This is a genomic window from Microtetraspora fusca, assembly GCF_001570365.1.
Classification (GTDB): Bacteria; Actinomycetota; Actinomycetes; order Streptosporangiales; family Streptosporangiaceae; genus Microtetraspora; species Microtetraspora fusca.
The window spans coordinates 1-56505 of record NZ_BBYK01000038.1; the positions used below are offsets into that span (position 1 = coordinate 1).

Sequence of the window (56505 nt, forward strand, 5' to 3'; positions counted from 1 at the left end):
TGCCCGTCGCCAATCGGGCGCCGAACGCCCAGAGCCCGCCACGGCCGGGCGACGGCCGTAGGCGGTCGGCGACCATGCCGTGGCGCCACCGGCTGGACCGGTCGGTCTCTCCCTACGCCTACGTCGCGCCCTTCTTCCTGCTCTTCGCCGCCTTCGGCGTCTTCCCGCTGATCTACACGGCGTGGGTCTCGCTCCATGACTGGAACCTGCTGAGCAGCGAGAACCCGTTCGTGGGACTGGACAACTACCGGCAACTGCTGTCCGACGGCTACTTCTGGAACGCGGCGTTCAACACGCTGTCGATCGGCGTGCTGTCCGCCGTGCCCCAGCTCATCCTCGCCCTGGTGCTCGCCCACCTGCTCAACCGGCCGCTCCGGGCGCAGACCCTGTTCAGGATCACGCTGCTGCTGCCCAACGTCACCAGCGTCGTCGCGGTGGTCGTGATCTTCAGCCAGCTCTTCGGCCGCGACTTCGGCCTGGTCAACGCGCTCCTGGACCTCGTCGGGATCGACCGCGTGTACTGGCAGGCCAACGTGCTCAGCTCCCACGTCGCCATCGCCATCATGATCATGTGGCGGTGGACGGGGTACAACGCGCTGATCTACCTGGCCGCGATGCAGGCCATACCACGCGAGATCTACGAGGCGGCGACCATCGACGGCGCCTCGGCGGCGCGGCAGCTGTGGAACATCACGATCCCGATGATCCGGCCGACCGTCATCTTCACGGTGATCGTCACCACGATCGGCTCCATGCAGATCATCGCCGAGCCGTTGCTGTTCGGCGCGCAGGTGAGCAACGGCGCGGCGACCACCGGCGGCACCGACCGCCAGTTCCAGACGCTCGCGCTCTACCTGTACGAGAAGGGCTTCCGGAGCTTCGAGTTCGGCTACGCCTCGTCCGCCGCGTGGGTGATGTTCCTGCTCGTGGTGGTGGTCGTCGGCGTCAACTACCTGCTGGTCCGCAGGATGCGGGGAGGTCTCGGTGCCTGACGTGATCCGCCGTACCGGCGACGGCGACGGAGCCGGGAGGCGCGGATGAGATCCCTGCGCAAGCACCCGCTCACCTATCTCACGCTGCTCGCGGTCGCGTTCTTCTCCGCCTTCCCCGTCTACTGGAGCGTGATCGTCGCCTCGCACGACAACGCGGCGCTGGCCGAGATGCCGCCGCCGCTGCTGCCCGGCGGCAACTTCCTCGCCAACGTGTCCCGGGTCTTCGACACCGCGCCGTTCGCGCTCGCGCTGGCCAACTCGTTCGTGGTGGCCGGCACGATCACCGTCTCGGTGACGTTCTTCTCCACGCTGGCCGGTTTCGCGTTCGCGAAACTGCGCTTCCGGGGACGGAACGCGCTGCTCCTGCTCACCGTGGTCACCATGATGGTCCCGACGCAGCTCGGCATCATCCCGCTCTACATGCTGATGATCAAGCTGGAGTGGACCGGCACCCTGTACGCGGTGATCGTGCCGGCGCTCGTCAACGCGTTCGGCGTCTTCTTCATGACCCAGTACCTCAGCCGCGCGCTGCCCACCGAGCTGCTCGAGGCCGGGCGCATCGACGGCTGCGGCACCTGGCGGCTGTTCCGGCACGTGGTCGTCCCGGCGGCGCGGCCCGCCGCCGCGGTGCTCGGCATGCTGACCTTCATGACGGCCTGGAACGACTACTTCTGGCCGCTGGTCGTCCTCACCCCCGACGACCCGACCGTGCAGGTCGCGCTGTCCCAGCTCGCCAGCGGGTACGTCCGCGACTTCACGCTCGGGCTGACCGGGACGGCGGTGGCGACCCTCCCGCTCGTGCTCATCTTCGTCCTTCTCGGCAAGCAGATCATCGGAGGAATCATGCAGGGAGCGGTCAAAGGATGAGCACCACGACCACCGCGCACTCGGGGGAGCCCTCGGCCACGCGAGACGAGACGAGCGGACGCGGCGAGACGGGGCCGGTCTTCCCCGACGGCTTCGTCTGGGGCGCCGCGACCGCCGCGTACCAGATCGAGGGCGCCTGGGACGAGGACGGCCGGGGGCGCTCCATCTGGGACAGGTTCTCCCGTCTGCCCGGCAAGGTGGCGGACGGCCACACCGGAGACGTCGCCTGCGACCACTACCACCGCTACGCGGAGGACGTCCGGCTCATGGCCGATCTCGGCCTGGCGGCCTACCGCTTCTCCGTCGCCTGGCCGCGCGTGCTGCCCACCGGCTCGGGCCCGGTCAACCCGCGCGGCCTCGACTTCTACGACCGGCTGGTGGACGAGTTGCTCGCGCACGGCATCACGCCGTACCCGACGCTTTATCACTGGGATCTCCCCCAGCTTCTGGAGGACGAGGGCGGCTGGACGAGCAGGGACGTGGCGTACCGGTTCGCCGACTACGCGGTCGCCGTACACGATCGGCTCGGTGACCGGATCCGGACCTGGACGACCCTGAACGAGCCGTGGGTCGCGGCCTTCCTCGGCTACGGCTCCGGCGTGCACGCGCCGGGACGGCAGAGCCCGGCCGCCGCCTTCCGCGCCGCGCACCACCTGCTGCTCGGGCACGGGCTGGCCGCCTCCGCGCTGCGTGCGGCCGGCGCCGCAGAGATCGCGCTGACCCTCAACCTGGCGCCCGTGATCGGGACCGGCGCGTGCGAACGGCACGACGCGTGCGCCGCCGTGAGCACCGTGGACGGGCTGCTCAACCGGCAGTTCCTCGAACCCGCGCTGCGTGGTCGCCATCCGCTGGACGTGCTGGAGATCGTCGCCCGGCATGGCGGCCTCGAACACATCGAAGACGGCGACCTGGAGATCATCCACCAGCCGCTGGACCTGCTCGGGATCAACTACTACAACCCGTCCTTCGTGTCCTGCGCGCCCGGCGCTCCCGGCGACCGGGTCTACCCCGGCAGCGAGGGCATCCGGTTCGACCGCCCGGCCGGGCCGACGACCGCGATGGACTGGCCCATCGCCCCGTCGGGTCTGGAGTCGCTCCTGCTCCGGCTCGCCCGCGACTATCCCGAGGTCGGCCTGCTGGTCACCGAGAACGGCGCCGCCTTCGACGACGTCGTCCGGGACGGACGGGTGGCCGACACCGAGCGGATCGGCTACCTGGACGGCCACCTGCGGGCCGCCCACGCGGCGATCTCGGCCGGTGCGGACCTGCGCGGTTATCTCGTATGGTCGCTGCTGGACAACTTCGAGTGGGCCTACGGCTACCACAAGAGGTTCGGCATCGTGTACGTCGACTTCGCGACCCAGCGGCGCATTCCCAAGGAAAGCGCGCTGTGGTATCGGGAGGTCATCAGCCGCAACGGCCTCTCCTACGGCTCTCAGGGGGACAGATGAAGCGACCCACTCTGGAGGCGGTCGCCGCGCGGGCCGGGGTGTCCCGCGCGACCGTCTCCCGGGTCGTCAACGGCCAGGCGACCGTGACGCCGCAGATCAGGGAGGCCGTGCTGCGTGCGGTCGACGAGCTGGGATACGTGCCCAACTCGGCCGCGCGCAGCCTGGTCACCCAGCGGACCGACTCGATCGCCCTGGTCGTCTCCGAGCCGCCGACCAGGGTCTTCTCCGAGGACCCGATGTTCTCCACGGTCATCAGGTCCGCCAGCCTGGAGCTTGAGGCCGCCGACCGCCAGGTCGTGCTCATGCTGGCGGGCTCCGCCAAGAGCCACGCCAGGATCGAGCGGTACATCGCCGGCGGCCACGTGGACGGCGTCATGCTGATCTCGATGCACGGCGCCGACCCGCTGCCCGCCGCGATCTCCCGTATGTCCGTCCCGATCGTCTCGTACGGCAGGCCGGCCGTGCCGGTGCCCCTGCCGTACGTGGACAACGACAACGTGGGCGGCGCGGAGAAGGCGGTCCGCCACCTCCTCGAAAGGGGACGGCGGCGCATCGCGACCATCGCCGGACCGCAGGACATGATCGGCGGCCAGGACCGGCTGGCCGGCTACCGCAACGTGCTCCGGGAGTCCGACCGCCGCTCCATCGTCGCCGTCGGCGACTTCACCCGGGAGTCCGGCGCGGTGGCCATGCGCCAACTCCTTCGGGACGACCCCGACCTCGACGCGGTCTTCGTGGCCAACGACCTGATGGCCGTCGGCGCGCTCCAGTCGCTGCGGCAGGCGGGCCGGAGGGTCCCGGACGACGTGGCGGTCGTGGGCTTCGACGACATCGAGGCCGCGAAGTTCACCGAACCTCCGCTGACCACGATCCGGCACCCCTTCACCGAGCAGGCCGCGGCCATGGTGAAGCTCCTGCTCGGCCTCTTCGAAGGCGGCCCCACGGACCCGGTGATCCTCCCCACCGAACTCGTCGTCCGCGAATCCGCCTAATACGGGGACGCTCGGGTCAGCCGAGTGCTCCCGGGATGCGGCCGAGGACGTCGAAGGAGGCCAGGCCGTAGGCGTAGAAGTCCACGGCCTCGGCTCCGGCCGCCTTGGCCGCGCGGACCTTGGCGGCGAGCCGATCCTCGGAGTCGGTGTCGGGCGGCCCCGGCCGCAGGACGGCGCGCAGTTCCCGGTCCTTGCCCACCGACCGCTGGTAGGCGGCGATGTCGTCGGCCACACGGGCGGCGTCCCTGGCGTAGGCGAGCACGGCGAAGGACGGCACGATGTCCCCGAGGGCGACCAGGTCCACCCCGAGCTGCCAGGAGTCGTGGGCCGCGAGACCCGCGGACGGCAGGCCGTCGGCGTAGCCCTTGCAGGCGCCGGTCGCGTCCAGGAAGGTCAGCCGCGCGCCTTCCGCGGTCACGGCCTCGGACACCTCGGCCACCAGTGACGTCACCGTCTCGGAGCGCGCCCTGGCGTACGCGACGACCTCGGGGCCGGCGTAGGCGGTCAGCGCGGCACGGGTCACCTCGCCCTGGGCGGGCGGGTCGCCGTCCAGGACGCCGCCGACGATGCGTGCGCACTCCTCGCGGGCGACCTCGGCGTTCACGCCGAGGTCCGTGGCCCGGCGCATGCAGTGGTCGCAGAAGCACAGGCCGAAGAGGAACGCGTCCATCGGCCCGAGTGCCACGAAGCACCGCTCGTGGTGGTAGCCGTGGCCGAAGGTGCCGAAGTGCAGGGCCTCCGCGACCACGCTGTCCACACCCTGCCGGGCCGCCGCGCGGCCCAGCGCCACCGCGTACGCGCGGACGTCCGGGTGGGCCGGGCAGAGATCGGCGGGAGATCCCCGGTCGCCGAAGCAGTTCTGGACGGTGACGTCCGGAAAGGCCAGCCCCAGCGTGGTGTTGTGCAGGAAGACCGTCCAGGCGTGCATCTTGAGGCCGCGTTCGGCGCAGGCGCGGCGCAGATCGGCGAGGGGTTCCTCGTCGGCGCCCTCCTGCACCGGGGGAGCCAGCCGCAGCCCGGCGAAGAGGTCGTCGGGCGGTGGGAAGTGGACGCCGTCCCGCCTGAGTGTCACGCGGGAGGCGCCGTGCGGGGTGACATCCCGCGCCCGGTGATAGGCGGCGGCGATCGTCACCCCCTGGGCGCCGTATCCGGCCACCCGGTCGAGGACCTCGTCCACTCCCTCGCCGCGCAGGTCCTCGACGAAGACGTAAAGCGAGCTGTCCACGTCAACGGCCCTTGTACGCCACGAAGTCGATCTCGACCAGGATGTCCATCAGGTCGGAGCCGACGGTCGTACGCACCGGATAGGGCGGGGTGAAGTACGACTTGTAGACCTCGTTGTAGGCGGCGAAGTCCTCTTTCAGGTTCTGCAGATGGACGGTGGCCTTGACGACGTCGTCGAAGGTCAGCCCCTCGGCGGCGAGCACCGCGCCGAGGTTCTGCATGGTGCGGTGCGTCTGGGCCGCCACGTCGTCCCCCACGACCTCGCCGGTCTCCGGGTCGAGCGGCCCCATGCCGGAGGTGTAGAGGAAGTCGCCGACGACGAGCCCCTGCGAGTACGCGCCGACGGGCGCGGCACCCTCAGTCGTACGGATCTCCCGCTTCATGTCACCCAACTCCTGGACGTCGCTAGAAATAGGTTTTGATCACATCAATGACGACATAATCGTCGTCAACCACCGGGATGATCCGCCACTTGTCGAACGCGGTGCAGGGGTGCGACAGGCCGAACGACACCAGGTCTCCCGGCCGGATCCGCTCCTCCCCCGGTGGGAAGCGCAGGTAGGTGTGCTGATCCTGGACCTTGACGACCCGCGCCTCCTCCAGCCATCCGGCCGTCTCGCCGTTCACGGTCCGCACCGTCGGCAGGTCGATGTCGTACGGAACGTCCCGCTTGCCCATCCCGAGCAGCGCGAGACCGGGCTCGGGCACCGACAGCACCTGCGCCCAGGCCTCCAGGGCGGGCAGCAGCCGGCCCTCGATCCGGTTGTACGGCGTGACCTCCCGGTAGAAGCCGTCGTCGTGGGTGACGTAGGCCCCGCTCCGCAGCAGCACCAGCGCGTCGAGCCCGCCCTCCTCCCGGGATCGCGCCAAGGGGGCCAGCTCCTCGGCGACCAGGTCGAACCACGCGCTCCCGCCCGCGGAGACGACCAGCCGCCCGGCCGCGACCGGGGAGCCCTCCGGCGAGACATCTGGGACGACGTGCGGCGCGACGGCCTCGGCGGCGGCGCGCAGCTCGCGGAGGATCTGCCGCACCTCGTCCGGCCCGGACCGGGTGCCCTCGTAGCAGGCCACGCCGGCCAGCTCCACACCGGGAGACGTCCGTACGGCGTCGGCGACGGCCAGCAGCTCGGCGAGGCCGCGGCAACCGGTCCGCCCGCCGGCGTGGCCCAGCTCGACCAGGACCCGGAACGGCACCGCCCCGGCGGACTCGGAGAGGATCCGCACCCCCTCGACGGAGTCGGCGTAGCAGAGGAACTCCAGCCCCCGCTCCACCTCGCCCGCCAGCAGGCGCAGCGCGGCCCGGTCGACGATCTCGTTGGCCAGCAGCACACGCGGCACGCCCAGGCGGCGGTAGACGAGCGCCTGCCCGGGCGTCGCGGCGGTGATCCCCCAGGCACCGGCGTCGAGCTGCGCCCGGAAGATCGCGGGAGCCATCGTGGTCTTGCCGTGCGGCGCGAACGCGATCCCGTGGGCGCGGGTGAAGGCGGCGAGCGTGGCGATGTTGTGGTCGAGCGCCGACCGCTTCACGACCATCACCGGCCAGGTGAAGGATCCGTCGAACAGGGAGTGCCGCGCCGCGGCGAACTCACGCGCGGTGATCGGCTCGCCGGTGTGCAGGAATCCGCGCGTGCTCCAGTCGATCATCACGTCGGCCGCGTCGCCGCGGACAGAACCGGGAACGAGGCCGGAGCCCGCCGGTTGACCGGTGATCGGGTCCGGGCTGAGGCCGCCGCCGACGTCACCATCCGCGATGCGCACGCCGTCCCCCTTGCCCCGGTATAGACCACCTGGGTGGATCGTACTGGACCGGCGGCTTCATGAGGCGGGTCGCAGGGCGCGGCCAGGTGTGGCGCCGGTCAGCCGTCCCCCGGCCAGCACCGGTACGCCGGAAACCAGCACGTCATCGATGCCGACCGCCAGGGAACGCGGGTTCTCGTACGTCGCGGTGTCGGCGACGCGCAACGGATCGACCACGATCACGTCGGCGACCTGGCCGCGCCGCAGGAGGCCGCGGTCCGGCAGGCGGAAACGGCGGGCGGGGTGCGACGCGAGGTGGACGGCGGCCTGCTCCCAGGTGAGATCGCCGAGCTCCCGGACATGCCTGCCCAGATAGCGGGCGAACGCCCCGAACCCCCGCGGATGAGGGTGACCTCCCACATAGATGCCGTCGGAGCCGCCGGTGTGTCCGGGGTCGCGCAAGATCGCACGGATCGACGCCTCGCCCTCGGGGCCCTCGTCCGGCCGCGCCGCCACGCAGCCCGCTTCGAGCCGGGTCTCGATCAGGAGCGTCCGGGCGAACTCGGCCGGCTCCATGCCGTGCCGTCCGGCGGCGTCGGGCAGCGTCAAGCCTTCCGCCCACTCGAAACCGGGCGCGTGGGACAGCGTGATCCGTCCCCACACGTCGGCGAACCCGGCCCAGTCCCGCGCCAGCCGTTCCGGCTCGGCGCGCAGGGCGGCCACGGCGCGGGCGGGATCGGCCGCGGGCACCCAGGACGGCAGCAGCACCATCGCGAGGATGGTGCTGCTCCGCAGGTACGGATAGGTGTCGAAGCTCAGGTCCACGTCCCGTCGCCGCGCGTCGTCGAGCAGCGGGAGAAGGGTGCGCGCCGGGCCGTGGTAGTGCGAGACGTGCACCGGCGCGCCGGAGCGGATGCCGATCTCGACCGCTTCCGCCATGCCCGTCGGCGCCGTCGCGCCGTAGCCCCTCATGTGGGTCACGTACGGCAGGCCGCCCAGCGGCTCGCACAGGTGCGCCAGCTCGGCCGTGTCCGCGTACCGGCCGGGGGCGTACTCCAGGCCGGACGACAGGCCCGCGGCGCCCTCGGACAGCCCTCGCTCGACGCGTTCCCGCATGGCCCGCAGCTCGGCCGCGTCGGGGGCTCGCTCCGCCGCGCCCATGACGTCGAACCGGATGGTGCCGTGCGGCAGCAGGTACGCGGTGTTCACGGCGGTCGCGCAGTCATAGCCGTCGAGCAGCTCGGCGACGGCGACCGGCCCGTCCACGCCCGGATGGCCCCCGTTGACGGCGGCGAAGTAGCGGCTCGCGTAGTCGAACCCGGCCTTGGTCGTGGTCGGCGCGTACGACAGCCCGTCCTGTCCGAGGACGAACGTGGTCACCCCCTGCCGCAGCGCCGCGAGCTGGATCTCCGGATCGAGGACGACGGCGTCGCCGTGGGCGTGGCAGTCGACCAGCCCGGGCAGCACGTACCGGCCGGTCGCGTCGATGACGGTGGCGGCGTGGCTCTCGCCCTCCGGGTCGGATCCCGGCTCTCCGGACGGACTCTCGGTGGCCGAAGGACGCAGCGGCCCCACGACGGTGATCCGGCCGTCCGCGATGCCGACATCGGCCCGGTAGGGAGGCGCTCCCGTCCCGTCGACCACCCAGCCGCCGATGATCAGCACATCAAGATTCACAATGCCCGATTCAATCACTTTCCCGGTGAATCGGGCGTTGTCCACGGCCTTGCCCGCGCGCTTGTCCGTGCCCTTCTCCGTGCCCTTCTCCGTGCCCTTGTCCGCGCGCGGGCCACATCGCCGGCCGTATCATGCGCCACACCGGCAGACGGCCGCCGGAGCGTCGGGCTTCCCGTGCCGGCGTTTCGCCTGTCCGCCCAGGCAGCGGGCGGACAGGCGTCAGGATGCGAACCTGCCGGCAGGGTCCGGGCACTCGGCGTCCGCGCGGACCGGGTGCCGGCGCAGCACGTCGCGCGCCCGTTCCCTGGCGAGGTTCCAGCCGTTCCACGGGTCGGGGCGGTCGAGGCGGTTCGCCGCGACCACATCTCGCAGCACGCAGCTCCTGACCGGCTCGGGCAGCCGGTCCAGCGCGGGTACGGCCTCCGAGCCGAGACCGGCCAGGTAGTCGTGGTCCAGCCGGTGCACCCCGCGTACCGAGAGCTGGGTCTCGGCCACCCGCGCCTCGGGGTTCCACGCGGCGAAGGCCAGCACTGACAGGCCGGTGACGAGCACGAACGTGCGGGAGAACCACGCCGTCCGGTGCCGGGCGAGCCGTACCGCCCCCGCCGCCAGGACGAGCACGAACACCGCGGCCAGCCACCACAGCGTCGCCTCGACGATGGCCCGCAGCCGGGTCACGCCGTACGCGCTGGTGTAGAGGTCCAGGCGGTGCAGCGCCGACGCCAGGACGACCAGCGTGAACACGCACAGCGGCCCGAGCAGCCCGGCGAGCAGCCATCGGTCGGCGGCGCCCTTGAGATGGAGGAAGACGACCGCGGCGGCGACGACGCCCAGGACGAAGACGCTCACCGTCACCAGCTCGAAGAACCCCGACCGCGCGTACTCGGCGTAGGTGAGACCGGCCGTGGAGAGGACCCGCCGGTTCCCGCCGAACAGGACGGTGACCTGCACCGCGACGAACGCCGCGAACAGCAGGTTGAGCCCGACCAGCGGCACCACCCAGACCATGCGGCTGACCGGGGCCCGCAGGTTCGGGGCTTCGGGCTCGACGACGGGCCGCAGGCCGACCAGGACCGCCGCCACCACGAGCAGCCCGAACACCACGAACAGGACGGTCCGGTACGGCAGGTCCGCCGTCCAGTCGGGGGCGCGCAGCAGTTCGCGCGCGAAGGTGGAGAACACCGCGTCGGCCGAGCTGAACAGCAGCCCGAACACCCCGAGGAGGACGACCGTGAGGCCGGCGCTGGCCAGCCCGGAGAGCAGCCATCGGCCCTTGAACAGCCGTTTCATCGGCGCGGAGAGGAACCACGGCAACGGTGGCAGCGTGAGGAGCACCGACAGCCCGCCCCGGATCACCCCCAGCCAGCCCGTACCCGCGCCGGACACGGCGAGCGAGGCGACGCCGAAGCCCGCGAGCAGCGACGGCGTGACCAGCCAGTCGGCGTCCCGGAACACCGCCACGGACACCAGCGCGTAGGCGAGCAGGCCGAACCCCACCGCCCACGGGGTCAACCGCCGCCGCACCACAGGGAGCAGCGCGAGCAGCGTGGCCGCCCCGAGGCTCACCGCCCCCGCCACGACCCCCGCCCCCAGCGGCGCGTACGGCATGGCCACAGCCGCCACCAGGCCGCCCGCCGCCGCCGCGGGGAGCATCCATCGCGGCGCCTCCGGCAGCTCGGGCCTCGGGAACAGCGACGGGGGCACGTACGCGGGCGGCCCCGGCGGCTGGGGAGGCACTGGCGACCCCGGAAGCTGGGGGGGCGTAGAGGGCCTGAGGGGCTGTGGAGGCGGCGCTGATGCTGCGGGAACGTTGGGAGAGACAGGAGGCACCCCAGACACGCTGGTCTCCGACATCGATCTCGCCGCAGCCTCGACATCGACGTCGGCGGGCTCAGCGGCATCGCGGGAGCCGAAAGCCACCTCCTCCGAGTCCGCCGGATCAGGCAGGACTTCCGAGCCCGCGCGATCAAGCACTTCCTCCGAGTCGACATCCTCGGACGTGGTGGCGTCGGACGCCGACGTGCCCATGATGGTCTCCGGATCCGCCGCATGGTGCCGCATGCCTGCCGCCTCACTCCCAACGGGTACAGCGTCGGCCAGGTCGAATCCCGGTGCCCGGGCCCCGGGAACCTCAAGCCGAGCCGCCGGAACCTCAACCCCCAGAAACTCAGCCCGAACCCCCGGAACCTCAGCCCGGGCCGCCTCGGAGCCGACGTCAGATCCCGTCTTCTCCGATCCCGGCGGCTCAGCCACAACCATCCCGAGCACGGGCGATGCAGAGGTGAGCGCCTCGGGCACCGGCGGCTCAGCCCCAGCCATCCCGAGCACGGGCGATGCAGAGGTGAGCGCCTCGGGCACCGGCGGCTCAGCCCCAGCCATCCCGAGCACGGGCGACTCGGTGGTGAGCGCCGCGGGCACCGGTGCCTCCGCCGTCTCGGGGGCGGAGGAAGCCGCTCTGCCGATTCCAGGCAGCATCCAGCCTTCGGAAGCGGCGGCCTTCCCGGACGCCGAAGCGCCCGGCGCCGAAGCCGGCGATGCCTCCGGGCCCGATGCATGCGGTCCAGTCGAGGCCGAAGACCCCGACGCCTCAAATGCCTCTGAACTCTCAAATGCCGCAAATGCCTTGGAGGCCTCGTTCGTCTCCGAGATCGGCGACGTCTCCAAGGCCGCCTGCAGCGAGCACTCCATTGGCGAAGCCAGACCGGGAAGCTCGACGATCATGCGACATCCGGGGCCGTCCCCGATCCGGATCCGGCCGCCGTGCAGTTCGACGATCTCCTTGGCGATCGCGAGGCCGAGCCCGGCGCCTCCCGCGTCGGCGGCCCGGCCCGCGTCCAGGCGGGAGAACCGTTCGAAGACCCGGGCGCGCTCCGAGGCGGGGATCCCGGGCCCGCCGTCCACCACCGCGATCTCGACGTCCACGCCGGACGTGTGCGCGGACAGCCGGACCGTCCCGCCGGGCGGGCTGTGCCGTACGGCGTTGTCGAGCAGATTGGCGAGCACCTGGGCGAGGAGGCCGGGGTCGGCGACCAGCCGGGTGCCGGGCGGGACGTGGCTCTGCACCGTGACGTCGTCGCGGGCGAGCGCCGCCTCGCCGACCGCCTGGCGGCACAGCGACACCAGGTCGAGCGTCTCCGGCTCGATCAGCCGGGCGCCGGAGTCGAGGCGCGACAGGTCGAGAAGCTGGGCGACCAGGCGGCCGAGCCGCTGTGTCTGGGCGAGCGCGGTGCCCAACGTGTCGACGTCGGGGGGCGAGACACCGTCCACGACGTTCTCCAGCACGGCCTGCAGCCCGGTGATGGGGGTGCGCAGCTCGTGGCTGACGTTGGCGACGAGCTCGCGCCGCTGCCGGTCGACCTCGCCCAGATCGGCGGCCATGGCGTTGAAGGCCCGGGCCAGCTCGCCGACCTCGTCCCTCGACGTGGCCGACACACGCATGCCGTACCGGCCTTTGGCGATCGTCTGGGCGGCCGCGGCCATCTCGCGGAGCGGCTTGGTCATCCCCAGGGCGAGAAGCTGGACCATGATCAACGCGAGGACCACCGCGATGGCGATCCTGACGTTCCGCGACAGTCCGGAGTTGATGCCGACCTCGTTGACCACGAACGCGGCGACCACCGCGAGCACGATCACGAGGCCGAGCTTGACCTTGATCCGGCCCAGGAAGTCGAGCGGCCTCATGGACGGACCAGCGCGTATCCGACGCCATGGACCGTACGGACGACCTGGGGACCGAGCTTGCGGCGCAGGGCGCGGACGTGGCTGTCCACGGTCCGCGTGGCCGCGGCCTCGGAGAAGCCCCAGATGTCCGACAGGAGCCGTTCCCGCTCGAAGACCTGGCCGGGACGCTCGGCGAGCCTTCTGAGCAGGTCGAACTCGGTCCGGGTGAGCTGCGCCTCGGCCCCGCGTACGAAGACGCGCCGCTCCGCCGTGTCGATCTCCACCTCGCCGACCCGGATGATCGCGTCCTCATGGGCCAGGACGGCCGCGCGCTCCACCCGGCGGAGCAGCGCGTGGATCCGCGCGACGAGCTCTCGCATGCTGAACGGCTTGGCGAGGTAGTCGTCCGCGCCCACGCCGAGCCCCACCAGGACATCGGTCTCCTCGCCCAGCGCGGTCAGCATGAGGACGGGGACCGGCCGGGCCGCCTGGATGCGGCGGCACACCTCCAGACCGTCCAGGCCGGGCAGCAGCCGGTCCAGCACCACCAGATCGGGCTCCGCCCGGGCGTACGCCGCCAGCGCGGCCTCGCCGTCGTGTACGACCCGCACGTCGAAACCCTCGGCGGTGAGCCGGTTCCGTACGGCTGTCGCGATCGTCTCGTCGTCCTCGACCACGAGGACGCGCCGATGCTGTGAGGGACCCATGGCGGCAGCCTAGGACCGCCGTGTGCAGAGAGATCAGGGTCGAATGTGCAGATCCCGTGCAACAGAAGAGATCGGCCGGGATTCCCCCGCGCCGGGCCGCGTCTCGCTTTCCGCGTCGTACTCCAGCCACCCCGCGTGGTACTCCCGCTCTCCTCCGGCGCGATCCCCTGCGGTGGCCGCCGCGCTCGGCGCAACGCCCTGTCGTACCCGCGTTGTACCGTGAGCCGGTGATTGATCGATATCTCCGGCGCCTGGGGCTGAACGACGCGCCGCCCAGCGTGGAGGGCCTCTTCCGGCTGCAGCGAGCTCACGTCGAGCGCGTGCCGTACGAGAACCTGGAGATCTGGCTGGACCGTCCGACGACGGTGGATCCGATGGAGTCGGCCCTGCGGATCATCTCGGGGCGGGGCGGGTACTGCTTCCACCTCAACGGCGCCCTCTCCCTGCTGCTCGAACGGCTGGGGTACCAGGTCACCCGGCACTACGGCGGGGTGCAGAACTCCCCCGACATCGCGCCGGGCGCCAACGGCAACCATCTGGTGCTGGTGGTCTCCGGCCTGCCGTCCGACGGCAATCCGGAAGGCCGGTGGTTCGTGGACGCCGGGCTCGGCGACGGGATCCACGAGCCGCTCCCTCTGGTGGAGGGCACCTACGGGCAGGGCCCGTTCCAGTACGGTCTGCGCCCGTCCGCAAGTGATCCGGGCGGTTGGCGGTTCGACCACGACCATCGGTGCAGCTTCACCGGCATGGACTTCCGGCCGGAGCCGTGCGAGATGAACGCCTTCGCCGCGAAACACGAGTTCCTGTGCACGTCACCGGAGTCCGGGTTCGTGCGGGCGGCCGCGATCGCCCGGCGCGACGCCACCGGGGTCGACTCCCTGACCGGCCTCGTCCTCAAGCGGATCGGCTCGGAGACCGGCTCCCCCACGACGCTCGACCGGCCGGAGGACTACTTCGCGGCGCTGGCCGACGTCTTCGGAATGCCGCTCGACGACGTGTCCGCCGCCGAGCGGGAGAAGCTGTGGCAGCGCCTGTACAGCGCGCACGAGCGCTGGCTGCGCCGCGACAACCCCTCCTGAGAGGTTTCGGCTGGTAGGGAGGGGTAGGCCCAGACAGGACCCGGAAGGAGGAGCACATGGACCGCCAGACGACGCCGGAAACGATGCGTGAACACGACGTCATCGACCTGCTACTGCGGCAGCACAGCCTCATCAGGGACCTGTTCGACGAGGTCGACAGGAGCCAGGGAGACGCCCGCAAGGAGGCTTTCGCGCGGCTGCTTCGCCTGTTGGCCGTACACGAGACCGCGGAGGAGGAGATCGTGCACCCGTTCGCCCGGCGCAAGCTGGTCGACGGCGAATCGATCATCGACAGCCGGCTGAAGGAGGAGCACGAGGCCAAGGAGATGCTGTCCCGCATGGACGGCATGGACACCTCGACGTCCGAGTTCTCCCGGCAGTTGCAGATCCTGCGGGCCTCGGTCTTCGCGCACGCGGCCGCCGAGGAACGCTACGAGTTCGCCGAGCTGAGGGCCTCGACGAGCCAGGCCGAGCGCCGAGCGCTGGCCGTCGGGGTCAAGGCGGCGGAGGCACTCGCGCCCACCCACCCGCACGCCGGGGTCGAGTCCGCCGCGGCGAACCTGCTGCTCGGACCGCCGGTGGCGATCATGGACAGGGCGCGGGACGTGATCCGCAAGGCGATGGGCAAGAAGACCACAGGCGAGGAGAGCACCGAGTAGGACGTCAGGAACTCGGCTGTATCCGCGGACGTTGTCATAGGCGACGCTCTGGACGGAAAGGCCCGGACAATGTCTCCACTCGGGAAGTACTACATCGGCGCGGCTGCGGTTTCCGTGCTCTCGCTCTGGTTGCTGCCGAGCCTGGTCGCCTGGCTCGTCGTGATCGGCGTCCTCGGCGCGCCGGTCGTCGCCTACTTCATGCTCGACGAGTCCCAGCGGGCTCGGCTGCGCCGGATCAGACGCCGCCAGATCGGCGGTTGACACACGCCCGGTCGAACCGACGGCCGCAGCCGGAGAGAAACAGCGGCGCCCGTGACCCCTCGAAGGTCACGGGCGCCGTCTCCGTTTCGGACGAGGTCAGGCGGTGGACGCCGCCGCCTCGATCTCGCGGGTCACCCGCACCGTGGCGCTCTTCTCCACGACGAACGACAGGAACGGGATGGTGCCCGCGATCAGCACCAGCAGCAGGTATCCGACCGGCCAGCGCGCCTTGAGCCCCAGGTTGAGCGCGGCCAGCAGGTAGACCATGTACAGGAAGCCGTGGACCGGCCCGATGACCGCGACGAAGGTGCCGTTGTCGAACCCGTACTTCACCACCATGGCGGCGCAGAGCAGGAGAAGCATCACGCCGACGATGTAGGCCATGACGCAGTACGGCTTGAGCGCTGATTGCACGACGATCATTACCTCTGCTGGGAAAACTGTCCTCACACGATATCCGCGACCGGTGCCGGTCCGTCCGCCGGTCCGTCCGCCTCGGCCCTGTCGGGCGACCGCTCCCCCGTCCGCGCCGCGCGTACGGCGTCGCGGACGAAGTGGTACCACATGAACACGGCGAAGATCGCGAAGATCCACCACTGCGCGGCGTAGGCCAGGTTGCGCCAGGTGAGCCCCCCGCCGACGGTGGGAGCGGGCACCGCGACCGGCTTGGCGGTCGCGGGCGGGGCCTGCTCGGTCGCCACGACGAACCCGCTGCGCAGCCTGCCCTCCGGCCACAGGTTGATCAGCTCGCTGGTGGAGACGGTGGCGACCTGGCCCGTGGGCAGGGTTCCGCTCCGCTGCACGGCGTCGGTCTGCTCGGCCGGGCGGAGCCGTCCGGTGACCGTCACCGCCCCCTCGGGCACGGCGGTCGCCGGATCTGTCATCGTGGGGATCCAGCCCCGCACGATCGGGACGCTCGTCCCGTCGGCCAGCCGCAACGGCGTGAGGATCCAGAAGCCGCGCCCGCTCGCGACCCGCCCGCCCGGCGCCGAGACGTCGGGCTCCCGGTCGGCGACGAGGAGCTGGTTCCTGGCGTCGTACGTTCCCTGCGCGGTCACCAGGCGCCCGGCCACGTCCGACCCCGTGTGGCCGTCCAGCCGGGCGAGTTCGGCGACGGCGACGGGCGCGGGGTCGGAGGCCGCAATTGGCTTCCCGGATGCCTCGAACTCGCCGAGCTGCCAGCGTCCCAGCAGGAAGAAGGAGACCAGCACTCCGACCAGCAGCAGGTGAAGGGCCACCAGCCGGGGCGAGAACAGGGTGCGGAGCATGGCTAACACGCTATCCGCCGCCCACGGCGGTCCGGCACACGGTCCGGCAGGCGCGATCGGGAGGGGCGCGTCCCCGGCTTTCACAGTCTCCATGCCGATCGCGAAAAGCGACAAAACGGTGCCCTGGACGAGAGGGATCTCGGTAAAGTGCCTGTCATGTCCGAACCGCAGATTGACCCGGCCGGGAACACACAGGCGTTCCGCGCCTTCGCCCGGGAGCAGGAAGTCGAAGCCGCCAAAGAGCAGCCGTCCCGGCTGCCGATCTGGATCGTCGTGGGCGTGGTCGCGGTCGCCGCGATCGCCGTCGTGGCGTACCTGCTGCTTTCCTGATCCCGCGTCGCCGGCCGTTTCCACTCGGCGGACATCCGCGTACCCGCCGCCGACGACCGCGCCCGTCGGCGGCTTTCGCGTGCCCGCGGCCGTACGGACCTGGACCGGGCGACTCCGTGCGCGCTAAATTGGACAAATGTTCCAATAGGAGCGCTTTGCCGACTCGCAGGCACGCGGAGGGGGCGGCATGGGGATCGCGATCATCGGGGCGGGCTTCGCGGGGCTGTGCATGGCGATCAAGCTCAAGGAAGCGGGCTACCACGACTTCGTGATCCTGGAGAAGGCCGCCGACCTCGGCGGGACCTGGCGGGACAACACCTATCCGGGATGCGCCTGCGACGTGCCGTCACCGATGTACTCGTTCTCGTTCGAACTGAACCCCGGCTGGTCCCGGATGTTCTCTCCACAGGAGGAGATCTGGGCGTACCTGCGCGACTGCGCCGAGAAGTACGACCTGGCGCCGCATCTCCGCTTCGGCGTCGAGGCCACCGGGCTGGAGTACGACGACGACCGCAACGTGTGGCGGGTCTCCACGAGCGCGGGTGAGCCGATCACGGCCAACGCGGTCGTCTCCGGGATCGGGGCGCTGCATGTGCCGTCGTTTCCCGACATCCCCGGAAAGTTCGCCGGTCCCGCCTTCCACTCGGCCGAGTGGGATCACTCCGTCGATCTGGCCGGGAAGCGGGTCGCGGTGATCGGGACCGGCGCGTCGGCGATCCAGTTCGTCCCCCGGGTGGCCGAGGTCGCGGCCGAGCTGCGGCTGTTCCAGCGCACGCCTCCGTGGATCCACCCCAAACCGGACATCGTGTTCTCCGAGCGCGCGAAGCGGATCCTCCGGCTGCCCGGAGCCGCTCGTACGGCCCGGAACGCGATCTACTGGCTGCTGGAGTCGCGCGCGCTCGGCTTCACGATCGACCCCCGGCTGATGCGGGCCCACCGGCACCTGGCCGAACGGCATCTCGCCCGTCAGGTGGCCGACCCCACGCTCCGTGCCAAGCTGACCCCCGACTACACGATCGGCTGCAAGCGCATCCTGCTGTCCGACGACTTCTATCCCGCGCTGACCAGGGACAACGTCGAACTCGTCACGGAAGCCGTCACCGAGATCCGGGACCACTCGATCGTCGACGCGACCGGCCGGGAGCACGAGGTCGATGTGATCGTCTACGGCACCGGCTTCAAGGTCGCCGACGCGCTGAGCGAGCAGCGGATCATCGGAAGGAACGGCAGGAAGATCCAGGAAGCCTGGCAGAACGGCGTCGAGGCCTACCTCGGCATCACCGCGTCCGGCTTCCCGAACCTGTTCTTCCTGCTCGGCCCCAACACCGGACTCGGCCACAACTCGGTCGTCTTCATGATCGAGTCCCAGGTCCGGTACGTCATGGACTGCCTCCGTCTGCTGTCCAGGACCGGGGCCAAGGCGATCGACGTCCGGCCCGAGGTCCAGCGGGCGTACAACGACCGCCTCCAGCGGCGGCTGGACCGGCTGGTCTGGTCCGACGGCGGGTGCACGAGTTGGTACCTGGACGAGCGCGGCAAGAACCGCGCTGTCTGGCCCGGGTTCAGCTTCGAGTACTGGACCCGCACCCGCCGGATGCGCCCCGGCGCCTACGAGCTGCTCCGTTGACCCGGCCCCCTCCGGGGGATCACACCTTGACAGCGCTCATGACGTGCTTGATCCGCGTGTAGTCCTCGAAGCCGTACATCGACAGGTCCTTGCCGTAAGCGGCGCTGTCACAGACGAGTGGTCACGTAGGTCTTGCGCACGGTCTCGTGGACGCGCCACTCCCCCTGCCAGCCCGCGGGCATGACCAGCGTGCTCCCGGGGCCGACCTCCTGGATCGTGCCGTCAGAGGCGACGATGGTGGCCCGTCCGGACAGGATCTGGCAGACCTCGTGGTAGCCGTCGCGTATGGCGGTGAATGTGCCCGGGGTGCACTCCCACACCCCGGCACGGGTCCTGCCGTCGGCGGAGGTCCACGCCGTGAGCGACGCCTCCCGCTGCTCTCCGGCGATCGAGGTCGGCTTCGGTGCGTACGGCCCCAGCTCGGCCGTGCCGGCGTCGGGCACGACGATGCTCTGCAATGCTCTTCTCCTTGTCAGCGAATCCGCCGGTCGGTTCGGCAGGTCAGTGGCGGCGGGCCACCATGTCGGCGACCTTGGCGATGGGCGACGTGGTGGAGCGCCCCTCCACGATCTCGGCCCGGTCGGCGGCCCGGTACGCCGCGTACATGCCGCGCACGCCGATCCAGCGCAGCGGCTCCGGCTCCCATTTGCGCACCTTCCGGCCGACCCAGGGCAGCCGGGTCAGCTCGGTGTCCGCGCCGAGCACCAGGTCGCGGAGGGTGCGGCCGGCGAGGTTGGTGGTCGCCACACCGTGTCCCACGTACCCGCCGGCCCAGCCCAGCCCGGTCCGCGGGTCGAGCGACGCGGTGGAGCACCAGTCGCGCGGCACGCCGAGCACCCCGCACCAGGCGTGTTCGACGGCCGCGTCGCGCACCGCCGGGAACAGCCGGGCGAGGGCGTCGTGGAGCGCGCGCACCGTGGTGGCGTGCGTGCGCCCGTCGTCGTCGGTACGGGAGCCGAACCGGTACGGCACGCCGCGCCCGCCGATCGCGATGCGGTCGTCGGCGGTCCGCTGGGCGTAGATGTAGGCGTGCGACATGTCGCCGAGCAGCTCGCGGCCCTCCCAGCCGATCTCGTCCCAGACCCGCTGGGGCAGCGGCTCGGTGACGATGAGCGAGGAGTTCATCGGCAGCCAGGTCCGGCGCTCGCCGCCCAGCCCGGCGGTGAACCCCTCCGTGGCGCGCAGCACGAACTTCGCCCGAACGGTGCCGTACGGCGTGCGCGCCTCGTGCGGCACGATCTCGGTGACGGGGGTGGACTCGTAGATGCGCACCCCGAGCTCCTCGACGACCCGGGCCAGTCCCTGGACGAGCTTGGCCGGCTGCACCCGGGCGCAGTTGGGGCTGAACGAGGCGCCGAGCGCGCCGTCCACCCGGATCCTGGCCGTGGTCCGCGCGGCGTCGAGCAGTTCCAGGTCGTCGTCACCCCAGGAGCGGGCGGTGCGCACGCCCGCGACGAGCCGCGGCAGGTGTGAAGGGGCGTGCGCGACGCGGAGGATCCCGCTCTTGACGATGTCGGCGTCGATGCCCTCCGCCCGCGCGACCGCGATGACCTCGTCCACCGTCGCGTTCATGGCTCGCTGGAGGGCGTACACGCCCTCGCGGCCGTGTGTCTTGGCGAACCTGCGGGGCGACCCGGCCAGGGCCGCGGTCAGCCACCCCCCGTTGCGGCCGGAGGCGCCGTACCCGGCGAACTTACGTTCCAGGACGACGACGTCGAGGCCGGGGTCGGCTTTCTTCAGGTAGTAGGCGGTCCACAGGCCGGTGTATCCGGCGCCCACGATGCAGACGTCGGCCGTGACGGAACGTTCCAGCGGAGGACGCCGGGCGGGGAGCCCGATCTCTCGGTACCAGAACGACACGCCGCCGTTGACGGTCACGTGAAGATCCTTTCAATGGTCGGGTCGTCGGGCAGCAGGACGCCGTCCTCCGGATGCCAGCGCAGGGTGGCCCGGTCGCCCGCGCGCAGCCCGCTGAGCGCGCCGGCCTGCTCGCGGACGAGGCCGCGGGCGCCGCCGGGCAGGATGACCTCCAGCTTGCGCGCCGCGCCGAGGTAGATCTCCTCCACCACGGTGACGGGGACCGCGTTGCCTCCGGACGCGTCCCCGGAGGCGCTCGCCGGCGCGTCGGGGGTGAGCCGCAGCCGCTCCGGCCGCACGACCAGCGCGGCGTCCGTCCGCCCTCCCTCGAGCCGGCCGGGCGCGCGTACGACGAAGCCGTCCCCGGCCAGCGTCGAGCCGCCGCCGTCCGGGCTCGCCGTACCGCGCAGGATGGTGGACTCGCCGAGGAAGCTCGCCACGAAGAGCGTCGCGGGCCGCTCGTAGAGCTCGTGGGCGGTGCCGACCTGCTCGATCCCGGCGTTGTTGAACACCGCGATGCGGTCGGACAGGATCAGCGCCTCCTCCTGGTCGTGGGTCACGAAGACGAACGTGGACCCGACCTCGCGGTGGATGCGCTTGATCTCCAGTTGGAGGAACTCGCGCAGCTTGCGGTCGAGCGCGCCGAGCGGCTCGTCCATGAGCAGGACGCGCGGGCTGAACACGATCGCCCGGGCCAGGGCGACGCGCTGCTGCTGCCCGCCGGAGAGCTCGGACGGGTAGCGGGCGGCGTGGCCGGGGAGCTGGACGGTCTCCAGTGCGGCGGCGACCAGCCGGCGCCGCTCCGCCTTGGGGACCCTGCGCTGGCGGAGCGGGAAGGCGATGTTCTCCTCGACGGTCATGTGCGGGAAGAGCGCGTAGTGCTGGAAGACGACGCCGATGTCGCGTTTGTGCGCGGGGACGCCGCCCACGGGACGTTCATCGATCTCCAGCGCGCCGGCGGAGATGTCGGTGAACCCGGCGATCATGTTCAGCGTGGTGGTCTTCCCCGACCCCGACGGGCCGAGGAAGGTCATGAACTCTCCCGGCTCGACGGTCAGGGTGACGTCGTCCACGGCGACGGAGGCGCCGAAGCGCTTGGTCATCCCGCGCAGGTCGATGCGGGCCCCCCTGATGGCCGGCGCTGCGGCCGGCGCTGCGACCGGCGGGTACGTCGATGCCGCTGTCTGGGCGGTCCCGCCTGCGGGCCGGTCAACGGGCACGGTTCCTCCTTGCGGACAGGGCGAGTCCGCCGGTGACCAGGACCGTGGTGAGCGCCAGGATCATGGTCGCCGCGGCGGCGAGGGTCGGGTCGGTCTCGCGGGTCACGCTCGAATACATCTGCACGGGCAGGGTGACGAGGGCCGGGCTCTGGATGAACAGCGAGACCACGACCTCGTCGAACGAGGTCACGAAGGCGAACAGCGCGCCCGACACGACACCGGGCATGATCAGCGGCAGCGTGACCTGGCGGAAGGTCGCCCAGCGGCCCGCGCCCAGGCTCGCCGCCGCGGTCTCCAGCCGTACGTCGAACGTCCCCAGGGACGCCGACACGGAGACGACCACGAACGGCAGGGCGAGCACGGTGTGCGCGGCGACGAAGCCGGCCAGGGATCCGGCGAGCTGGAACTTCAGGAAGACCGCGTAGACGCCGATGGCGACGATGATCCCCGGAACGATCATCGGGGCGAGCAGGAGCACGCGGGCCGCCGCGGCGCCGCGCCTGCTCGTCCAGCGGCTGAGCCCGAACGCGGCGGCGGTGCCGAGGACGGTCGCCACCGCGGCCACCAGCACGCCGACCAGCAGCGAGTTGGCCAGCGCGGCCGTCCAGGCGGGATCGCCGAAGAAGTTGGCGTACCACCGGGTGGACCAGCCGGTCGGCGGGAAGGTCAGCGACACCTTGTCGGTGAAGCCGAGGGGGATCACCACCAGCGTGGGCGCGACCAGCCAGGCGGCGACCAGGACGCCGGTCAGCCACAGCGCGGCGCGGGCGAGACGGGCGCTCATCGGACGGCCGCCCGGGTCCGGCGGCCGGCGCGCATGGCCAGGCCGAGCAGCCCCATCAGCAGCAGCGTGGTCGCGAAGAGCACCACCGCCATGGCGCCGCCCCTGCCCCACTTGAGCATGCCGCTGACCTGGGTGTACATGAACTGCGAGATCAGCGCCTCGCTCGGCGAGCCGAGCAGCGCGGGCGTGACGTAGAACCCGAGCGAGGTGATGAACACCATCGTCGATCCGGCCGCGACCCCGGGCAGGGAGAGCGGCACGAAGACCCGCAGCAGCGCGACGATCGGCCGGGCCCCGAGGCTCTGCGCGGCGGTGAGGAGTCGCCGGTCGATGCCGCTCATCACCGAGTAGAGCGGCAGCACCATGAACGGCATGAGGATCTGCACCATGCCGACGAGCACCCCGGTCCGGCTACGGACCAGGCCGAACGGCCCCAGGCCGAACAGCCCGAGGAAATCGTTGACCACGCCGGTGTCCTGCAGGAGCACGAGCCAGGCGAAGGTGCGCACCATCAGGCTGGTCCAGAACGGCAGCATGACGATCAGCAGCAGCGCCGCCCGCGCCTTCGGCGACGCCACCGTCATCAGGTACGCGTACGGGTACGCCAGGGCCAGGCAGATGAGGGTCGCCCAGAGCGCGGTCGAGAACGTCCGGGTCAGCACGGCGACGTTGGCCGGGGAGCCGAAGAACCAGGAGAAGTTCTCCGTGCCGGGCTCCGGGATGGTGAACGCGCCGACGAACGTCTGCGCCACCGGGTAGACGAAGACGGCCAGGAGGACGAGCAGCGCCGGGACGATGAGCAGGAACGGCCAGTGCCGGGCCAGCCTCCCCGGCCGGCCGGAGGGCGGGGGCGCGGCCCCTGCCCGCCCGCCGGAGGCGACGGGGGTCAGGAGAGCAGCCACTGCTGGAACCTGTCGTTGACGGCGTCCCGGTTCTCGCCCCACCACACGTCGTTCACCTTGATCTGGGTGTCGAGGTGGGTCGTGGGCAGGTTGTCCTTCGCCGAGGGGTCGATCTTGTCCTGCGCGCCGACGTTGACCGGTCCGTACGGCAGGTACTTGGTCAGCTCGGCGGTGGGCTCGGCGGAGGTCATGTGCGCGATGAGCTTCATCGCCTCGGCCTTGTTCTTGGTGCCCTTGGGGACCACCCAGTAGGCCTCCTGCGACAGCCACGAGTCCCACGCGATCGCGATGGGCGCGTTCGCCGCCGACTGGAGGGCGCGGGCGATCCACACCATGCCCATGACCGCCTCGCCGCTTTCCAGGTACTGCTGGGCCTGGGCGCCGGTCTCCCACCAGATGAGCTGGTCCTTGATCGTGGCGAGCTTCTTCAGCGCCCGGTCCACGTCGATCGGGTAGAGGTCGGCGGGCGCGACGCCGTCGGCCAGCAGGGCCATCTCGAAGATGCCCCCGCCCACGGACTTCCACGCGGTCCGCTTGCCCGGGTACTTCTTCACGTCGAAGAAGTCGGCCCACGGCTCGGGCGCGGCGCCGCCGGTCTTGTCGGAGCGGTAGGCGAGGACGGTGCCCTCGACGTCGGCGCAGATCCGGTAGGTCTGCGCGTACCCCTCGATGATCGACGCCTTGTCGATGACGGAGTAGTCGATCGGCTCCAGCCACTTGGCGTCGGCGTCACCGCCGAAGTCGTTGCCGACGACCACGATGTCCCAGGTCGGGTTGCCCGACTCGGCCTGCGCCTTGATCTTGGCGTTGTCCGAGGGGCCGTCTTCCTTGATCGTGATGCCGTTCTTCGCCGCGTACGGCCCCCACAGGGCCTTGGCCTGGAACTTCTGGTAGTCGCCGCCGTAGCTCGCGATGGTGAGGGTGGTGCCGCCACCGCCGCCGTTCGAGGACGAGGAGAAGCCGCCGCCGCAGGCGCTGAGCAGGCCGGAGGCCGCGAGCAGGCCGAGCCCCTGGCCGCCGCGGACGAACAGGGTGCGGCGGGAGAGTCTCCCGGGCGCGCCGGTGTCACTCACTGGTTCCTCCTGAGGAAGATGGCCGCCCAGCCTGGCCGGGCGAGAGGGGGTAGGGGGAAATTTCCGGCAGGGCCGGGTTCTCGGGCGACCACCGGGCCAGGCGGGCGCCCGCGTCGGCGCCCGTGGTCAGTGCCTCGGCGGGGTCGGTGATCCCGGCCGCGCCGCCGGCTACGGCCACCCCGTCCGGCAGCGCCGTACCGGGTCCCGGGTCGAGCGTGATGTCGCCGTGGTAGAGCCGCTGGAGGAGCAGTTCCTCGGCCGGACGCCGCCCCGCCGAGACCACCACGACGTCGCAGTCCAGCCGTACGGCACGCCCCCGGCCGTCGACGCCCTCCTGTGGCTCGACCACCACGCCGGTCACCGTGCGGCGGCCGAGGGCCTCGCGCAGCCGGTGTCCCGTCAGGTGCGGCACCCCCGAGGCCGCGACCCCCGACGGGAAGGACGCCTCCGCGTCCGCGCCGGCCCGCTCCCCCGGCCGGGGGTCGACCAGGGCGGCGATCTCGACGCCGACCGCGCGGAGCTGCGCGGCCACCGCGTAGCCGTACGCGTCGCGGGTCACCACGACCGCGCGGCTGCCGGGCCGTACGTGGTCGATGTTGACGAGCCGCTGAACCGCGCCCGCGAGCATGACGCCGGGCCGGTCGTTCCCCGGGAAGAGCAGCGGCTGGTCGTAGTCGCCGGTCGCGACCAGCAGCCGCGCCGGCCGCAGCGTCAGCACCCCGGACGGGGTGTGGACCGGCAGCACGCCGCCCTCGTACCAGCCGAGCGCGGTCGATCCGGTCAGTACCTCGATCGCGGGATGCGCGGCGGCCCGGGCGGCCAGCTCGGCGGCCAGCGCGAAGCCGGGCGCCGCGCCGCCGTCCGGCGTGCGGACCGGAGCCGTCTCCGCGCGCAGCGCGCCGCCCGGCTCGGCTCCCTGGTCGACCAGGACGACCTCCAGCCCCGCGTCGGCGGCGGCCAGCGCGCCGGCCAGCCCGGCGACGCCCGCGCCGACGACCGCCAGCGCCGTCCGCCGCTCGCCGAGGCCGGGCCGCGCGGCACGCGCGATCGCGTCAGGTGTGACCTCGCGCCCGCCGCCCGCGATCAGGCCCATGACCCGCTCCGCGAGGTGGGCCAGGCGGGGCGAGCGGCGGAACAGCCGGAACTGGAAGCCCGCCGGGATGAACGGGGAGAACCGGTCGATCACGCCGAACAGGTCGTGGTCGGCGCTGGGCCAGGCCCGCTCGCGCCGCACCGACTCGCCGCCGCGCAGCGGCGTCGCGCACCCCGGCACGCCGTACTGGCCGTCGATCGTGAGCTGGCAGTTCGGGCACGAGGGCGCGCCGCAGGTCAGGCCGATGCCCCGGGGGCGGTGGTACTTGAAGCTGCGCGACAGCACCCGGACCCCGGCGGCGTGCAGGGCGGTCGCCACCGGCTCGCCCTCGTACCCGTGCAGGATGCGGCCCTCGAAGGTGAAGGCGACCCTGCGGGTCCGCTCGTACGGCACGGCCGGATGGTCGGTGATCCGCGGGTTCACGCGGCCTCTCCCTCCTCCGCGGCGACCACGAGGGCGCCTTCCTGGATGAAGCGGCCCTCGTGCAGCCGGGTGACCGAGAAGGGCCGGATCAGCTCCGGCATGACGCCGTCGTGGATGCCCCGGGCGAGCAGCGCCCCGGTGGCGGGAGCGCCCATGAAGCCGTAGACCCACCCGCAGGTGAGGTGGAAGCCGGCGACCTCCGGAACCGGGCCGATCACCGGGGAGAGGTCCTCGCTCTGGTCCACCAGCCCGGCCCAGTGCCGCAGCAGCCGGACCCCGGCCAGCCGGGGCAGCAGCCGGACGAACTTGGCCGCCATGTCCAGGAGCAGGTCGTAGGTGCCGTTGAGGCTGTCACTGACGTCCGGGACCGGCAGCTCGGTGCCACCGACGAACTCGCCCCTCGCGGTCTGGTGGCAGTAGCCGAGCAGTTCCAGGGTGGCGAGCGCGGGCCGCAGGAACGGCGCCACGGACTCGGTGACGATCATCTCCAGACGGCAGGTGCGGGTCGGGAGGGCGACCCCGGCCATCTCGGCGACCCGCCGGGCGGCCCCGCCCGCCGCGTTCACCACGATCGGCGCGGAGACGTCGCCCTTGTCGGTGCGCACGCCCCTGACCGCTCCGCCGGCGACATCGACGCCGGTGACGGTCACCCCGGTGTGCAGCTCCACGCCGAGCCGGGCCGCGGCCCTGGCGTAGCCCCAGACGACGGCGTCGTGGTGGGCGAACCCGGCGTGCTCCTGGTAGACGCCGCCGAGCGCGAGGTCGGGGTTGACCTCGGGGGCGATCTTCCGCGCCTCCTCGGCGGTGACGAACTCCGAGCGGACACCCAGCTCGGCCTGCCGTACGGCGTCGGCCCGGCAGCGCTCGACCTGCTCGGGGGTGGAGGCGAGCACGAGGTAGCCGCTTCCGGAGAAGAGCACGTTGAAGTCGAGTTCGGCGGAGAGCGTGCGCCAGCGGCGCAGCGACTCGTCGAACAGGCCGCTCCATTCGGGAGAGCCGAAGGCCGAGCGGATCATCTCGCCGTTGCGTCCGCTGCCGCCCCCGCCGGGATAGCCCCGGTCGAGCACGGCGACGTCGCGAACGCCCAGCTTGGCCAGCTCGTAGGCGAGGGCCAGGCCCTGCACGCCGGCTCCGACGATGACCACGTCGTACGCGCGGCGCAGCGGGGTGCGGGCGGCTCCTGGGATCGCCATCGGTCAGGCACCTCCGGTCGTCGCGCCCGCGGCGCCGGTCCCGCCGGCCTCGGCACCGGTCTCGGCACCGTTCTCCGGGCCGGTCTCCGCGGCGGCGGCGAGCAGGCCGAGCGCGACGGGCCGCAGCGGCGGCCGCGCCGTGGGGCGCCGGGTCATCGGCTCGCCCGCCGGCTCGCCGATCAGCTCGCGCAGCAGCGACATCACCGCGCCGGCGCAGTGCTTGCCCTGGCACGGTCCCATGAAGGCCGCGGTCGCCCGCTTGAGGGTCTCGGGATGGGTGTAGCCCGCCGCGTACGTGGCACGGATGTCCTCCACGGTCACGTCGTGACACGGACACACGATCGTCTTGCCCATCGACCCCCTCCGGATCAGTCGCTCGCCGGACCGCTCATCTGCTGCCGAAAGGCGCTGGCCGAGCACCCCGTCCGGTAATACCGCATTATTAGAAGAGGGCCTTCATGTGCTTGTCAATAGGGGTATTGAAGTTCCTTTCAGGCATGATCCGCCGCTATAGTTCGACCGGCGCGACAGGCGCGCCAGGTCGCCCCGCGCGTACGGCCGGGCGAAGAAGGGGCCAAGGGTGGACGCGGCACTGCAGTTGCGGACCGACGGTCAACGAGGCCGGATCCTGGCCTCCGTCATCGAGTTGGTCTCCGAGATGGGCTACGAGCGGGTACGGCTCCGCGACGTCGCCAAGCACGCCGGAGTGTCCATCGGAACCCTGCAGCACTACTACGAGACCCGTGACGGCCTGATGCTGGCCGCCTTCGCCCACCACACGGGCAAGGTCGTTCAGGGGTTGGAGGAGATCGCCACACGGTACGCCGACCCGTGGGACCGCATCCGCGGGCTGGTGGAGTACATCACGCAGCCGCGCGGCTTCCGCAACCGATGCCTCGCCTTCATGGAGATGGCCGCCGCGTCGGCCAGGGACAAGGAGCTGCGCCGCCTCTTCGGCCTGCAGTACGACGGCTGGCGCGCCCCGATGAAGGCCGCGATCGAGGAGGGCCTGGCCGACGGGGTGTTCCGGGTCTCCTCGGACGTCGACGAGACCGTCGACCTGATCCTCACCCAGATCGACGGCCTGGAGATCGCGGTGGCGACCCAGGTGGCCGGGATGACGCGGACCCGCATGCGCGACGCCCTGCTCCGCGTCATCTCCGTCCACCTCGGCCTGCCGCCGTACGCGTCCGACGCGTCCTAGCGATCAGGTCAGGTCCTCCTCGTGGGAGCGGCCCGACTCCAGCCGTCGTACGGCGGGCACGAGCGCCGCGTGGCGACCCGCCACACGGCGCCGAAGCCCAAGACGGCGGCGAGCCCGGACGCTCCCTGTCAGCGTGTGGGGGACACGACCAGGGCGCTGCCGCCGCCCCGGCGCACCGGCTCGGCGACCGCCTGGACCCGGCCGCCGCCCAGGAACTCCAGCCCGGTGGCGGCCCCGATCTCCGGGGTCGTGGTGAACGTGTGGCCGAGCGCGGTCAGCTCCGGGCCGTGGCGCTCGATGAAGGCGGGCTCCGCCTCGGTCGCGGCGGCGTTGCGCTGCGAGGCCCGGGGCGCGGCGAGCGCCTCCGGCAGGGACATCCCGAGGTCGAACCGGTTGACGAGGATCTGCAGCACGGTCGTGATGATCGTCGCACCGCCCGGCGAGCCGACCGCGAGCAGCGGCTTGCCGTCCTTGAGCACGATCGTGGGGGCCATCGACGAGCGGGGCCGCTTGCCGGGAGCGGGCAGGTTGGGGTCTCCGGGAGCCGGGCCGAACGTGAAGTCGGTCAGCTCGTTGTTCAGCAGGAACCCGCGCCCGGGCACCACGATGCCGTTGCCGCCGGTCTGCTCGATGGTGATGTTGTACGCGACGACGTCACCCCAACGGTCGGTCACGACGAGGTGCGTGGTCTCCGGCCCCTCGGGTTTCTCCCCCTGAACGCCCTTGTCCTGAACGCCCTTGTCCTGAACGCCCTTCTCCTGGGCTCCCTTGTCCGGTACGCCCTTGTCGGCGGCCCCGTCGCCTTGCGCCGGGGACGCCACCGGGCAGGGGGCGTACGTCCCGTCGGGCGAGCCGGGCGGTGCCGGGTTCGGCATCGCGACCGGGCCGATGAGGCAGGCCCGCTCCTTGGCGAACCCCTCCGACAGCAGCTCGCCCAGCGGCACGTTCACGTACGCGGGGTCGCCGACGAAGGCGTTCCGGTCGGCGAACGCCAGCCGCGACGCCTCCAGGTACGCGTGCAGCGGGGCGGTGGCGGTCTCTCCCGTCGCGGCCAGGATGCCGAGCGCCTCGCCGACCGTGGAGCCGCCCGAGGACGGGGGCGCCATGCCGTACACGTCGAGCCCCTTGACCGAGACGTGCGTGGGCGGGCGCTCTACCGCGCGGTAGGCGCGCAGGTCGGAGAGCTCCATCAGGCCGGGCCGCACCACGCGGGTCGAGCCCGGCGTGACCGGCGGGCGCTTCACAGTGGCGACGATCTCCGCGCCGAGCGCCCCGCCGTACAGCCAGGAGGGGCCGCGGCGCCCCAGCTCGCGGTACGTCGCGGCGAGGTCGGGGTTGCGCAGGACGGACCCGACGGCGGGTGGGCGGCCTCCGGGCAGGTAGATCCGGGCGGTGGAGGGGAAGTCCTTGAACCGGTCGGCGTTGCCGGCCGTCTGGTCGTGGAACGTCTGGTCGACGACGAACCCGCGCTCGGCGACCTGGATCGCGGGCTGCAGGGCGCGGCTGAGCGGGAGCGTGCCGAACCGGCGCAGCGCGAGATCCCACTGCGCGACGCTGCCGGGCACGCCGGCCGAGAGCCCGCTCGTCACCGCCTCGGCGAACGGGATGCCCTCGAACGCGGTGGCCGTCATGGCCCGGGGCGCGGTCTCCCTGCCGTCGATCGTGAACACGGACTTACGCCGGGCGTCGTAGTAGACGAGGAACCCGCCACCGGCGAGGCCCGCCGAGTAGGGCTCGGTCACGCCGAGCGTGGCCGCCGCCGCGACGGCGGCGTCCATGGCGTTGCCGCCCTGTTTGAGGATCTTCAACGCGGCCTTGCTGGCGTCCAGGTCGACGGTGGCGACCGCGCCGCCGTACCCCTCGGCGACCGGGACCTTCCCGGTCGCCCAGCCCGGTGCCGCGTACGTGAGTTCCGGCGTCGCATGGGCGGGAGGGGCGACGAGGCCGGTGAGCGAGGTGACGGAAGTGGCAGAGGTGACGAGGGCGATGGTGAGCGGCGCGAGGGCGCCGCGATGTGCCGTGATCCGCATGGTGACCTCCGTAGATCACCCCAGCATGACCGAGAGAGTCAGAAAGCGCCACGGCGGGTCGGCGTCAAGTCAGGCGGATCGGGCCCGGGCCGGGGGCACGACCGTCCCCCCGGCCCGTGGTTTCAGGGGATCCGCTACGGGGTCAGCGGGCCTCGGGGCCGCGCAGGTCCCGGAGGGCCGGAGCGGTCCTGATGATCTCGGCGAGCATCGCGTCGGCGGCCTGGTTCATGACGTCGTTGGGCCGCACGCGCCCCTCCTCGTCCACGAACTCACGGACGAACGGGATGGTCACCGCCTCGACGACCGGCAGCATCTTCAGCCCGGAGACGACCTGCTTGAGCATCTGCACGGCCCGGGTGCCGGCGGACACGCCGCCGTAGCTCACGAACCCGGCCGGCTTGTACTGCCACTCGCCGTGCAGGTAGTCGAGGGCGTTCTTGAGCACGGCGTTGAAGCTGTGGTTGTACTCGGGGGTCACGAACACGAACGCGTCGGCGCGCTCGACCGTCGCGCTCCACTCCTTGGTGTGCTGGTGGACGTACTGGCGCAGGCGGGGGTGGTGCGGCTCGTCCAGGAACGGCAGGTTCACCTCGGCGAGGTCCACGATCTCGACCTCGAAGGCGCCGTGGGCGACGGCGCGGTCGCGGAACCACTCCGCCACTGGGAGGCCGACCCGTCCGGGACGGGTGCTCGCCACGATGATCTGCAGAATCGGCCTGGACATATCGCTCCTTAGACGCATGCCAAAAATCGCTTGAAAATTCAACATACCGTGCGCCTCGGAGTACTCCCGAGGGTGTATCCCCAGGTCCGGCGGTGGGCGGATGACCCGGCCGGAGGCGATCGGTAGCGTTCAGGTGTGCGCAACCGCTCCCCCTGGCACCGCCTGGCCCGATCCGCCCTTCCGCTGGCCGTCGCCGTCGCCGTCGTCCAGACGCTCGGCTCGCACGCCGTGGAGCGGGTACAGGTCACGGCCGAGAGGCTCGGCCGGCTGCCGCTGGACTGGCGCGGCTACGTGCTGCTGCTCATCGGCCCGCTCGCCATCGCGGTGCGCCGCCGCTTCCCCGTCCCCGCCCTGCTGGCCACGCTGGCCGCCACCTGGGCGTACCTGCTGCTCGACTTCCCGTACGGACCCGTGTTCGTCAGCCCGGTGGTCATGCTCTTCTGGGTGGTCGTCTCCGGGCACCGCCTGGCCGCCTGGCTGTCGGGAGGGACGACGTTCCTGTTCTTCGTCGTGTACTCCACGTGGCTCATCCCCGAGCCGCAGGGCTGGTTCCACCACACCGCGGTCGCGGCGTTCCTGCTGCTCACCCTCACCGTCGCCGAGTTCTCCCGGGCGCGGCGCGGGCGGCAGGTCGAGCGCGAGCGGGTCGAGGCCGAGGAGGCCAGGCGTCAGGCCAGCGAGGAACGGCTCAGCATGGCCCAGGAACTGCACGACGTCCTCGCGCACAACATCTCGCTGATCCACGTCCAGGCGTCCACCGCGCTGCACCTGATCGACGACCACCCCGAGCAGGCGCGCACCGCCCTCGCCACGATCAAGCAGGCGTCCAAGGACGTGCTGACCGAGATGCGCGGCGTGTTGAGCGTCCTGCGGGACGGCGCGCCGCGCTCCCCCACCGCCGGCATGGACCGGCTGGACGACCTGGTCCAGCACAGCGGCCTGCGGGTGACGGTCACGATCGACGGCGACGTCCGGCCACTGCCCGCGGGGGTGAACCGCGCCGGGTATCGGATCGTCCAGGAGTCCCTCACGAACATCACCCGGCACGCGCCCGGCTCCCGGGTCGCCCTCCGGGTCACGTACGGCCCGCGCGAGCTGGCCATCCTCGTCGAGGACGACGGCACGGGCGCGGCGAAGGCCGTGCCGGGCCTCGGCGGCGGCAACGGCATCCCCGGCATGCGCGAGCGGGCCGCCGCGCTCGGGGGGTCGCTGACGGCCGGTCCGCGCCCCGAGGGCGGTTTCCGCGTGGCCGCCACGCTCCCCCTACCCGCCGAGGAGGCCAAGTGATCAAGATCGTGCTGGCCGACGACCAGGCCCTCGTCCGGGCCGGGTTCCGCGCCCTGCTCGACGCCCAGGACGGCATGACCGTGGTCGGCGAGGCCGGCGACGGGGCGGAGGCCGTACGGCTGGCACGTGAGCTGCGTCCCGACGTGGTGTTGATGGACATCCGGATGCCCGGCGTGGACGGCCTGAGCGCGACGAAGACGATCGGGGCGGACCCCGCGCTGGACGCCACCCGGATCATCATGCTGACGACGTTCGAGCTGGACGAGTACGTCTTCGAGGCCCTGCGGAACGGCGCGAGCGGCTTCCTGGTCAAGGACACCGAGCCCGCCGAGCTGATCCAGGCCGTGCGAGTGGTCGCCTCCGGAGACGCGCTGCTGTCGCCGAGCGTGACCCGCCGTCTCATCTCGGAGTACGCCGCCCGGTCGAAGTCGCCGGGCGCGGCGCGCGAGCTGGCCGTGCTCACCGAACGGGAGCGCGAGGTCCTCGCCCTGGTCGGCACCGGCATGACGAACGACGAGATCGCGGCCCAGCTGTACATGTCACCGGCGACCGCGAAGACCCACGTGAGCCGCACGATGATGAAGCTCCATGCCCGCGACCGCGCCCAGCTCGTCGTGATCGCGTACGAGTCGGGCCTCGTCCGGCCCGGCTGGCTCTGAGCTCTGCACCATCGTCCGGGCACATCGGGAATGACCTGATGTCCGGCCCGGCCGGCTCTGAGATCCGGCGACACCGTCGGGACGGATCGGGGCCGACCGGAATTTACGCGGATTGACAAGGTCAACCCCGGTCCGCGACCTCGGATGGGCGCACGCACTCCCGAATGGCCGTACTGTCCTGTGTTCAGTTAACGATCGGTTACGGCACGGAGAACAGCATGGATCCGCAATTGGATGACATCCCCGACGTCAGCGTGGAGTTGTACCGGGACATCGTCGACTTCGCCGGACAGACCCCTCATTGGTTCCAGACGTTCGTCGAGGTCGGCACGGACGCGGTGCTCTTCGTCTTCGCCGCGCTCTTCCTCGGCGCGTGGTGGCGGGCCAGGAAGCGGGACGACCGCACGATGGCCCTGGCGTTGCTCGCGCCCGTGGCGATGGTGACGGCCTACGTGGGCAGCGAGGTGATCAAGACCTTCATCCGGGAGGACCGTCCCTGCCGGCTCGTGTCCGGCGTCGTCACCATCGCGCAGTGTCCCCCGCTCGGGGACTGGTCGCTGCCGAGCAACCACTCGACGCTCGTCGCCGGGGCCGCGGCCGCCCTGGTCGTCGCCTGGCGCCGCACCCTGCCGTACGTGGCGATCCTGGCCGTGCTGGGCGCGTTCTCCCGGGTCTTCGTCGGCGTCCACTTCCCGCACGACGTCGTCGCGGGCATGCTCCTGGGCGCGATCGCCGCTCCCCTGATCATGCTGGTCCTGGCGGTGCCGGTGACGCCCCTGGCCGGATGGGCCCGGCGCACGGCCGCCCTGCGCGTCCTGCTCACCGACGCGCGGACGAGTCCGTCAGTCCTGACTCATAGGCGATGAGCGCGGCCTCCACGCGATTGCGCGCCCCCAGGCGGCTCAGGATCGTGCTCATGTACGTCTTGACGCTGCCCTCGGCGAGGTGAAGCCGGCGGCCGATCTCCGCGTTGGACAGCCCCGCGCCTGCCAGGGCGAGCACCTCCCGCTCCCGGTCCGTGAGCGCCTCGATCCGCTCGCGGGCCGCCGCCGCGCGGACCGCCCGGTCGCCGGCCAGCTCGTCGACCACCCGCCGCGCCACCCGGGGCGACAGGTACGCCGCGCCCTCGGCCGCCGCGCGTACCGCCATCGGGAACTCCCGGGGGTCGCCCGTCTTCAGCAGGAACCCGGCGGCGCCCTCCGCGAGCGCCCGCGCGATGTAGGCGTCCCGGCCGAAGCCGGTCATGACCAGCACCGCCGTACCGGGGGCGGCCCGGCGCAGCTCGGCGATCGCGGCCAGGCCGTCCAGCTCGGGCATCCGGATGTCGGCCAGTGCGACGTCCGGCCGGTACGCGCGGACCAGCTCGACCAGCTCCCGCCCGTCCGCCGCCTCGGCCACGACCTCGATGCCGGGGTCGGCGGACAGCACCGTCCGGACCCCGGCCCGGATCAGGGCCTCGTCGTCGGCCAGCACCACTCGGATCATCGCGCTCCTCCCCCGGGACGTCGTCCGAACTCTACGAAGCCAGATCGTGGGGAAGGAAATCCTTGCTCACCAGCCGCCCTCCCGAACGGCACAGCCGGTAGAGCTCGTACCGCCGCCCGTCGAAGGGGTTCGGGTGGGTGCCGTAGTACCGGCACACCGCACCCGCCGGTGCGGGCGGCTCCGGCCACACCGGGTCGTCGATCCGCGTACGGCCCGGCAGCACGGCGGCGACCTCGCTCCACGCCTGTCCGACCCGCAGCCGAACGAAGTCGGCCGGGCGCAGGACGGACGTGGCCCCGTCCCACACCATGAACCCGAGCACGAACACCACCCCGGCCGCTCCCATGGCCAGCGCCACCCCGACGGCGGCGAAGCGGCTGCGGTGAACCCTCCTGCGCGCCTCGGCGAGCTGGACCGACGACCGGGACGGCGCGGCGGCCTCGGCGTGGGCTCCCGGGCCGGCGGCGTGCGGCAGCCGCGCCACCAGCTCGTACCCGTCGTCCCGTGGCCCGGCCGTGAGGCTCCCCCCGCACAGCCGGACCCGCTCGGCCAGGCCCGCCAGCCCGCGGCCACCACCCGGCCCCGTCGAGCCTGCGGAGCCGCCGCGGCCGTACGCGTTGGACACGGACACCACGGACCCGCCGTGCGCGTGCGTGATCCGGACCGCCACGGCGGCGCCCGGGGCGTGCTTGGCCGCGTTCGTCAGCCCTTCCTGGACTACGCGCCGCAGGGCCCGTTCGCGCATGGGCGGGAGCCGTACCCCGTCGCCGGGCGTCTCCGCGCCGTGCAGCTCGACCCGCATCCCGGCGGCCCGGGCCCCCTCGACCAGCTCCTCGACGCTCTCGTGGGACGGTCCCGGATCGGAGTCGTCGCGCAGCACCTCGACGATCTCCGCCAGGCGCTCGGCCGCCGCGGTGACCGCCGCCCGCGCCGCACCGGCCGCCTCGCGATGGCGCGGGTCGAGGTCGGGCGCCACCTCCAGGCCGCCGATCCGCAGGGCGACCAGGCTCAGCTCGTGGCCGAGCAGGTCGTGCATGTCGCCGGCGATGCGGTGGCGCTCCCGCAGCCGGGCCTGCTCGGCGACCATGCGCTGCTCCAGCTCCAGCCGTTCCGCCCGTTCCCATCCGGTCCTGGCCAGGGCCAGGTGCTGGTACCGCGCCCGCCCCGCCAGCCACGGGACGAGGCCGAAGACGGCGATCCCGGTGACCGCGAAGAACAGGGCGCCGAGATCCCGGCTCATCAGGGGCACCAGGATCACGGCCGCCCCGGCCGGTCCGGCCATGCCGTACAGCGCGGGCCGGACCCGCTCCATCCGCGCGCCCGCCAGGTAGGCCATCACGGCCAGCGGCGGGAACAGCACCGTGGGGTCGCCGCGCCAGGCGACCGAGACCACCCAGGCCGACGCGGCCAGCAGCAACGCCGCGAGAGGGCGCGAGCGGCCGATCGCCACCTCCACCGCGATCAGCAGCACCCCCGCCGCCACCTCCCAGCCGGTGTACGGCTCGGCCAGCAGCGACGTCCCGGCCCACAGGAGCGGCAGGGACAACCCCGCCCACAGCACCGCGTCACCGAACGCCCTCGCCCTCCACTTCACGCCCGCAACGCTATCCAGCTCCCGGCACCCACCTGTTCGTCACTTTCGGTTGACATCCCGCCACCGATCCGTGACCCTTGTCTCATAGCTGGCTTCCATAGGAAGCCGGAAGTCGTGGAGCCGGGAACCCCCGCACAGCCGGGACCCCGGCTCGGCGCGTTTATTCACCCGCCCTCCCCGTGAACGGCACATCGATCAACGCCGTGTGGGGCTCATACCACTGCGACCAATTGGTCTTTCCCTCGGCCATGGCTCGACGCCATGCGGCGGCGCAGGCGTCCGCGACCCACAACAGCGGCTCTTCGGACGGCAGCCCTTGCCGAACCGCCGTCTCCGGTGACAGGAGATCGGCCGTCCGCAGGGCCGCCACGGTCCTCGTGTCCGCATCGTCCCGGCCCACAAGGGTGACGATCGACGTCGCGGGCGATCGGGTGATGTCCTGACGAAGCCACCCAACTGTTACTGGTCGTCAGGGGTTGGCGACGTTAGGTTGCGCGAGTAGGCCAAAGCCCAGGGAGGACCATGTGAGGTCAATCGCGCGCTTCTGCGGCAACTGCGACTGCGGCTGCCCTGAGCTCTTCATCGACTCCTCCGCGCCCCCAGAGCGCCAGGTCGTGATCACCGACGACTTCGGACAGCGGGTGGAGATGAGCCTCGACCAGTTCGGCTCGATCGTCGAGGCCGCCAAGAACGGCAGCCTGGACGATCTGGCGCTCGTCACCTGAGCGTGGGCCCGGCCGCCCTCTTCGCGAGCGGGCTCGCGGCGGGACTCGCGGCGGGCACCGCCTCGTGCGCGGCGGTCCAGGGGGGCCTGCTCGTCGGCCTGGTCAGGCCGGCCGGCGGGCCCTCCGGGCCGTCCGCGCGTACCGAGGCCTCCACCGGCACGGCAGCCGACGCCAGAGCCCGCACCGGGGCCGACGCGGCGGCGGTGGGGGCGTTCCTCACCGGACGGCTGGTCTCCCACACGCTCCTCGGCGGGCTGCTCGGCCTGGCGGGGTCGGCCGTACGGCTGGGCGCGTCCGTGCGCGCGGTGCTGCTCGTCGGCGCCGGGCTCATGGTCGCCGTCCACGCGGTCCGGCTCCTGCGCCGTCGCGGCGGCGCCGCCTGCGTCGGCGGCCCTCGGGAACGCTCCAAAGACCCCGAACGGGCAGGACGCCCCGAATGCACGACATGCGGCGAGCCCACGGGATGCTCCGACTGCTCGCGCGACCACGACATCCCGGCGGCCGCGCCGGTTCGGGCCACGCGGTCACCCGTACGGCGGGGCCTGGCGCTGGGCACGGCCACGCTGCTCGTTCCCTGCGGCGTGACGATCAGCATGGAGGTCGCCGCCGTCTCCAGCGGGTCGGCGCTCGCCGGGGCGGCGGCGCTGGCCGGGTTCACCCTCGGCACGGCCCCGGCCCTCGCCGCGCTCGGACTGCTGCTGCGCCGTCTCGCCTCGTCCCGGCTGGCCGTACTGGGTGCCGTGGCGGCGCTGGCCGCCGGGCTCTTCACCGTCGCGTCCGGGCTCAGCCTGGGCGGGTGGCTGCCCGGCGCCGGTCCCGCCGCGCGGGCCGAGTCGGTCCCGGCGGCGTCGGCCGGACCCGACGGCGTGCAGCGGATCACGATCTGGGCGACCGAGCGCGGGTTCCGGCCGGGCATCGTCACGGCCCGGGCCGACCTGCCCCTGGAAATCGTCTTCCGCACGCGGGACAACTACGGCTGCACCCGCACCGTCACCGTCGACGGCCGCGACGTCGTGCTGCCCGTGACCGGCCAGGATGCGGTACGGCTGCCGCCGCGTGGGCCGGGCGACCTGCGCTACGCGTGCGGCATGGGGATGTACGCCGGATTCATCCGGTTCACCTGAGCGCATGTCCGTCTGAACGCGATCATCGGGCCGGCGCGTTCACCTGACAGCGTGTCCACCCGGCCGCGTGCGCGGTGTCCCCCGAGACACCGCGCGACGAGCGATCAGACGCGGATCAGGCGGCGAGGAGCTTCGCGACCCGGGTGAGCGGCAGGCCGTGCGCCACCGCCACCGGCTCGCTGGTGATCAGGCCGGCGTGCGTGTTGAGTCCGAGCTGGAGCGCGGCGTCGCCGCGCAGCGCCTCGCGCCAGCCGAGATCGGCGAGCTTGACGGCGTAGGGCAGCGTGGCGTTGGTCAGGGCGTACGTCGAAGTGTTCGCCACCGAGCCCGGCATGTTGGCCACACAGTAGAAGACCGACTGGTGGACCTGGAACGTCGGCTCGGCGTGCGTGGTGGGACGGGAGTCCTCGAAGCAGCCGCCCTGGTCGATGGCGATGTCCACGAGCACCGATCCCGGCTTCATCCGGGAGACGAGGTCGTTGGACACGAGCGTCGGCGCCTTGGCTCCCGGGATGAGGACGGCGCCGATGACGAGGTCGGCGTCCAGCACCGCGCGCTGGATCGCGTACGCGCTGGACACGACGGTTTTGAGACGACCCTGGTAGATGGCGTCGATGAAGCGGAGCCGGTCGATGCTGATGTCGAGCACGGTCACGTCGGCGCCCATGCCCACGGCGATCTGGGCGGCGTTGAGACCGGAGACGCCGCCGCCGATGACGACGACCTTCGCCGGCGAGACGCCGGGGACACCGGCGGGCAGGACGCCCCGCCCGCCGTTGAATCGCATGAGGTTGTACGCGCCGACCTGCGGAGCGAGCCGCCCCGCCACCTCCGACATCGGCGCGAGCAGCGGCAGGCCGTTCCCGACCTGCACCGTCTCGTACGCGATGGCCGTCGTCCTGGCGGCGAGCAGCGCGTCGGTGCAGGGGCGGGAGGCGGCGAGGTGGAGGTAGGTGAAGAGCACCTGGTCCTCGCGGAGACGGTGGTACTCCTCCGCGACCGGCTCCTTGACCTTGAGGATCATCTCCGAATCGCCCCAGACGGCGTCGGCGGTGTCCAGGATCTTGGCGCCCGCGGCGAGGTACTCCTCGTCGGTGATGTGCGAGCCGAGGCCGGCCCCACGCTGTACGAGCACGTCGTGACCGTGGCGGATGAGTTCGTGAACTCCCGCGGGGGTCGCGGCGACGCGGTACTCGTGGTTCTTGACCTCGGCAGGCACTCCGATTTTCATGCGCTGGTTCCCTTCATAGGGTCACGGTTTCATAGCCGGGCCCAGGCCTCCGTGAGCACCGAGCGGAGGATCCCCTCGATTTCGTCGAATTCCTTCGGGCCACAGATCAGGGGCGGCGCGAGCTGCACCACCGGGTCACCGCGGTCGTCGGCGCGGCAGTAGAGACCCGCGTCGTAAAGGGCCTTGGAGAGGAAGCCGCGCAGCAGTCGCTCGGACTCGTCCTCGTCGAACGTCTGCTTGGTCGACTTGTCCTTGACGAGCTCGATTCCGTAGAAGTAGCCCGAGCCGCGGACGTCGCCGACGATCGGCAGGTCGAGCAGCTTCTCCAGCGTGGCGCGGAAGACCGACTCGTTGGCGGTGACGTGGCCGAGCAGGTCCTCACGCTCGAAGATGTCGAGGTTGGCCAGGGCGACCGCCGAGGCGACCGGGTGGCCGCCGAACGTGTAGCCGTGCGCGAACGTCTCGGAGCCATTCTTGAACGGCTCGAACAGGCGCTCGGAGGCGATCATCGCGCCGATCGGGGCGTAGCCGCTGGTCAGACCCTTGGCGCAGGTGATGATGTCGGGCACGTAGTCGAACTTCTGGCCGCCGAACATCGTGCCGAGGCGGCCGAAGGCGCAGATGACCTCGTCGGAGACGAGGAGCACGTCGTACTGGTCGCAGATCTCGCGCAGACGGCGGAAGTATCCGGGCGGCGGCGGGAAGCAGCCGCCGGCGTTCTGGACCGGCTCGACGAAGACGGCGGCGACGGTGTCGGGGCCCTCCATCTCGATGGCCCGGCCGACCTCCTCGGCGGCCCAGCGGCCGAACGCCTCGGGGTCCTTGTCCGAGCCGGCGAAGCCGGTGATCTCGTCGGCGCGGTAGATGTTGGTGTTCGGCACCTTGATGGCGCCGGGCACGAGGGGCTCGAAGACCTGCTTGAGCGCGGGGATGCCGGTGATGGACAGCGCGCCCTGCGGGGTGCCGTGGTAGGCGATGGAGCGGCTGACGACCTTGGTCTTCAGCGGCTTGCCCTGGATCTTGAAGTACTGCTTGGCCAGCTTCCACGCGGACTCGACGGCCTCGCCGCCTCCGGTGGTGAAGAAGACGCGGTTGAGGTCGCCCGGGGTCAGCTCGGCGAGCCGCTGCGCCAGCTCGGCGGCCTTGGGGTGGGCGTAGGACCACAGCGGGAAGAACGCCAGGTCGCGCGCCTGCTTCGCCGCCGCCTCCGCGAGCTCCTCACGGCCGTGTCCGACCTGGACGACGAAGAGTCCGGCCAGGCCGTCGAGGTAGCGCTTGCCGTGGATGTCGTAGACGTACGCGCCCTCACCCCTGACGATCATCGGCACTTCGGCGTCCTGGTACGCGCTGTGCCGGGTGAAGTGCATCCACAGGTTGTCCTGTGCGGCCTTGAGAACGTCGGGGTCCGTCATCGCAACCTTCCTAGGGTGATCTGGTGCTCGCTTCAGTCTGCACGCAGATGCGCCAAAAGCCAAGTGATTACGTGGCTGCAATGTGCATGTACCTCGAAATCCGTGACATCGTCATGCAAGCACAACGAAATCCGTGATGCCATTACCGGACAAGCCCGACCTTGCTCACCTCTGCCTCACATCGGCGGTGTGGTGCAATGAGGCGCACCAGACACAGCCGACAAAGGGGTCGGAGAGGGGAACCGCATGACACCTGAAGAGATCGAGAGCGCCGTAGAGGCCGGCATGCCGCGGGCCGTGGAGGATCTCCGGCGGCTCGCCGCCATCCCGTCCGTGGCGTTCCCCGGCCACCCCGACGAGCCGGTGCTCGCCGCCGCGGCGCTGACCGAGGAGCTGCTGCGCGAGGCGGGCCTGCCGCACGTGCGGCAGATCCCGGTCGAGGGCAGCTTCCCCGCCGTGTACGCGGAGGCGCCCGCCCCGCCCGGCGCGCCCACCGTGCTGCTGTACGCGCACTACGACGTGCAGCCCGCGGGCGACCCCGCCCTGTGGCGTACCCCGCCGTTCGAGCCGACGCTGATCGACGGCGCGCTGTACGGCAGGGGCACCGCCGACGACAAGAGCGGCGTGATCGCGCACGTGGCGGCGCTGCGCGCGTTCGGCGGCGACTTCCCGGTCGGCGTCAAGGTCATCGTCGAGGGCCAGGAGGAGTACGCCGGGGAGCGCCTGGAGGACTTCGTCGAGGCCAACCCCGAGCTGGTCCGGGCCGACGCGATCGTGGTCGCCGACTGCGGCAACCCGCGCCTGGGCGACCCGGCCCTGACGACGACGCTGCGCGGGATGGCCGCCTTCACCGTGGAGGTGCGCACCCTGCGCGAGGCCCTGCACAGCGGCGCGTTCGGCGGGGCCGCCCCGGACGCCCTCGCCGCCCTCATGCGGATGCTGTCCGCGCTGCACGACGAGCGGGGCGACGTGCGCGTCCCCGGCCTGCCGCAGGGCACGTTCGAGGGCGGCTCGGACGAGACCGAGGAGGAGTTCCGCGCCACCGCGGGCGTGCTCGACAGCGTCTCGCTGGTCGGCTCCGGCTCGCTGGCCGACCGCCTCTGGGCGTCGTACGCGATCACGGTCACCGGACTGGACGTGCCGACCGTGTCGGGCGCCGTCAACGCGGTGCAGCCGGCGGCGCGGGCCCGGGTCACGGTCCGGATCCCGCCCGGCGGCGACCCGAAGACCGCGCTCGACGACGTGACCGGCTTCCTGCAGAAGGTCGCGCCGTGGGGCGCCCAGGTGACGTTCGGCGACTTCGTCACCGGCTCCGGCTTCCTGGCCGGCGGCGGCGGCCGGGCGCGGGCCGCCGTCGGCGCGGCGATGGAGCGGGCCTTCGGCCGTCCGCCGCGGGACGTGGGCCAGGGCGGCTCGATCCCGCTGGTCGCCAAGCTGGCCGGGCTGTTCCCCGAGGCCGAGATCCTGCTGTACGGCGCCGAGGACGGCGAGGCGTCGATCCACGCCCCGAACGAGCGGCTGGTCATCGACGAGCTGCGCAAGGTCATCGCCACGGAGGCGCTCTTCCTGGCGAGCTACGGCGCCTGACGGCGCCTGCCCACTCTGCGGCCGTGCGGCCCCCTACCCGGGGGGGCGCACGGCCGTTTTTCGTGTCGGCGTATGATGGTCCTCGATTTGTACTGACCGGTCAGTTCAACAGCGAGGAGGCGGAACCGTGGTGTTCCCGGGTGTCGAGGTCGTGGCGAAGGACCTCACGCTGAAGGGCGAGCACGGACTCGTCTACTCCGGCGTGTCCCTCACCGCGAAACCGGGCAGCCTGACCGCCGTCGTGGGGGCGGCGGGCAGCGGGCGCACCGCCCTCCTGCTGACCCTCGGCGGGCGGATGAAACCCACCTCGGGCTCGTTGTCCGTCGGCGGGCAGAGCGCGACCCGGCGCATCCAGCGGATCGCCGCGCTCGGCCTGGCCGCCGGCGTGAACGACCTCGACGGCGCGCTGTCCGTACGCGAGCACCTGCACGAGCGGCTCGGGCCGTGGGGCCCGCCGTGGCGCAGGCGGCTCTCCCGCTCCGCCGAGGAGGCGCTCGCGCACGCCGGGCTCGACGTGTCCGCCCTGCCCGGCGGCGAGCGCACCCTGGCCCGGGCGCTCACCCGCGACCAGGCGGTCCGCCTCGGGATCGCACTCGCGCTGCTCGACCGGCCCGGCCTGCTCCTGGTCGACGACCTCGACCTCGGGCTCCCCGAGGAACGCGGCGACGAGCTCTGGCGGACCCTGCGCGACCTCTCCCGCGCCGGCCTCACCGTCGTCGCCTCCTGCACCGGCCCGGCCCTCGCCGGGCGCCACGCCGACACCGTCACAGAACTCCCGTGAGGATCTCCCCCGTGAAGCCGCTCCCCCTGCACCTCGGCCGACTCGAGCTGCGCCGGTTCACCCGGTCCCGGCTGACCCGGGCCGCGCTGGTGGGCGTCGTCATGCTGCCCCTGCTGTACGCCGGGCTCTACCTGTGGTCGTTCTGGGACCCGCAGGGCAACCTGAAGAACATCCCCGTCGCCCTCGTCGTCGAGGATCAGCCGGCGACGACGGACGGCAAGACCGTCGACGCCGGGCGCGACCTGGCCCGCGAGCTCGAAGAGCGCGAGGTCTTCTCCTGGCACCGCACCGACGCCGCCGGGGCCGATCAGGGCATGCGCGACGGCACCTACTACCTGTCGCTGACGATCCCGCGCGACTTCAGCGCCAACCTCACCTCGCCGTCCGGCGACGGGCAGCCGCACCCGGCCCTGCTCGGCGTCCGCGTGGACACCGGGCGCAGCTACATCATGCGGACCATCTCCGACGCGGTGTTCGACGAGGTGAAGGCGGCGGCCGACCGCACCGCGGTCAAGGGGTACCTCGACCAGATCTTCCTGTCCTTCGCCGACCTGCACGACGCGACCGCGAAGGCGGCCGACGGCGCCGACCGGATCCACGACGGTTCCACGACCGCCCAGAAGGGCGCGATCAAGCTGGACAAGGGCCTCGGCAGCGCGCAGACCGCCGTGCGCAAGCTCTCCACCGGCGCGACCACGCTCCATGACGGCTCGGGCACGCTGGCCCGCGGCCTGGACGAGGCGTACAAGGGCTCGACCAAGCTGGCGGGCGGCCTGGCCACGGCCGGCAAGGGCGTCGGCGAGCTGCGCGGCGGCCTGGCCGCCCTCGACAAGGGCGCGGCGAAGCTCGCCGAGGGCAACCGGCAGGCGTACGAGAACGTTCACGCGCTGGCCCCGAAGATCAACCAGGCGGTGGACAAGTACGTGCCGATCCTGAAGGAGAACGGCCCGGCCATCAGGTCGGCGGCGCTGACCGTCGCGGAGGGCGCCGACACGATCGCGAACGCGCTCGGCGACCTGCCCGACTCCGTGCGGAACCAGGCCGGGCAGGCGCAGCGCGACCTGAGCGCGGTCGAGCGGTGGCTGGACTCCCACCCCGACGCCGACCCGGAGCTGCGCTCCCTCGTCGGCCGCGCGTCCGGCTCGGCGGGCGAGCTGGCGAGCACGGCCGGCCGCCTGCGGGACAAGGTCGCCGCCCAGTCCGGCGCGGTGAACGACCTCGCCGCCAAGGCCCGCGCCCTCGCGTCCGACGCCCGCGCGCTCGCCGACGCCGCGCCCGCGCTCGGCGGCGGGCTGGAGAAGGTCAGAGGCGACTTCGACACGCTGGACTCCGGGCTCAAGCAGCTCGCCAAGGGCGCCTCCGACCTGCATGACGGCACCGGAAAGGCGTTGAAGGGGGCCACCTCTCTCACGGGCGGCATCGGCGAACTGCGCGGCGGCGCGGGCAGCCTGTCGGACGGCCTGCACCGGCTCGACAGCGGCGCCCAGCAGCTCAACGCCGGACTCGGCACGCTCGCCTCCGGGGCGGGCAAGCTCGGCGACGGCATCGGCGAACTGCGCGGCGGGGCCGGCAAGCTCGGCTCGGGCCTGGGCGAGCTGGCCGACGGCTCCGGCGAGCTGGCCGCCAAGCTCGGCGACGGCGCGGCCCAGATCCCCTCCTACGGCGCCGGCGAGCGCGACAGCCGTACCGACGTGATGAGCGAGCCGGTGCGGGTGTCCACCGAGGTGGACAACGAGGTGCCCAACTACGGCACCGGCTTCGCGCCGTTCTTCGTGCCGCTCGCACTGTGGGTCGGCGCGATGGTGACCTACATGGTGCTGCGGCCGGTCAACCCCCGGATGCTCGCGGGCTCCGCCCCGGCCTGGCGTACCGCCCTCGCGGGCTGGCTGCCCGGCGTGGCGATGGGCGCGCTGCAGGTCGCGGTGCTGCTCGCCGTGCTGCGGTTCGGCCTGGGCATGGAGGCGCGGAACTGGGCCGGGGCGGCCGCGTTCCTGCTGCTCACGGTGGCGGCGTTCCTCGCGATCGTGCAGGCGGTGAACGCGCTCGTCGGGCCGCCCGGACGGGTGCTGGTGCTGGCGCTGCTGATGCTGCAGCTCACCTCGGCCGCCGGGACGTACCCGATCGAGACCTCGCCCGGGTTCTTCCAGACCATCTCCCCCTGGCTGCCGATGAGCTGGGTGGTCGCGGGGATGCGGCGGCTGATCAGTGGCGGCGACACGATCATCGTGTGGCAGGCTTGCGGCGTGCTTTCCGTCTTCGTCGTCGCCGGCCTCGCGCTGACCATGCTCGCGGTGCGCAAGGGCCGTACCTGGACCATGCGCAGGCTCAAGCCGGAGCTGGCGCTGTGACCCGCGAGGACACCCGGAACCGGCTCTTCCGGGCGGCGGTCGAGCTGATCGCCGAGCAGGGGTTCTCCGGCACGACCGTCGACGCCATCGCCGAGCGGGCGGGCGTGGCCAAGGGCACCGTGTTCTACAACTTCGGCAGCAAGGACGCCCTGTTCGCCGCCCTGCTCGACCACGGGATCGGGCGGCTCAGCGCGTCCCTGGCGGAGGCGGCCGAGGCGCCCGGGGCGGCGGGCGAGCCGGCCGCCCCGCTGGCCCGGCTCGACGCGGTCGTGCTGGCGCAGCTCCGCTTCCTCGACGAGTACGGGCCGTTCGCCCGCGTGCTGTTCGGCGAGATGTGGCGCACGGCCTGGCAGGAGGCGGTCGTGCGGCTCCGGGAGAACGCGCTCGGCGTCTACGAGCGCGTCCTCGCGGACGCGGTCGCCGCCGGGGAGCTGCGTGAGGACTTCGACACCGGGACCGCGGCGACCGCGCTGTTCGGCATGGTGCTGACGGTCTCGATCGAGCGACGGGTGCTGCGTCCCGAGCGCCCGCTGGAGGAGGTCCACGCCACGCTGGTCGAGCTGATCCACGGCCGGGTGACCCGCGGGTGACGTCACGCGTGACGCGCCGTCGGTGACCAAATCGGTCGAAGCGGGTTAGCCCTCCGAGACGATCTGCAACTAACGTAGTTCGCCGTTCGTCAGGATAGACAGCGATCTCAGCGGCCGGATCGAGGCCGTGGCCCGCCTTCCCCCGGAGGACGCGTGTACCAGCCCCAGCAGCAGAGGCGACGCCGCAGCTTCGCTCCGTTCATCGTCGCGATCATCCTCGCGGGCGCCCTGATCGTCGGGCTGAAGCTCTTCTTCGGCGGGGGCGTGAGCCTCGGTGGTGGTGGCGACGACGGCGGCGGCGCCACCGGCCAGAAGCTCGCCTGCGGCGACGGCGGCACGACCGTGACGGTCGCCGCCTCCAGCGAGAAGGCCGAACTGCTCCGGGAGATGGCGAACCGCTACAACGGCCGCGAGGTCGGCGGCCACTGTGTGGACGTGGTGATCAAGGCCAAGGCGTCCGGCGGCGCGATGCAGGCCCTCGCCCGAGGCTGGAACACCGAGCAGGACGGCCCGAAGCCGGACGTGTGGACCCCGGCCGGCACCGGCTGGATCACGATGCTGCAACAGCACGCCGCGGGGGCGGACAAGGGGCAGATCGTCTCCGGGGACAACCCGTCGATCGCCACGACCCCGCTCGTCATCGCCATGCCCAAGCCGATGGCGCAGGCGCTCGGCTGGCCGGGCAAGCAGCTCGGCTGGTCGGACATCCTCGACCTCGCCAACGACCCCAAGGGCTGGGCGAAGTACGGCCACCCCGAGTGGGGGCGGTTCCGGCTCGGCAAGACCAACCCCGAGTTCTCGACCGCCGGGCTGAACGCCACCGTCGGCGCGTACTTCGCGGCCACCGGCCTCTCCGGCGACCTGTCGGAGAAGAACGTCTCCGACCCCGCCACCCGGCGGTTCGTCCAGGGCGTCGAGCGGTCGATCGTCCACTACGGCGACACCACGCTGACCTTCCTCACCAACCTCCAGCACGCCGACGACCAGGGCGCGGCCATGTCGTACATCTCGGCCGTGACCGTCGAGGAGAAGTCGGTCTGGGACTACAACCAGGGCAACCCGAGCGGCGACCCGAAGACCCTCGGCGACCACCCGAAGCCGAAGGTTCCGCTGGTGGCGATCTATCCCAAGGAGGGCACGCTCCTCTCGGACAACCCGTACGCGGTGCTGTCCTGGGCGGGTGACGAGAAGCGCGCCGCCGCGCTCGACTTCCTGAAGTTCCTCCATGAGGACGAGCAGCAGAAGAAGTTCGCGTCGTATGCCTTCCGCTCGGCGGACGGCAAGCCGGGCGAGCTGATCACCGCCGCGAACGGGCTGGACCCGAAGCAGCCCGCGACCACGCTCAGCGTCCCGATCCCGAACGTGCTGGACAAGACGCTCAAGAGCTGGGCCGAGCTGCGCAAGCCGGCCAACGTGCTGATCGTGATGGACACCTCGGGCTCGATGGGCGCCGACGTGGCCGGCACCGGCAAGACCAAGCTCGACCTCGCCCGCGAGGCCGCGATCAACGCGCTGCCCCAGTTCGGCCCGAACGACCGGGTCGGCCTGTGGATGTTCTCCCTCGACCAGGGCGGCGGCAAGGACTACCTCGAACTCGCCCCCATGGCCAAGAACAACAAGAAGACCCTGGAGAGCAAGCTGAACGGTCTCATCCCCAACGGCGGGACCGGCCTGTACGACACCACGCTGGCGTCGTACCAGCACGTGATGTCGCACCGGGATGACAACGCGATCAACGCGGTCGTCTTCCTGACGGACGGCAAGAACGAGGACAACAACTCGATCTCGCTGAACACGCTGATCTCCAAGCTGCACACGGAGGCCGGGGAGGACACGGTCCGCGTGTTCACGATCGCCTACGGCTCGGACGCCGACCTGGAGACGCTCAAGAAGATCTCCCAGACCACGGACGCCGCGGCCTACGACTCCCGCAAGGCCGGGAGCATCGACGACGTCTTCACCGCCGTGATCTCCAACTTCTGAGTCAGGAGCCCTCCCGTGTCCCGTTTCACCGACGAGCTCCGCGACCCCTGGGGGCTCCTCATCGGCGCCACCGCGGGTGGGGCCGCCTGGGCCGTCGACGTGCACCCCGCCGCCGCGGCGGGCGTCGGGATCGCGGTGTGGCTGGCCAAGGCGTTCGCCTCCGCCTGGGTGTCCACGGGCGGCGAGAGCCGCCGGGACGAGCCGGAGCCGCCGCCGGTCACCAAGGGCAGCCCGGAGGAGGGGTGGCTGCGGCGGGCCGAACGGGCGGCCCGCTCGTTCGCGGACCTGACCGCCTCGATGCGCGGCCGGATCCTGCTCGACCGGATCGCCGCGATGGCGCCGCAGGTCGACGACACCGTCGCGACGCTGCGGCGGCTGGCCGGGCAGGCGTCGGTCACCGGCGCGGCGCTGGCCCGCTTCGACCCGGGCCGGCTCGCGCAGGAGCGCGCGCGGCTCGACCAGGCCCGCCGGGCGGCCACGCCGGACGTCGCCGGCGAGCTGGACCGGTCGATCGCCGCGCTGAACGCGCAGCAGGAGGTGATCGACCGGCTGACGGCGGCGCGCGGCCGGGTCCTGGCACGCCTGGAGTCCGGCGCGATCAGCCTGGAGGGCCTCGTGGCGCGGGTGATCGAGGTGTCGGCGATGACCGCGACCTCGGCGGTGGACGGCGGCACGGCGGCGCTCGACGAGCTGACCTCCGAGCTGGAGCTCACCCGGCAGAGCCTGCGCGAGGTCGAGGAGGCCACCCGCGGCGACCTCGGTTAGCGGGGTCGGTTCGATCCCGGTCAGCTCGGCAGGAGGCGGGCGAGCTCGGCGGGGCCGGCGTTGGCCCCCGTACAGACCACGGCGACCTTGCTTCCGGCGAACTCGTCCCGGCGGGCGAGCAGCCCGGCCAGCGCGGCGGCGCCCGCCCCTTCGGCCAGGGTGTGGGCGTGGGTGACCAGCAGGCGCTGTGCCGCGAGGATGTCGTCGTCGCCGACCAACATGAAGTCCGACAGGCTCTCGCGCATGACCTCCTGGGGCACGGCGAAGGCCGATCCCGTGGCCAGGCCCTCGACCGTCGTCTTCACCGGCCGCCGGACGGGCTCGCCGAGACGCCACGAGTCGTGGGCCGCGGGCGCCTGCGCCGACTGGACCGCGATGACCCGGCAGCCGGGCGCGACGGCCCTGGCCACGACGCAGGCGGCGGCCGCGCCGGTGCCCGACCCGACCGGGACGAAGATCGCGTCGAGGTCGGGCCGCCGCGCGAGGATCTCCAGGTAGAGCGTGCCGATCCCGGCGATGATGTCCGGCTCGTCCGCCGGGCCGATCAGCCGCATTCCCTGCCGCGCGGCGCTCTCCCGCGCGTGGTCCGCCGCCTCCACCATGCTCGCCCCGGCGATCTCGACGGTCGCGCCGAGGGCCTCCACCGCCGTGACCTTGGCCGGGTTGGGGTTCTCCGGCATCACGATGGAGCAGGGCACGCCGAACAGCCGCGCGGCGTACGCCACGGACTGGGCGTGGTTCCCGGTCGAGTACGTCAACACGCCGCTCGACCGGTCCGCCATCCCGGCCAGCAGTGTGATGCCGCCGCGCACCTTGAACGCGCCGGTCGGCTGGACGTTCTCGTGCTTGACGTGCACCTCGGCCCCGGCGACCGCGTTCAGCACGGGATAGGACCACATCGGCGTTTCGGGCAGGTGGGGGGCGAGCAGCGTCCGGGCGCGCAGGACATCGCGAAGATCTGTCATGCGCTCCAGAGTCGCGGGCCCGGCATTCATCAGTCCAACAGAGATTTTCGCGGTTTCATATAGATAGGGTTGATATTTCCATTGGATCCGCGAGGGGGCGACCATGCTCGATCCCGTACGGCTTCGCGTGCTGGTCGCGGTCGCCGCCCATGGCTCCGTCACCGCGGCGGCGCGCGAGTTGCACTACTCGCAGCCCTCGGTGAGCCATCACCTCGCCCGGCTGGAGGCCGAGACCGGGGCGAAACTGGTCCAACGGGTCGGCCGCGGCATCCGGCTGACCGAGGCCGGTCTGCTGCTGGCCGAACGCGCGGCGGAGATTCTCGGCCGCATGGAGTCCGCCGAAGCGGAGCTCGACAGTCATATCGGGCTCCGCGCCGGCCGGGTGCGGCTGGTCGCCTTCCCATCCGCTCTTGGCACGTTCGTCCCGACGGCGGCCGTCCGGCTTGCCGACGACCATCCGGGGCTGGACCTGCGGCTCGCGGAGGCGGAGCCGCCGGAGGCGTTGCGAATGCTCCGCGCCGGCGACGTCGACGTCGCCGTGATCTTCCGCTATGAGGAGACCGGCCCCGAGGACGACGGGATCCGGCTCACGCGTCTCTTCGACGACCCGACCTGCCTCGTCACCCCGGCGGGCACAGCGGACACGGGCGTGGAGGGCGTCGGAGCGCACGCGCGTTCGCGGTGGATCGCGGGCTGCGACCGCTGCCGGTCCCACCTGCTCGACCTCTGTTCACAGGCGGGGTTCGAGCCACGCATATCGTTCACCACTGACGACTACGTCGCCGTTCAGGCAATGGTGGCGGCCGGCCTCGGCGTCGCCGTACTCCCTGCGCTGGCGCTGTCCGCGCATCACTCTCCCGGGATCCGGGTGGCCGAGCTGCCGGGATCGGCTCGGCGCGTCTTCGCCGCGACATACGGCGAGCCACCCGACCCACCCGCCACCGCCGCCCTTCTGACCGCTTTGACGCGAAGCGAGCCCCGGGGAGACCCTATTCGTGGCCACACGCTCGCATTATCAGATAATCTGATTACATGAAGGTGATGAGCGCCACAGAGGCGTCCCGAAGCTTCGCGACCGTTCTGGACGAGGTGGAGAGCGGGGAGACCATCGTGGTCACGCGAGGAGGCAGGCGCATCGCAGTGATCGGACCGGCCCCGACCGCACCGGGTCGCATGGTGAAGGCATTTCTCGCCCGTAGCGCAGGCAAGGTGGACGCCGACTTCGAGACCGACGTCGCGGCGGCTCGTGAGGCGGTTGACGACGAGATGAGGACCCTGTGGCCGGACGCCTGATGCTGGACACCTGCGTTCTCATCGCGGCGGAACGGGGTCGCGGCCGCCTGGACGAGGTGATCGGCGACGCCGACGACGTCGCCATCGCCGCGATTACCGTGGCGGAACTGCTCATGGGTGTCGAGATGGCTGACATGGCTCACCGCCAGAGTCGGCAGTCCTTCGTCGACGAGGTCCTGGCGCTGATTCCCGTCGAGGAGTACACGACGGACGTCGCGCGAGTCCACGCGCGGCTCATGGCGCATGTCCGGCGACAAGGCAAGCCGCGCGGGGCCTACGATCTGCAGATCGCCGCCACCGCTGCCGCCACCGCGAGAACGCTGATCACGATGGACTCCTCGGCGGTCTTCGACGATCTGCCCGGGGTGCAGGCGAGGGTCGTTCCCGTCTGAGCCCCGATGGGTTCCGGGGCGGCGTCTCGCGCGGCGGAAAAACGGGATGTCGCGGGAGTGGGGTGCTTGGTTATGCTCCGCCCATGCCCGAGATCACCACTCTTGTTCTCTTCGCGGCGGCCACGCTGGCGCTGCTCATCGTGCCCGGCCCGGCCGTGGTCTACATCGTGACCCGCAGCGTCGCCCAGGGCAGGTCCGCCGGGCTGGTCTCGGTGCTCGGCGTCCACGCGGGCTCCGTGGTCCACGTCGTCGCCGCCGCACTCGGCATCAGCGCCGTGCTCGCCGCCTCGGCCACCGCGTTCACGATCGTCAAGTACGTCGGCGCGGCCTACCTGGTCTGGCTGGGCGTGCGCAAGCTGATGAGCCGCACCCCGGACGACGGCGACCCCGAGATCGAGCGGGCCTCCCGGGCCCGGCTCTTCGCCGAGGGGTTCGTGGTCAACGTGCTCAACCCCAAGACGGCGATCTTCTTCCTGGCGTTCCTGCCGCAGTTCGCCGACCCCGCGCGCGGCCCGATCGCCCCGCAGATCGTGCTGCTCGGCGTGATCTGGATCGTGCTCGGGATGGCCAGCGACGGCACGTACGCGCTGCTCGCCTCGGCGCTCGCCGGGCGGCTGCGGCGCTCCGCCCGGGCCCGGCGGCGGCTCGACGTGGGCAGCGGCGTCGTGTATCTGGGGCTCGGCGCGGTGGCCGCCCTGGCGGGCGAGGGCGCCAGGAAGCTCTGAGCCGCGCCGAGCCCGCCGGTTCAGGTTGTGGTGGCGGCGGCGCGTTCCGCCGTCTCCCTGGCCCACCGGTAGTCGGCCTTGCCCGCGGGCGAGCGGACCATCTCGTCCACGAACGCGTACGCCCGGGGCACCTTGTAGCCCGACAGCCGCTCCCGGCAGTAGGCGTCGAGGTCCTCCCGGGTCGGCGCGGTCCCCTCGTACGGCTGGACGACGGCGGCCACCCGGGATCCCCACCGCTCGTCGGGGATGCCGGTCACCACGGCGTCGAACACCGCCGGGTGGCCCTTGAGCACCGCCTCGACCTCCTCGGGGAAGACCTTCTCCCCTCCGGTGTTGACGCACTGGGAGCCGCGGCCGAAGACGCGGATGGTGCCGTCCTCCTCCACCAGGGCGAGGTCGCCCGTCAGCAGCCAGCGGGTGCCGTTCTCGTCGGTGACGAAGGTGCGGGCCGACTTCTCCGGATCCTTGTAGTAGGCGGTGGCGATCCGCCCGGTCTTGGCCACCGTGCCCATCTCGCCGGATCCCGGCTTCACCGGACTTAGCGCGTGGTCGAGCACGGCGATCGTCGAGTTGGCGTTGGGCTGGTACTTCATGCCGGACTCGGGCGAGGAGTCGGACAGCGCGGACGCGGTGTACCCCGACTCGGTGGAGCCGAAGTTGTCCACGATCATCACGTGCGGCAGCACCTCCTGGAGGCGGTCGCGGACCGCCCCGGTCAGGATGGCGCCCGTGGAGCTGATCACGCCGAGTGAGGACAGGTCGTAGGAGCCCGACGCGATCTCCTCGGCGAGCGGGCGGGCCATCGCGTCGCCGGTGAGGTTGACGGTGAAGACGCCGTTGCGCTCGATCGCGCGCAGGGCGTCGGCCGCGTCGAACTTCCGGGTGTAGACGATGGTCCCGCCGAACCACCAGGCGATGTACGTCGCCATCTGGGCCGCGCCGTGCATCAGCGGGGCCGCCGCCATCATGACCAGCGGGCCGGAGTTCCTGGCCTGCTCGATCAGCGCCTCCGGCGTCTTCACCGGCTCGCCGTACGGGTTGCCGGCGCCGAAGGCCATGAAGAGGTCCTCGACCCGCCACATCACCCCCTTGGGCATGCCGGTCGTGCCGCCCGTGTAGATGATGTAGAGGTCGTCGCCGGAGCGCGGCGGGAAGTCGCGGGTGGGCGGGCTCCCCTCCAGCGCCGCGCCGTACGGCACCGCGCCCGGCACGAGGGAGTCGCCGCCGACCGCGATGAGGTGGCGCAGCTCGGGGGCGCGCGGGGCGACGGCCGCGACCCGGTCGTCGAACTCCACGTCGAACAGGAGTGCCGCGATGTCGGAGTCGCGGTAGAGGTAGAGCAGTTCGGACTCGACGTACCGGTAGTTGACGTTCACCGGCACCGCGCGGATCTTCAGCGCGGCCAGCAGGCCGACGACGTACTCCACCCCGTTGTAGAGGTGGAGCCCGACGTGCCGGCCGGGCCCGATCCCGTGCGCGGCCAGATGGTGGGCCAGCCGGTTGGCCCGCTGGTCCAGCTCGGCGTAGGTGACGCGCTCGTCACCGCAGACGACCGCCGTGCGGTCCCCCACCGCATCGGCGAGCCCCTCGAACAGGTCGGCGTGGTTGAACTCCATCGCGGGGACCTTCCCTGCCGTTTAGGGAGTATCTGACAAATGCTGCCCGTCGCGAGCGCGGATCCAGACGGATGCATCGCAAGGCGGAGAAGGAGGCCGTAGCGGACGACTCCGACAACGAGGCGAGGCGCCGTCTGGGCCGCGCGCAGCAGGGCTTGATTTGGCGGACACGACCTAAGGTTTCCGGTTGCTGACGATCCACATGGCGAAGAACTGGGCGCCTCCGCCGTACGCGTGGCCGAGGGCGGTGGCCGCGCCCTCTACCTGGTGCTCTCCGGCCATGCCGCGTACCTGCAGCGCGGCCTCGGCGAACCGGATCAGCCCGGACGCGCCGATGGGGTTGGAGCTCAGCACTCCGCCGGAGGCGTTCCACGGGATGTCGCCGTCGAGCGCGGTGCATCCGGCCTCGGTGAGCTTCCATCCCTCGTTCTCGGGGGCGAAGCCGAGGTTCTCCAGCCACATCGGCTCGTACCAGGAGAACGGGACGTAGACCTCGGCGACGTCGATGTCCCTGCGCGGGTCGGTGACACCGGCCTGGCGGTAGACGTCGGCGGCGCAGTCCTTGCCCGCCTGCGGGCTGACAGTTTCCCGTCCGGCGCGCGTGAGCGGCTCGGACCGCATGGCCGCGCCGTGGATCCAGGCGGGCGTCCCGGTGACCGCCTTCTCCGACGCCAGCACGATCGCGCACGCGCCGTCGGAGGAGGGGCAGGTCTCCAGGTACCGGATCGGCTCCCAGAGCATCGGGGTGGACTCCACCATGGCGCGGTCGATGCCGGGGATGCGCAGGTGCGCGTACGGGTTCTTCAGCGCGTTGCGCCGGTCCTTGACGGCGACGAGGGCGCCGATGTGGTCGGGCGCGCCCGACCTGCGCATGTACTCGCGGATGTGCGGGGCGAAGTAGCCGCCCGCGCCCACGACCAGCGAGGCGCCGAACGGCAGGTGCGTGGACAGCGCCCAGGTGGCGTTGGACTCCGACTGCTTCTCGAACGCCACCACGAGCACGCGGTCGTGGACGCCGCCCTGGATCAGGGACGCGCCGACCAGCGCGGTGGAGCCGCCGACCGAGCCCGCCGTGTGGACCCGCATCATCGGCTTGCCCGCGGCGCCGAGCGCGTCGGCGAGGTACGCCTCGGGCATCATGACGCCCTCGAACAGGTCCGGGGCCTTGCCGACGACGACCGCGTCGATGTCCGCGAAGGTCAGCCCGGCGTCGTCGAGCGCGCGTATGGCGGCCTCGCGGACCAGCCCCGCGATGGAGACGTCCGTGCGCTTGGTCGTGTAGCGCGTCTGTCCCACGCCGATGACGGCGCAGCGTTCACCCACGACGGGCTCCTTCCTGGGACGAGGGCGCCGACTCCAGCACCGCGACGAGGTTCTGCTGGAGGCAGGGACCCGAGGTCGCGTGCGCGACGGCCCGGCGGGCCCCGCCGTCGAGGATCCGCCGCGCGGCCTCGCCGAGGCGGATCAGCCCGGTCGCCATGACGGGGTTGGCGGCGAGCGGCCCGCCCGAGGGGTTGATCACGGTGTCCTCGGGCAGTTCGAGCGCCGCGCGCAGGATGGGCTCCTCGTGGCTGAACTGCACGTGCAGCTCGGCCACGTCCACCGGCCCCTTGCCGACGCCCGCCGCGCGGGCCGCGTCCGCCGCCGACGGCGACCTGGACAGGTCGCGCATCCCGAGGTAGTGCGGCTCGATCCGGTGCGCGATGCCGCCGATGTACGCCGGGTTCTCGGCCAGCTCCCTGGCCAGGTCGCCGGCGGCCAGCACGATCGCCGCGGCACCGTCGGTGATCGGCGCGATGTCGTACGGCCGGAGCGGCTCGACCTCGTACTCCGCCCCGGAGGGGTCGGGCAGGTCGAGAGCGTGGGGGTTGGCCCGGCCGTCGGCGCGGCTGCGCCGTACGATCTCGTCCAGTTCGGTCCGGTCACGGCCGAGCGCGGCGGCCTGCAGGGCGGCGTAGGAGACCTGGTCGAGGCCGAGCGGCGCGAGATAGTACGGGTCGAGCTGGAGCGTCATGATCTCCCGCAGCTCGCCGGTCGACGACTTGCCGAAGCCGTAGACGAGGGCGGAGTCGATGTCGCCGTGCTGGAGCCGGACCCACGCCTCGTACAGCGCGAAGGCGGCGTCCATCTCGACGTGGCTCTCGCTGATCGGCGGCCAGGCGCCGAGCGCGTCGAGGGCGGAGACGAACGAGAACGGCGCGCCGGCGAGGTAGTCGCACGAGCCCGAGCAGGTGAAGCCGAACCGCGACAGCCCGGTCGCCCGGCGGACCTCCTCGATGACCGGGTGCAGCATCTCGGCCTCGGTCAGTCCGGTGTCGTGGCCGGTGTGCGTGGTCTGGGCGAACGCCACGATGGCGACGTCGCGCATCACGCCTCACCTCCCGGGGCGTCGGCGGAGAGATCGACGTCGGGCTCGCCGGTGGGGGCGAACCACCTGATGTTGGCCATGGGCATCGTGCGTTCCTCCGGAGGCACCCAGACGGCGCGCACCCGCATCCCCTGCCGCACCTCGTGCGCGGGGACGCCGCCGACCAGGGCGATCATCGGGATGTCGGTGCCGTCGAGCAGGATGTACGCGGAGACGAACGGCACCTCGGGGGCGCGCGGGTCGGGCAGGTTGTTGATGGCGAACGTCGTGACGGTGCCGGTGTCGGCGACCTCCCGCTCCTCCTCGATCAGGGCCCCGCAGGACGGGCAGGAGGTGCGGTAGGGGACGTACACCTGGTCGCACGCGGCGCACCGGCCGCCGAGGAGGACGCCGTCCTTGATCTTGGTGAAGAAGCGGGTGAGCGCCGCGCCGGGGCGCACCCGGTACTCCGCCCGCACCGGCGCGCTGATCATGGTGACCTCGGGGACGAAGCACTCGATGTCGGTGATGTCCCCGGAGGGCCGCTCCCGCCATCGTGGCC

At 72.0% G+C, this 56505-nt stretch carries 53 protein-coding genes (1 of these 53 only partly in view); 25 read left to right on the top strand and 28 right to left on the bottom strand.

Translation table 11 applies throughout. The features are described 5' to 3' along the window. The first annotated feature begins 74 nt into the window (after positions 1-74). From AWQ68_RS00200 to AWQ68_RS00215, 4 genes are read left to right on the top strand one after another with little or no spacing between them, the layout of a single operon-like run. Entirely contained in the window at positions 75-992 is a 918-nt protein-coding gene (locus AWQ68_RS00200; RefSeq protein ID WP_066934030.1) for a carbohydrate ABC transporter permease, read from the top strand. A gap of 45 nt (positions 993-1037) precedes the next feature. Then, a complete protein-coding gene (locus AWQ68_RS00205; protein WP_066932651.1) occupies positions 1038-1859 on the top strand; it encodes a carbohydrate ABC transporter permease in 822 nt (273 codons plus the stop codon). Next, positions 1856-3310 (top strand): GH1 family beta-glucosidase, encoded by a 1455-nt coding sequence (locus AWQ68_RS00210; RefSeq protein ID WP_084463513.1) that lies wholly within the window; start codon positions 1856-1858, stop codon positions 3308-3310. The genes AWQ68_RS00205 and AWQ68_RS00210 overlap by 4 nt, the downstream gene beginning before the upstream one ends. After that, a complete protein-coding gene (locus AWQ68_RS00215) occupies positions 3307-4302 on the top strand; it encodes a LacI family DNA-binding transcriptional regulator (RefSeq protein ID WP_066932654.1) in 996 nt (331 codons plus the stop codon). The genes AWQ68_RS00210 and AWQ68_RS00215 overlap by 4 nt, the downstream gene beginning before the upstream one ends. Positions 4303-4318: 16 nt before the next feature. Here the strand turns inward: AWQ68_RS00215 and AWQ68_RS00220 are convergent, their stop codons facing one another. The 6 genes from AWQ68_RS00220 to AWQ68_RS00245 form a co-directional block, all read right to left on the bottom strand. Then, entirely contained in the window at positions 4319-5527 is a 1209-nt protein-coding gene (locus AWQ68_RS00220) for a hypothetical protein (RefSeq protein WP_066932655.1), read from the bottom strand. Between the two features lies 1 nt (position 5528). Beyond that, positions 5529-5909: a RidA family protein gene (locus AWQ68_RS00225; RefSeq protein WP_066932656.1), complete on the bottom strand. Its 381-nt coding sequence runs from the start codon at positions 5907-5909 to the stop codon at positions 5529-5531. A 22-nt stretch (positions 5910-5931) separates the two neighbouring features. Next, positions 5932-7170 (bottom strand): alanine racemase, encoded by a 1239-nt coding sequence (locus tag AWQ68_RS00230; protein WP_066934036.1) that lies wholly within the window; start codon positions 7168-7170, stop codon positions 5932-5934. Positions 7171-7341: 171 nt separating this feature from the next. After that, positions 7342-8940, bottom strand: a complete 1599-nt coding sequence (locus AWQ68_RS00235) for an N-acyl-D-amino-acid deacylase family protein (protein ID WP_066932659.1) — start codon at positions 8938-8940, stop codon at positions 7342-7344. Between the two features lie 219 nt (positions 8941-9159). Beyond that, entirely contained in the window at positions 9160-12621 is a 3462-nt protein-coding gene (locus AWQ68_RS00240) for a DUF4153 domain-containing protein (RefSeq protein WP_066932662.1), read from the bottom strand. Next, positions 12618-13307, bottom strand: a complete 690-nt coding sequence (locus AWQ68_RS00245) for a response regulator (protein WP_066932665.1) — start codon at positions 13305-13307, stop codon at positions 12618-12620. Before AWQ68_RS00245 ends, AWQ68_RS00240 begins: the two co-directional genes overlap by 4 nt. A 227-nt stretch (positions 13308-13534) precedes the next feature. Between AWQ68_RS00245 and AWQ68_RS00250 the strand changes: the two genes are divergently transcribed. From AWQ68_RS00250 to AWQ68_RS00260, 3 genes are all read left to right on the top strand, one after another. Next, positions 13535-14386 (top strand): arylamine N-acetyltransferase family protein, encoded by an 852-nt coding sequence (locus tag AWQ68_RS00250; RefSeq protein ID WP_066932667.1) that lies wholly within the window; start codon positions 13535-13537, stop codon positions 14384-14386. Positions 14387-14442: 56 nt separating this feature from the next. Beyond that, positions 14443-15045, top strand: coding sequence for a hemerythrin domain-containing protein (locus AWQ68_RS00255; RefSeq protein WP_066932669.1), 603 nt, complete (start codon positions 14443-14445; stop codon positions 15043-15045). 69 nt (positions 15046-15114) lie between these two features. Then, positions 15115-15306, top strand: coding sequence for a tail-anchor membrane protein (locus tag AWQ68_RS00260; protein WP_066932672.1), 192 nt, complete (start codon positions 15115-15117; stop codon positions 15304-15306). Between the two features lie 96 nt (positions 15307-15402). Here AWQ68_RS00260 and AWQ68_RS00265 read toward each other — a convergent pair whose 3' ends face one another. Both AWQ68_RS00265 and AWQ68_RS00270 read right to left on the bottom strand, forming a co-directional pair. Next, entirely contained in the window at positions 15403-15729 is a 327-nt protein-coding gene (locus AWQ68_RS00265) for a DUF3817 domain-containing protein (RefSeq protein WP_066932675.1), read from the bottom strand. A gap of 23 nt (positions 15730-15752) precedes the next feature. After that, positions 15753-16574, bottom strand: coding sequence for an SURF1 family protein (locus AWQ68_RS00270; protein ID WP_066932678.1), 822 nt, complete (start codon positions 16572-16574; stop codon positions 15753-15755). Between the two features lie 156 nt (positions 16575-16730). Here AWQ68_RS00270 and AWQ68_RS43365 point away from each other — a divergent pair, with 156 nt between their 5' ends. Further along, positions 16731-16904 carry a hypothetical protein gene (locus tag AWQ68_RS43365; protein ID WP_169808823.1) on the top strand — a complete coding sequence of 58 codons (174 nt, stop codon included), beginning with the start codon at positions 16731-16733 and terminating at the stop codon, positions 16902-16904. A 187-nt stretch (positions 16905-17091) separates the two neighbouring features. Then, complete coding sequence (locus tag AWQ68_RS00275) at positions 17092-18531, top strand: flavin-containing monooxygenase (RefSeq protein WP_066932681.1); 1440 nt, start codon at positions 17092-17094, stop codon at positions 18529-18531. Positions 18532-18638: 107 nt separating this feature from the next. Here the strand turns inward: AWQ68_RS00275 and AWQ68_RS00280 are convergent, their stop codons facing one another. Genes AWQ68_RS00280 through AWQ68_RS00320 form a run of 9 tightly spaced genes read right to left on the bottom strand, consistent with a single transcriptional unit; the run spans position 18639 to position 27430 of the window. Continuing rightward, a complete protein-coding gene (locus AWQ68_RS00280) occupies positions 18639-18989 on the bottom strand; it encodes a cupin domain-containing protein (RefSeq protein WP_066932684.1) in 351 nt (116 codons plus the stop codon). A gap of 43 nt (positions 18990-19032) precedes the next feature. Further along, entirely contained in the window at positions 19033-20409 is a 1377-nt protein-coding gene (locus AWQ68_RS00285; RefSeq protein ID WP_066932687.1) for an NAD(P)/FAD-dependent oxidoreductase, read from the bottom strand. Then, positions 20406-21608 carry an ABC transporter ATP-binding protein gene (locus AWQ68_RS00290; RefSeq protein WP_218006730.1) on the bottom strand — a complete coding sequence of 401 codons (1203 nt, stop codon included), beginning with the start codon at positions 21606-21608 and terminating at the stop codon, positions 20406-20408. Before AWQ68_RS00290 ends, AWQ68_RS00285 begins: the two co-directional genes overlap by 4 nt. Beyond that, positions 21598-22392: an ABC transporter permease gene (locus AWQ68_RS00295; RefSeq protein WP_066932693.1), complete on the bottom strand. Its 795-nt coding sequence runs from the start codon at positions 22390-22392 to the stop codon at positions 21598-21600. Before AWQ68_RS00295 ends, AWQ68_RS00290 begins: the two co-directional genes overlap by 11 nt. Further along, positions 22389-23294, bottom strand: a complete 906-nt coding sequence (locus AWQ68_RS00300; protein ID WP_218006731.1) for an ABC transporter permease — start codon at positions 23292-23294, stop codon at positions 22389-22391. Before AWQ68_RS00300 ends, AWQ68_RS00295 begins: the two co-directional genes overlap by 4 nt. Continuing rightward, on the bottom strand, positions 23279-24367 hold the full coding sequence (locus AWQ68_RS00305; protein WP_169808824.1) for an ABC transporter substrate-binding protein: 1089 nt from the start codon (positions 24365-24367) through the stop codon (positions 23279-23281). The genes AWQ68_RS00300 and AWQ68_RS00305 overlap by 16 nt, the downstream gene beginning before the upstream one ends. Beyond that, positions 24360-25883, bottom strand: coding sequence for a 2Fe-2S iron-sulfur cluster-binding protein (locus AWQ68_RS00310; protein ID WP_066932696.1), 1524 nt, complete (start codon positions 25881-25883; stop codon positions 24360-24362). Before AWQ68_RS00310 ends, AWQ68_RS00305 begins: the two co-directional genes overlap by 8 nt. Further along, positions 25880-27076, bottom strand: coding sequence for an FAD-dependent oxidoreductase (locus AWQ68_RS00315; protein WP_084463516.1), 1197 nt, complete (start codon positions 27074-27076; stop codon positions 25880-25882). Before AWQ68_RS00315 ends, AWQ68_RS00310 begins: the two co-directional genes overlap by 4 nt. A 3-nt stretch (positions 27077-27079) precedes the next feature. After that, positions 27080-27430: a (2Fe-2S)-binding protein gene (locus tag AWQ68_RS00320; RefSeq protein WP_066932699.1), complete on the bottom strand. Its 351-nt coding sequence runs from the start codon at positions 27428-27430 to the stop codon at positions 27080-27082. Between the two features lie 226 nt (positions 27431-27656). Between AWQ68_RS00320 and AWQ68_RS00325 the strand changes: the two genes are divergently transcribed. Next, positions 27657-28280 carry a TetR/AcrR family transcriptional regulator gene (locus AWQ68_RS00325; protein WP_066932701.1) on the top strand — a complete coding sequence of 208 codons (624 nt, stop codon included), beginning with the start codon at positions 27657-27659 and terminating at the stop codon, positions 28278-28280. A 128-nt stretch (positions 28281-28408) separates the two neighbouring features. Here the strand turns inward: AWQ68_RS00325 and AWQ68_RS00330 are convergent, their stop codons facing one another. Together AWQ68_RS00330 and AWQ68_RS00335 are read right to left on the bottom strand one after the other, a co-directional pair. Beyond that, positions 28409-30310 (bottom strand): gamma-glutamyltransferase family protein, encoded by a 1902-nt coding sequence (locus AWQ68_RS00330; protein WP_066932704.1) that lies wholly within the window; start codon positions 30308-30310, stop codon positions 28409-28411. Between the two features lie 142 nt (positions 30311-30452). Next, positions 30453-31034 carry an NADPH-dependent FMN reductase gene (locus tag AWQ68_RS00335; protein ID WP_066932707.1) on the bottom strand — a complete coding sequence of 194 codons (582 nt, stop codon included), beginning with the start codon at positions 31032-31034 and terminating at the stop codon, positions 30453-30455. Between the two features lie 135 nt (positions 31035-31169). Here AWQ68_RS00335 and AWQ68_RS00340 point away from each other — a divergent pair, with 135 nt between their 5' ends. The 3 genes from AWQ68_RS00340 (at position 31170) to AWQ68_RS00350 (ending at position 33846) form a co-directional block, all read left to right on the top strand. Then, a complete protein-coding gene (locus tag AWQ68_RS00340) occupies positions 31170-32321 on the top strand; it encodes a sensor histidine kinase (RefSeq protein ID WP_245655680.1) in 1152 nt (383 codons plus the stop codon). Next, the gene (locus tag AWQ68_RS00345; RefSeq protein WP_066932709.1) at positions 32318-32980 is read left to right on the top strand and encodes a response regulator; all 663 of its coding nucleotides are present in this window, start codon (positions 32318-32320) and stop codon (positions 32978-32980) included. The genes AWQ68_RS00340 and AWQ68_RS00345 overlap by 4 nt, the downstream gene beginning before the upstream one ends. 218 nt (positions 32981-33198) lie before the next feature. After that, entirely contained in the window at positions 33199-33846 is a 648-nt protein-coding gene (locus AWQ68_RS00350) for a phosphatase PAP2 family protein (protein WP_084463517.1), read from the top strand. On the opposite strand, the gene AWQ68_RS00355 is transcribed toward AWQ68_RS00350, so the two are convergent. Then, positions 33800-34465, bottom strand: a complete 666-nt coding sequence (locus AWQ68_RS00355; protein ID WP_066932715.1) for a response regulator transcription factor — start codon at positions 34463-34465, stop codon at positions 33800-33802. The genes AWQ68_RS00350 and AWQ68_RS00355 overlap by 47 nt on opposite strands. Positions 34466-34496: 31 nt before the next feature. Continuing rightward, complete coding sequence (locus AWQ68_RS00360; protein WP_157544724.1) at positions 34497-36059, bottom strand: sensor histidine kinase; 1563 nt, start codon at positions 36057-36059, stop codon at positions 34497-34499. Between the two features lie 524 nt (positions 36060-36583). On the opposite strand from AWQ68_RS00360, the gene AWQ68_RS00370 reads away from it, so the two are divergent. Both AWQ68_RS00370 and AWQ68_RS00375 read left to right on the top strand, forming a co-directional pair. Beyond that, positions 36584-36784 carry a hypothetical protein gene (locus AWQ68_RS00370; protein WP_066932724.1) on the top strand — a complete coding sequence of 67 codons (201 nt, stop codon included), beginning with the start codon at positions 36584-36586 and terminating at the stop codon, positions 36782-36784. Between the two features lie 2 nt (positions 36785-36786). After that, positions 36787-37908, top strand: a complete 1122-nt coding sequence (locus AWQ68_RS00375; protein ID WP_066932727.1) for an urease accessory protein UreH domain-containing protein — start codon at positions 36787-36789, stop codon at positions 37906-37908. Between the two features lie 115 nt (positions 37909-38023). Here the strand turns inward: AWQ68_RS00375 and ald are convergent, their stop codons facing one another. Continuing rightward, on the bottom strand, positions 38024-39139 hold the full coding sequence (gene ald, locus AWQ68_RS00380) for an alanine dehydrogenase (RefSeq protein WP_066932729.1): 1116 nt from the start codon (positions 39137-39139) through the stop codon (positions 38024-38026). Between the two features lie 29 nt (positions 39140-39168). After that, positions 39169-40551: an aspartate aminotransferase family protein gene (locus tag AWQ68_RS00385; protein ID WP_066932731.1), complete on the bottom strand. Its 1383-nt coding sequence runs from the start codon at positions 40549-40551 to the stop codon at positions 39169-39171. 246 nt (positions 40552-40797) lie between these two features. Between AWQ68_RS00385 and AWQ68_RS00390 the strand changes: the two genes are divergently transcribed. The 6 genes from AWQ68_RS00390 (at position 40798) to AWQ68_RS00415 (ending at position 48605) form a co-directional block, all read left to right on the top strand. After that, a complete protein-coding gene (locus AWQ68_RS00390; protein ID WP_066932733.1) occupies positions 40798-42138 on the top strand; it encodes a M20/M25/M40 family metallo-hydrolase in 1341 nt (446 codons plus the stop codon). 127 nt (positions 42139-42265) lie between these two features. Next, a complete protein-coding gene (locus tag AWQ68_RS00395; protein WP_066932736.1) occupies positions 42266-42919 on the top strand; it encodes an ATP-binding cassette domain-containing protein in 654 nt (217 codons plus the stop codon). A gap of 11 nt (positions 42920-42930) precedes the next feature. Further along, entirely contained in the window at positions 42931-45267 is a 2337-nt protein-coding gene (locus AWQ68_RS00400; RefSeq protein ID WP_245655681.1) for a YhgE/Pip domain-containing protein, read from the top strand. Continuing rightward, positions 45264-45857: a TetR/AcrR family transcriptional regulator gene (locus tag AWQ68_RS00405; RefSeq protein WP_218006732.1), complete on the top strand. Its 594-nt coding sequence runs from the start codon at positions 45264-45266 to the stop codon at positions 45855-45857. The genes AWQ68_RS00400 and AWQ68_RS00405 overlap by 4 nt, the downstream gene beginning before the upstream one ends. Positions 45858-46010: 153 nt before the next feature. Then, positions 46011-47840: a substrate-binding and VWA domain-containing protein gene (locus AWQ68_RS00410; protein WP_066932746.1), complete on the top strand. Its 1830-nt coding sequence runs from the start codon at positions 46011-46013 to the stop codon at positions 47838-47840. 15 nt (positions 47841-47855) lie between these two features. Beyond that, positions 47856-48605, top strand: coding sequence for a DNA repair protein RecN (locus tag AWQ68_RS00415; RefSeq protein WP_066932748.1), 750 nt, complete (start codon positions 47856-47858; stop codon positions 48603-48605). A gap of 20 nt (positions 48606-48625) precedes the next feature. Here the strand turns inward: AWQ68_RS00415 and AWQ68_RS00420 are convergent, their stop codons facing one another. After that, on the bottom strand, positions 48626-49570 hold the full coding sequence (locus tag AWQ68_RS00420; protein ID WP_066932749.1) for a threonine ammonia-lyase: 945 nt from the start codon (positions 49568-49570) through the stop codon (positions 48626-48628). 103 nt (positions 49571-49673) lie between these two features. Here AWQ68_RS00420 and AWQ68_RS00425 point away from each other — a divergent pair, with 103 nt between their 5' ends. From AWQ68_RS00425 to AWQ68_RS00440, 4 genes are all read left to right on the top strand, one after another. Then, positions 49674-50606 (top strand): LysR family transcriptional regulator, encoded by a 933-nt coding sequence (locus AWQ68_RS00425; RefSeq protein WP_084463519.1) that lies wholly within the window; start codon positions 49674-49676, stop codon positions 50604-50606. Beyond that, positions 50603-50863: a type II toxin-antitoxin system Phd/YefM family antitoxin gene (locus AWQ68_RS00430; protein ID WP_066932750.1), complete on the top strand. Its 261-nt coding sequence runs from the start codon at positions 50603-50605 to the stop codon at positions 50861-50863. The genes AWQ68_RS00425 and AWQ68_RS00430 overlap by 4 nt, the downstream gene beginning before the upstream one ends. Next, positions 50848-51255, top strand: a complete 408-nt coding sequence (locus AWQ68_RS00435; RefSeq protein ID WP_218006733.1) for a PIN domain-containing protein — start codon at positions 50848-50850, stop codon at positions 51253-51255. The genes AWQ68_RS00430 and AWQ68_RS00435 overlap by 16 nt, the downstream gene beginning before the upstream one ends. A gap of 83 nt (positions 51256-51338) precedes the next feature. After that, positions 51339-51980: a LysE family translocator gene (locus tag AWQ68_RS00440; protein WP_066932752.1), complete on the top strand. Its 642-nt coding sequence runs from the start codon at positions 51339-51341 to the stop codon at positions 51978-51980. A 20-nt stretch (positions 51981-52000) separates the two neighbouring features. Here AWQ68_RS00440 and AWQ68_RS00445 read toward each other — a convergent pair whose 3' ends face one another. The 4 genes from AWQ68_RS00445 to AWQ68_RS00460 all read right to left on the bottom strand — a co-directional run. Beyond that, positions 52001-53596, bottom strand: a complete 1596-nt coding sequence (locus tag AWQ68_RS00445) for an acyl-CoA synthetase (protein ID WP_066932754.1) — start codon at positions 53594-53596, stop codon at positions 52001-52003. 174 nt (positions 53597-53770) lie between these two features. After that, positions 53771-54919: a thiolase family protein gene (locus AWQ68_RS00450; RefSeq protein ID WP_066932756.1), complete on the bottom strand. Its 1149-nt coding sequence runs from the start codon at positions 54917-54919 to the stop codon at positions 53771-53773. After that, the gene (locus AWQ68_RS00455) at positions 54912-55964 is read right to left on the bottom strand and encodes a thiolase family protein (protein WP_066932758.1); all 1053 of its coding nucleotides are present in this window, start codon (positions 55962-55964) and stop codon (positions 54912-54914) included. Before AWQ68_RS00455 ends, AWQ68_RS00450 begins: the two co-directional genes overlap by 8 nt. Continuing rightward, positions 55964-56505, bottom strand: partial view of a Zn-ribbon domain-containing OB-fold protein gene (locus AWQ68_RS00460; RefSeq protein WP_174554062.1) — the 3' portion only. 379 nt of this gene lie beyond the right edge of the window; 542 of the gene's 921 nt are visible here — the last part of the coding sequence; its start codon lies beyond the right edge, outside the window; its stop codon occupies positions 55964-55966. Before AWQ68_RS00460 ends, AWQ68_RS00455 begins: the two co-directional genes overlap by 1 nt.

Coding starts and splice junctions, on each gene's coding strand:
- AWQ68_RS00245 (WP_066932665.1), bottom strand. CDS start 13,307: ATGGGTCCCTCACAGCATCGGCGCGTCCTCGTGGTCGAGGACGACGAG.
- AWQ68_RS00275 (WP_066932681.1), top strand. CDS start 17,092: ATGGGGATCGCGATCATCGGGGCGGGCTTCGCGGGGCTGTGCATGGCG.
- AWQ68_RS00330 (WP_066932704.1), bottom strand. CDS start 30,310: ATGCGGATCACGGCACATCGCGGCGCCCTCGCGCCGCTCACCATCGCC.
- AWQ68_RS00265 (WP_066932675.1), bottom strand. CDS start 15,729: ATGATCGTCGTGCAATCAGCGCTCAAGCCGTACTGCGTCATGGCCTAC.
- AWQ68_RS00425 (WP_084463519.1), top strand. CDS start 49,674: ATGCTCGATCCCGTACGGCTTCGCGTGCTGGTCGCGGTCGCCGCCCAT.
- ald (WP_066932729.1), bottom strand. CDS start 39,139: ATGAAAATCGGAGTGCCTGCCGAGGTCAAGAACCACGAGTACCGCGTC.
- AWQ68_RS00210 (WP_084463513.1), top strand. CDS start 1,856: ATGAGCACCACGACCACCGCGCACTCGGGGGAGCCCTCGGCCACGCGA.
- AWQ68_RS00295 (WP_066932693.1), bottom strand. CDS start 22,392: ATGAGCGCCCGTCTCGCCCGCGCCGCGCTGTGGCTGACCGGCGTCCTG.
- AWQ68_RS00430 (WP_066932750.1), top strand. CDS start 50,603: ATGAAGGTGATGAGCGCCACAGAGGCGTCCCGAAGCTTCGCGACCGTT.
- AWQ68_RS00270 (WP_066932678.1), bottom strand. CDS start 16,574: ATGCTCCGCACCCTGTTCTCGCCCCGGCTGGTGGCCCTTCACCTGCTG.
- AWQ68_RS00315 (WP_084463516.1), bottom strand. CDS start 27,076: ATGGCGATCCCAGGAGCCGCCCGCACCCCGCTGCGCCGCGCGTACGAC.
- AWQ68_RS00230 (WP_066934036.1), bottom strand. CDS start 7,170: ATGATCGACTGGAGCACGCGCGGATTCCTGCACACCGGCGAGCCGATC.
- AWQ68_RS00200 (WP_066934030.1), top strand. CDS start 75: ATGCCGTGGCGCCACCGGCTGGACCGGTCGGTCTCTCCCTACGCCTAC.
- AWQ68_RS00255 (WP_066932669.1), top strand. CDS start 14,443: ATGGACCGCCAGACGACGCCGGAAACGATGCGTGAACACGACGTCATC.
- AWQ68_RS00355 (WP_066932715.1), bottom strand. CDS start 34,465: ATGATCCGAGTGGTGCTGGCCGACGACGAGGCCCTGATCCGGGCCGGG.
- AWQ68_RS00335 (WP_066932707.1), bottom strand. CDS start 31,034: ATGTCCAGGCCGATTCTGCAGATCATCGTGGCGAGCACCCGTCCCGGA.
- AWQ68_RS00420 (WP_066932749.1), bottom strand. CDS start 49,570: ATGACAGATCTTCGCGATGTCCTGCGCGCCCGGACGCTGCTCGCCCCC.
- AWQ68_RS00205 (WP_066932651.1), top strand. CDS start 1,038: ATGAGATCCCTGCGCAAGCACCCGCTCACCTATCTCACGCTGCTCGCG.
- AWQ68_RS00390 (WP_066932733.1), top strand. CDS start 40,798: ATGACACCTGAAGAGATCGAGAGCGCCGTAGAGGCCGGCATGCCGCGG.
- AWQ68_RS00240 (WP_066932662.1), bottom strand. CDS start 12,621: ATGAGGCCGCTCGACTTCCTGGGCCGGATCAAGGTCAAGCTCGGCCTC.
- AWQ68_RS00445 (WP_066932754.1), bottom strand. CDS start 53,596: ATGGAGTTCAACCACGCCGACCTGTTCGAGGGGCTCGCCGATGCGGTG.
- AWQ68_RS43365 (WP_169808823.1), top strand. CDS start 16,731: ATGTCCGAACCGCAGATTGACCCGGCCGGGAACACACAGGCGTTCCGC.
- AWQ68_RS00385 (WP_066932731.1), bottom strand. CDS start 40,551: ATGACGGACCCCGACGTTCTCAAGGCCGCACAGGACAACCTGTGGATG.
- AWQ68_RS00320 (WP_066932699.1), bottom strand. CDS start 27,430: ATGGGCAAGACGATCGTGTGTCCGTGTCACGACGTGACCGTGGAGGAC.
- AWQ68_RS00455 (WP_066932758.1), bottom strand. CDS start 55,964: ATGCGCGACGTCGCCATCGTGGCGTTCGCCCAGACCACGCACACCGGC.
- AWQ68_RS00225 (WP_066932656.1), bottom strand. CDS start 5,909: ATGAAGCGGGAGATCCGTACGACTGAGGGTGCCGCGCCCGTCGGCGCG.
- AWQ68_RS00350 (WP_084463517.1), top strand. CDS start 33,199: ATGGATCCGCAATTGGATGACATCCCCGACGTCAGCGTGGAGTTGTAC.
- AWQ68_RS00215 (WP_066932654.1), top strand. CDS start 3,307: ATGAAGCGACCCACTCTGGAGGCGGTCGCCGCGCGGGCCGGGGTGTCC.
- AWQ68_RS00260 (WP_066932672.1), top strand. CDS start 15,115: ATGTCTCCACTCGGGAAGTACTACATCGGCGCGGCTGCGGTTTCCGTG.
- AWQ68_RS00440 (WP_066932752.1), top strand. CDS start 51,339: ATGCCCGAGATCACCACTCTTGTTCTCTTCGCGGCGGCCACGCTGGCG.